This is a genomic window from Mycobacterium sp. 852002-10029_SCH5224772 (genome assembly GCF_001667315.1).
Lineage (GTDB): Bacteria > Actinomycetota > Actinomycetes > Mycobacteriales > Mycobacteriaceae > Mycobacterium.
The window spans coordinates 55026-111729 of record NZ_LZHT01000084.1; the positions used below are offsets into that span (position 1 = coordinate 55026).

The window sequence follows — 56704 nt, forward strand, 5'->3', positions numbered from 1 at the left end:
CGGATCACGGGGGGCGCTCGGCGCCGGCGGCGGGGGCTCCAGCGGCATCTGGGTGCCGGCCTGGGGCACCGGCGCGGCGTGAGATGTCCGAGGCTGTAACAGAATGTCGAGCCCGTAGGCACCGACGGCGCCGAGGGCCGCGCCGGCGCCGAGACCGAGCACGGCGCGGCGGCTCAAGTCGGGCATGCGGGCCATCATGCCATGTTGGTTCGGCGGGGCGTTTGGCCGAAATGGCAATGCAGTACCACTTTGGCTGGCACGATGGCTTCTCGTGACTGCAGCGGTTACTCCGAAAGGAGAACGTCGACGGTATGCGCTCGTCAGCGCCGCCGCCGAGCTGCTTGCCGAGGGCGGGTTCGAAGCGGTGCGCCACCGGGCGGTCGCCGGGCGGGCCGGATTGCCGTTGGCGTCCACCACCTATTACTTCTCCTCCCTCGACGATCTGATCGCGCGCGCGGTCGAACACATCGCGATGATCGAGGTGGCGCAGCTTCGCTCACGGGTCACCGCGCTGTCCCGGCGGCGTCGCGGGCCGGAGACCATCGCCGAGGTGTTGGCGGACCTGCTCGTCGGGGACGTGTCCGGCCCGGGGCTCACCGAGCAGCTGATCTCGCGCTACGAGCGACACATCGCATGCACTCGGCTGCCCGCGTTGCAGGAGACCATGCGACGCAGCCTGCGCCAGCGCGCCGAGGCCGTCGCGGAGGCCATCGAGCGCTCGGGCCGCTCGGTGCACATCGAGCTGGTGTGCACGCTGATCTGCGCGGTCGACGGTTCGGTGGTCTCGGCCCTGGTGGAGGGCCGCGATCCGCGCGCGGCGGCGCAGCGGGCGGTGGTCGATCTCATCGAGGTGCTCGCCCCTATCGATCAGCGCCCCGTGCAGATCTGAGGCCGCGACGGGCGGTCCGGGTCGGCCGGCAGCGACGGCGTCACGATGCACCCGGTGTTCAGGTCGCCGTAGATCGTCACGTGGTCCGGGCATCGCTGCGCATATAGCGCCACATAGGCACAGACGACGGCATCCACCGGATCCTCGGCGCGGCGCAGCTCGCTTTTGCGTCGCGCGGCCGTCACCGTCGCGCGAAGCGCGAGCCAGCCCTCGTGTGCGGCGACTCGCAGCGGTATCGGGGCCTGCGCCAGCCGTTCGAGCCCGTCCATCAGCAGCAACAGCTCGGATTTGAGCCGGTCGACGTCACGTCCCGGTTTTGCCTTGTATTTCAGGGTCCGCTCCAACCGGAACAGGGCGACGGTCGCCGCATGCGGGTAGACCTCGATGGCGCGACGGCTGGCCGGTGACCGCGGATCCAGGTCGAGTTCCAGCGCCGCGGCCAGGCGGCCCCCGCGGGGGCCGTTGGTGAATTCGGGTCTTCCGGTGTTGCAGGGGTGGGCGCCGGCCTCGAACCTGCGGAAGTCGCGGTTGAGCGCGGTTTCGGCCGGACGCTGGCCCGTCGGGTTGTTCACCACCAGCGGCGCGTCGAACGCGACCAGGCAATCGTTCCGCACGTAGGGCTGCAACGCGGCCAGGATTTCGTCGTCGTCGCGGACCGCACCGACGCTCACCAGATCGCCGTCGGGGTCGACGACGGCGACGCCGGTCGGGTTACGGCCCGCCCAGGCGAGGTCGACACCGGCGAAGTACACGGGCCACATTGTGCCGCGACGGTGCAACGAGCGCCCTCACCACTCGCGGGATGCGTTACCAGTCGCACTCTCGCGGTGCTGGACGAACCGTAAGCTGTGTGTTCGTGAGGACCAAGTGAGCATTCCGAACGTGCTGGCCGCCCGGTACGCCAGTGCCGAGATGGTCGCGATCTGGTCGCCGGAGGCCAAGATCGTCGCGGAGCGGCGACTGTGGCTCGCGGTGCTGCGCGCACAAGGGGAGCTGGGCGTTGCGGCGCCCCCCGAAGCGATCGCCGACTACGAGCGGGTGCTCGAGGACGTCGACCTGGGGTCGATCGCGCATCGCGAACGCGTCCTGCGCCACGACGTCAAGGCCCGCATCGAGGAATTCAATGCGCTCGCCGGTCACGAGCATGTGCACAAGGGCATGACGAGTCGCGATCTGACCGAGAACGTGGAGCAGCTGCAGATCCGGCGTTCGCTGGAGCTGGTCTTCGCGCACGGGGTGGCGGTCGCGGCGCGGCTCGCCGAGCGGGCAGTGGCCTACCGCGACCTGGTGATGGCCGGACGCAGCCACAATGTCGCCGCCCAGGCCACAACGCTGGGCAAACGGTTCGCCTCGGCGGCCCAGGAGACGCTGATCGCGTTGACCAGGTTGCGCGAGTTGATCGATCGTTATCCGTTGCGCGGCATCAAAGGACCGATGGGCACGTCGCAGGACATGCTCGACCTGCTGGACGGCGACGCGGCCAAGCTCGCCGAACTCGAGCGGCGTATCGCCCAATTCTTGGGTTTCGCAACAGTTTTGACCAGCGTCGGGCAGGTGTATCCGAGATCGCTGGACCACGACGTCATTTCGGCGCTGGTGCAGCTGGGCGCCGGGCCGTCCTCGATGGCGCACACCATCCGATTGATGGCCGGGCACGAGCTGGTCACCGAGGGCTTCGCGCCGGGCCAGGTGGGCTCGTCGGCGATGCCGCACAAGATGAACACCCGCAGCTGCGAACGGGTCAACGGCCTGCAGGTGGTGCTGCGCGGCTACGCCTCGATGGCCGCCGAACTGGCGGGCGCGCAGTGGAACGAGGGCGACGTGTTCTGCTCGGTGGTGCGCCGAGTGGCGTTGCCGGACAGCTTCTTTGCCATCGACGGGCAGATCGAGACGTTTTTGACGGTGCTGGACGAATTCGGCGCCTATCCGGCCGTGATCGGTCGTGAGCTGGATCGCTACCTGCCGTTCCTGGCCACGACCAAGGTGTTGATCGCCGCGGTGCGCGCCGGCATGGGCCGCGAGGCCGCGCATCACGTGATCCGCGAACATGCGGTGGCGACGGCGCTGGCCATGCGGGAACGCGGCGCCGAGCCCGATCTGCTGGATCGGCTGGCCGCCGACGAGCGACTGCCGCTGGACCGGGCGGCCCTGGACGCAGCGCTGGCGGACAAGACCGCGTTCATCGGCGCCGCCGGTGACCAGGTGGACGAGGTGGCGGCGCGGGTGGACGCGCTGGTGAGTCGCTATCCGGACGCCGCCAAGTACGCCCCGGGTGCGATCCTGTGACTCTGGCCGGCGCGCTCTCCGGGATCGATTTCACCGACCTGGACAACTTCGCCAACGGATTTCCGCACGACCTGTTCGCCATCCATCGGCGGGAGGCGCCGGTGTATTGGCACCCACCCACCGACAACACACCGGACGGCGAGGGCTTCTGGTCGGTCGCCAGCTACGCGGAAACGCTGGAGGTGCTCAAGGATCCGGTGACGTACTCGTCGGTCACCGGTGGCGAACGGCCTTACGGCGGAACCCTGTTGCAGGACCTGGCGATCGCCGGTCAGGTGCTCAACATGATGGACGACCCGCGGCACTCGCAGATCCGGCGGCTGGTCAGCTCGGGGTTGACGCCGCGGATGATCTCCTCTGTCGAAGACGATCTGCGGACCAGGGCGCGCCGGCTGCTGGACGCGGTGGTGCCGGGTGAGCCATTCGACTTCCTGGTCGACATCGCCGCCGAGCTGCCGATGCAGATGATCTGCATCCTGCTGGGAGTGCCTGAATCCGAACGGCATTGGTTGTTCGAGGCCATCGAGCCGCAGTTCGATTTCGGCGGATCGCGCAAGGCGTCCCTGTCGCAGCTCTCCGTGGAAGAAGCCGGGTCGCGAATGTATGACTACGGTCAACAGTTGATCGCATCCAAGCGTGACAACCCGACCGACGACATGCTGTCGGTCGTGGCGAACGCCATGCTCGACGACTCGGACGGACCCGACGCGTCGGCCCTTTCCGACCTCGAGCTGTACCTGTTCTTCAGCCTGCTGTTCAGCGCCGGGGCGGAAACCACCCGCAACGCGGTCGCGGGTGGGCTGCTGGCGCTGGCCGAGCACCCGTCGCAATTGCGTTCTCTGCGTGGTGATCTCGGTGCGCTACCCACCGCCGTGGAGGAGATGGTGCGGTGGACCTCACCCTCGCCCTCGAAGCGGCGCACCGCCACCCGCGACGTCACGCTGGGCGGCCGGCCGATCGAGGCCGGACAGAAGGTACAGATCTGGGAGGGCTCGGCGAATCGCGACGCCAGCGTGTTCGACAACGCCGACGAATTCGACGTCACCCGGAAACCCAATCCGCATCTGGGATTCGGCCAGGGCGTGCATTATTGCCTGGGTGCCAACCTGGCCCGGCTGGAGCTGCGGGTGCTGTTCGAGGAGTTGCTCGCCCGGTTCGGCGCGGTGCGGGTGGTCCGGCCGGTCGAATGGGCGCGCAGCAATCGGCATTCCGGCATCCGGCACCTTGTCGTGAAACTACTCGAAGCACAGTGAGGATCCGGTTCGCCGATATCGAGCCCTCACCGGATGTGTTCGCCGCGGTGATGGCCACCGGAATCCTGTCGATCGGTGCGAAAAATCACGGATACCGGTTGATCAGCGACACGGTGGGCGTCATCGCCACCCTCGGCCTGGTGCTCCTGGTTGCCCTGGTCATCGCGAAAGCCGCCGGCCATAAGTTGCGCTGGGATCTCACCGATCCCGACGTCACGCTGCGGATGATCACCTTCGTCGCCGCCTGCGCGGTGATCGACACTCGCCTGTCGTCCAATGTGTGGGTGGCGCGGGTACTCGGCGCCGTCGGACTGGTGTCCTGGCTGGTACTGATCCTGCTCAGTGCGCGAAACATGTTGGCGCACAGCTGGCCTTCGCTGCGGGACCGCGCCCACGGCGCCTGGCAGCTGGGCAGCGTCGGGACATCGGGTTTGGCGATCGTGATCGCCCGGGCGGCCCATCACACCGGTCATCACTGGTGGCTCGCGGTGGCCGTGGCGGCATGGGTGGCGGCGCTGTGCATCTACGGCCTGATGACCTGGCTGACCATGTGGCGCGTGGTCAACGAGCGACAGGACCGCGACGGCTTCGAACCGGATACCTGGATCCTGATGGGTGGCATGGCGATTGCGACGCTGGCCGGCGACAACATCCACGCCGTGGCTCCCGCCTGGCTGGCCGGCCCGGTGCGCGCGGTCACCGTCGTGACCTGGGTGACGGCCACCCTGTGGATACCCCCGCTGATCTATTTCGCGCTGCACCGCATCCGCCGGCATCCGAACACGCTGCAATTTGCCGGCGTGTGGTGGGCGTTCGTGTTCCCACTGGGCATGTATTCCGCGGCCAGTTTCGCCATGGCAATCGAGCTCGGTGAGCGGTGGCTATTCACCGTCTCGCTGGTGTTCTTCTGGGATGCGTTGGCCGCGTGGCTCATTGTGGTCTTTGCGGGGCTGCTGCTCGTATCGCGTGCGCTGCTGCTAAGCCCCGCGAATCGCGATACCCGCCGCGCGTAGTTCGAGCGCCACCAGGCCCGCGATGGTGACCGGGTCCTCGCGACGCCACCCACCGACGGGGTCCGCGCTGACAGCGATCAACTTGCGGGGCGGGCGGTTGGTCAACGCGCGTAGCGCAAGCAATTGCGCACCGGCCGGGGTTGCGGCCAACGCGGTCACCGCCAATTTGCGGCGAAAGAATCGAAGCCGCAGAAACAACCACGGAAACACCACGACGAGGATCGGCAGCGCCACCACCGCCATTGCCAGCAGCACCGCCAGCCAGCTCGCCGCGGTGTCCAGATCGTGGCCCGCGCCCGCGATGTCCAGCGCGGCCTGGCTGGCGGAGTTGAGCGGCTTGCTGACCGTGTCGCCCACCACCGGGATGTGCTGGGCGCCGTGGCCGGCGGACGCGAGGTTGCCGGCGATGCCGTCCGCGCCGCTCTCGACCTGGCGGCCGGCGTCGGCGATAGTCGCGATCGCGTCGTAAACCGCCAGGCCGACGAGAAGCCAGAGCACTGTCCACACGGCGACGGCGAAGTCGCTGAACAGCTGGGCCGCCAGCCGGCCGGGCCTGGTGGAGTAGGGCAGAAACCGCGGTGTCATAGCCCCGATCCCAGCACAAGCCGCGTTTCGGCGTGCCCGATAGGCTGACCGGATGCCTGCACTGTCCGACTACCAGCATCTGGCCAGCGGCAAGGTCCGTGAGCTGTATCGCGTCGACGACGAACACCTCCTCCTGGTGGCCACCGACCGCATTTCGGCGTACGACTTCGTTCTGGACAGCACCATCGGAGACAAGGGCCGCATCCTGACCGCGATGAGCGTGTTTTTCTTCGGGCTCGTGGATGCCCCCAACCATCTGGCCGGACCGCCGGACGACCCGCGTATCCCCCACGAGGTCCTGGGCCGGGCGCTGGTGGTGCGGCAGCTGGAGATGCTGCCGGTCGAATGCGTGGCGCGCGGTTACCTGACCGGTTCGGGGCTCCTGGATTACCAGGCGACCGGCAAGGTCTGCGGCATCACCTTGCCCCCGGGACTGGTCGAAGCCAGCAGGTTCGCCGAACCGCTGTTCACCCCCGCGACCAAGGCCGCGCTGGGGGACCATGACGAAAACGTCTCGTTCGCCCGGGTGATCGAGATGGTGGGCGGGGTGCGGGCCAACCAGCTGCGTGACCGCACGCTGGAGATCTATGTCCAGGCCGCCGACCATGCGCTACGGAAGGGAATCATCATCGCGGACACCAAGTTCGAATTCGGCACCGATCGCGACGGCAACCTGCTGCTGGCCGACGAAGTCTTCACCCCGGATTCGTCACGCTACTGGCCGGCCGACGAGTACCAGGTCGGCGTGGTCCAGAACAGCTTCGACAAACAGTTCGTCCGCAACTGGCTCACCAGCCCCGCGTCCGGCTGGGACCGCCATGGCACGCAGCCCCCACCTCCCCTCCCAGACAACATCATCGAGGCGACTCGCGGCCGCTATATCGAGGCCTACGAACGCATTTCCGGCCTGCGCTTCGATGACTGGATCGGCCCCGCCGCATGACCGCATCGCATCTCGCCGGGTCCCTACCGCCCGTCGCCAAGCGGGTGGACAGCCGGCGCGAGCACCACGGGGACATCTTCATCGACCCCTACGAGTGGCTGCGCGAAAAGGACAACCCCGACGTCATCGCCTATCTCGAGGCGGAAAACAGCTACGTCGATCAGATGACCGCCCACCTCGAGCCGTTGCGGCAACAGATTTTTGACGAGATCAAGGCGCGCACCAAGGAAACCGACCTGTCGGTACCTACCCGGCAGGGCCACTGGTGGTACTACGCACGCACCTACGAAGGCAAGCAGTACCGTGTCCAGTGCCGTTGTCCGGTCAGCGATCCCGATGACTGGGACCCGCCGACCCTGGACGAGAACACCGACATTGCGGGCGAGCAAATCTTGCTCGATTCGAACATCGAGGCCGAGGGACACGAATTCTTTTCCCTGGGCGCCGCGACCGTCAGCCTCGATGGAAACCTGCTGGCGTATTCGGTCGACACCCTCGGTGACGAACGGTACACATTGCGGTTCAAGGACTTACGCACCGGTGAGCTGTATCCGGACGAGATCGCCGACATCGGGGCGGGTGCGACCTGGGCCGCCGACAACCGCACGGTGTACTACCTCACCCTGGACCCCGCCCACCGCCCCGACAAGGTGTGGCGGTATCGGGTGGGTTCCGGGGATGCATCGGAGCTCGTCTATCACGAAGCCGACGAGAAGTTTTGGCTCGGCGTGGGACTCACCCGAAGTGAGACCTATGTCTTCATCGCCTCGGGTTCCTCGATCACCTCCGAATTCCGCTACGGCGACGCCGCTGATCCGCAGGCGCAGTTCGCCGTGGTGCTGCCCCGCCGTGTCGGCGTGGAATACGCGGTGGAACACGCGGTCGTCGGCGGGCAGGACCGGTTCTTGATCCTGCACAACGACGGCGCGGTCAACTTCACGCTGACCGAGGCGCCGGTCAGCGACTCCACACAGCAGCGCACGCTGATCCCGCACCGTGATGATGTCCGCCTCGACGGGGTGGACGCCTTCGCCGGCCACCTCGTGGTCGGCTATCGCCGTGGGGCACTGCCGCGGCTTGGGCTGTGGCGGATCAACTCGGACGGCACATATGCGGAGCCCGAAGAGGTTTCGTTCGATTCCGAACTGATGTCGGCCGGCCCGGCCGGCAACCCGAATTGGGATGCGCCCAAGCTGCGCATCCGGGCCGGGTCGCTCGTCATTCCCGCAAGGGTCTACGACGTCGACTTCGTCACCGGCGAACGCACCCTGCTGCGCGAGCAACCTGTCCTGGGGGATTATCGCCCGGAAGACTACATCGAACGGCGCGACTGGGCGGTCGCCGACGACGGCACCCGGATTCCGGTGTCGATCGTGCATCGCGCAGGCATCGAATTGCCAGCGCCTGCACTGGTTTACGGCTACGGCGCCTACGAGATCTGCACCGATCCGAGCTTTTCCATCGCCCGGCTGTCGCTCTTGGACCGTGGGATGGTGTTCGCGATCGCCCACGTCCGCGGCGGTGGCGAAATGGGCCGACTGTGGTACGAGCACGGCAAGCTCTTGCAGAAGAAGAACACCTTTACCGACTTCGTCTCGGTGGCACGGCATTTGGTGGATTCCGGCATCACCAGTCCCCGCCAGTTGGTGGCGCTGGGGGGCAGTGCCGGTGGTTTGTTGATGGGGGCGGTCGCCAACCTGGCGCCGGAACTCTTTGCCGGCATCCTCGCGCAGGTGCCATTCGTCGACCCGCTGACCACCATCTTGGACCCCTCCTTGCCGCTGACCGTCACTGAGTGGGACGAATGGGGAAACCCGTTGGCGGACAAGGATGTTTACTCCTACATGAAGTCCTATTCGCCGTATGAGAACGTCGAGGCCAAGCGGTATCCGGCAATTCTGGCCATGACGTCGCTCAACGACACGCGGGTCTACTACGTGGAGCCCGCCAAATGGGTTGCCGCGCTGCGGCACGTCGACGCGAACGGCAGCCCGATCCTGTTGAAGACCCAAATGAACGCCGGGCATGGTGGCGTCAGCGGTCGCTACAAGGGGTGGGAGGAAGCCGCCTTCCAGTATGCGTGGCTGTTAGCGACCGCCGATGGCGATCGCTATGGCGGCGGCCAGGAAGACACTGTCAAGGATGAGCCGCGACCGTAGCCGGGTCGTCATCGCGCAATTCGTCGAGGGGCGGGGTCGCTAGCTTTCGGGGCAAAAACGATGCCGGGATGATGGTGAACGCCACCAACACGGCCGCCACTACGAACACCGTCGTATAGGCGTGCGCCAGGTGGTGCGACACGTGGCTGGCCAGGTCGTGCGTCATCGTCTGTCGCGGAAGGGCCGAGGGGTCAAGGCCCTGCTTCCCCGCGCCCGGGCGCACCCCGGCCATCTCGTTCGCCGCCATCAGGGCCTCGTTGCGGTTGAACTGATTGGTCAGGATCACCGCCATGAGGGCGGCCCCGATCGACCCGCCCACCTGCTGATTCACGGTGATCAAAGTCGTCCCGCGGGCCACCTGACGCGGTGTCAGCGACTGCATGAGCGCTGCGGAGAGCGGTGTGGTGGTCAAGCCGGCACCCAGGCCGACGATCGCGAGCCCGGACACCAAGACCGGCGAGTACTCGGCCCGCGTGGCGACGCCGTATGTGAACACGCCCAGACCCGCCGCCATCAGGGGCAGGCCGATCAGCACGATGTTGCCGGGACCGTGCTTGTCCATGAAGGCCCCGCCGATCGGCATGGTCAGCACGGCACCGATCCCGATCGGCAGCATGTGCAGCCCGGACTGCATCGGCGTCTCGTGGCTGACGATCTGAAAGTAACTCGGGACCAGCAGGCCCATGCCGACCGAGGCGGCCCCGAACACCAGCATCGTCACATTGACCTGGGTGACCACGGGATTGCGGAACAGCCGCAGGTCGATGAGGGGATGATCGGTGCGATGCCAGGCATGCACGATGAACGCGGCGATCAATGCCAGGCCGAGCAGCGCCGGCCCCAACACGTAGGGGTCGGCCATCGTGTGCCGACCCGGAATGGAGCACACCCCGCACAGGAAGATCGCCACGCCGGGCGACAACAACAGCGCGCCGGTGATGTCGAGCGCCTCCGACGGGGCCGGGCGATCTTTCGCGAACATGACCGCCGCCAGCGCGAACGCGGTCAGTCCGATCGGCACGTTGATCAGGAAGATCCACTCCCAGCCGTAGGCGCCGATCAGCCAACCCCCGAGGATGGGCCCGCCGATGGGGCCGAGAAGTATCGGGATCCCCCCCACCGCCATCAGGCGGCCGACCCGCTTGGGTCCCGCCTCACGCGTCAAGATGACGAAGCTGAGCGGCAACAACATGCCGCCGCCGACCCCTTGGACCACCCGAAACAAAATGAGCAGCAATATGTTCGGCGCCACCGCGCACAGCAGCGATCCCAGCGTGAAAATGAGGACCGACCCCATGAACAGACGCTTGGTGCCGAACCGGTCCGCCGCCCATCCAGTGACCGGGATCACCGTCGCGAACGCGAGCATGTAGCCGGCGATGGTCCACGAGACGACGGCCTGAGTCGAGCCGAACTGATCGATGAAGGTGCGTTGCGCGACGGCGACGACGGTGCTGTCCAGCACGGCCATGATGCAGGCCAGGCCGCATACCCCGGCGATCCGGAACAGCGCGGCATCCAGCTTGTCCGGATACTCATCCGGGCGCCGCGTTGGTCCCGGCATAGTAGGCAAAGGGACAGTGAAAGATCTGGAACGGGTGTTCTCCATGGCGTCGCTGAGCATATCTATACGGCTAGCCCCGCTGAGGCGTTTTTACTCGTATCGCCCCTATTCCCACCGATGTAATTCGTGCTGCGCAAGCAGCTCGAGCGCAGCTAAAGCGATAAATCGGCGCGTCGCCGCCTAACTGCAATAATTGTGTTATTCGCCGGCAGTTTCGCTGGCCGGCTTTTTCGGCAGAAAAGACGCCGGAATGACCGTGCAAACCACCAGCACAACGGCAATCACAAATACCGCGGTGTACGCGTGGGAAAGATCGTGCACTACATTTACCCAAAAGTCCGGTACAAGAGCCTGTCGCGGTATCGCGGATTGGTCGACCGGCATCCCATCGATGGCCGCTCTCTGATGCAGGGCAGCAACCTTATTTGCTGCGACGATATTTTCGCTCCTGTTGAACTGATTCGTCAGGATCATCGACATCAGCGCAGTTCCCATCGAGCCACCCACCTGGTGGCTGACGCTCATCAAGGTCGTTCCCCGGGCGATTTGATGCGGAGCCAGCGCCTGCACCGACGCGACGGACAACGGCATCATGGTGCAGCCCATGCCCAGCCCCGTGACCGCCAGCGCCACCAGCAGCACCGGCCGATAGTGGGCCTGCGTGGCCACCCCGAACGCGAAAGCGCCCAGGCCGGCCGTGATCAACGCGATGCCGACCAGCACGATCTTGCCCGGCCCCTGCCGGTCCACCAGCGGCCCGGTCAACCGCATGGTCAGCATGGCGCCGAGCCCCTGGGGGATCAAGTGCACGCCCGCCTGCATCGGCGTTTGGTGCAGCACCTGCTGGAAGTAGCTGGGGAGCAGCAGGCCGGCGCCGAAAAAGGCGGCCGCGAAAACCAGCATTGTCACATTCGCGTGGGTCAGCACCGGATTGCGGAACAGCCGCAGATCTATCAGCGGATGATCGGCGCGACGCCAGGCGTGCGCGACGAACCCCGCGATCAATGCCAGCCCGATCGTCGCCGGGATCACCACATGGCGGTCGGCCACGGTGCCGCGGCCCGGGATGGACGACACCGCGAACAGAAACGTCGCCAGGCCGGGGGAGAGCAGCAGCACGCCGACGGCGTCGAAGGTTTCCGAGCGGGCCGGGTGATCGCGGGGGAACACGATCGCGGCGAGGAGAATGGTAAGCACTCCGATCGGCACATTGATCAGGAAGATCCACCGCCAGCTCGACGTGTCGATCAGCCAACCGCCCAGGATCGGCCCGCCGATCGGGGCCAGCAGCATGGGGATGCTCAGGATCGACATCAGGCGCCCCAGCCGCCCGGGGCCGGCCTCACGGGTCAAGATCATGAATCCCAGCGGCAGCAGCATGCCCCCGCCGGCACCCTGTACCACCCGAAAGATGATGAGCTGCACGATGTTTGCGGCAATCGCGCAGAGTAGTGAGCCGAGCATGAAGGCCAACACGGAGCCCATGAAGAGCCGCTTGGTGCCGAATCGGTCGGCGGCCCACCCGGTTATCGGAATCACGGTCGCCAAGGCAAGCGTGTAGCCCGTCATCGTCCAGGCCACGACCGCCTGAGAGGACGCGAACTGGTCGATGAAGGTGCGCTGCGCGACGCTGACCACCGTGACATCCAGGATCGCCATCACCGTGGCCAAGATGCACACACTGGAGATCCGCAACAGCGCGGCGTCCAACTTGTCGGGGTACACCCGTTCGTCGACGCCCGGCTGCCCGGCGGGGGCATGGGGCAGCGGCACTTTGGCCGCTGCGTAGGAGGCCTCGTCCATGGCGTTGCTTAGCATATCGAACAGATCGTTTCCGCCGCCGCTGGCGGCTGTTTGCTGGACACCGGGGGTATGTCGGCCCCGACGTGGGTTATCGCGCCGGGGTGAGCGCATATACGCCTGCTGTCTGCGTGTCCTTCACCGTTCCGACACTTGAGGTCGTCAAACTGCAGGTGTGTCTGGAAAATTGATCGTCTCGGTCTCGGGGATTGGCGAACGCACCCTGCCCGACGTGGAGGCGTTCTGCGCGCAAATGGATGCCCGCCAGGTGCCGGTGTCGCTACTCGTCGCGCCCCGGCTGTCCGGGGACTATCGGCTCGACCGCGACCCGAAAACCGTTGACTGGCTAGCAGCCCGCCGCGGCGGCGGCGACGCGATCGTGCTACACGGCTACGACGAGGCCATCACCAGGAAGCGTCGCGGTGAGTTCGCGATTCTGCGGGCGCACGAGGCCAATCTGCGATTGATGGCCGCCGACCGGGTTCTCGAGCACCTCGGGCTGCGCACCCGGCTGTTCGCCGCGCCCGGCTGCGCGGTATCGCCAGGTGTCGTCAAAGCATTGCCGGGCAACGGATTCCGCATGCTGGCCGACATGCATGGGATCACTGACCTGGTGCGGCACACCACCGTGCGCGCACGAGTTCTCGGCATTGGAGAAGGCGTTCTCGCCGAGCCGTGGTGGTGTCGCACGGTGGTGTTGTCCGCCGAACGCATCGCGCGCCGCGGCGGCGTGGTGCGGGTGGCGGTCGCCGCTCGTCACTTGCGCAAACCCGGGCCGCTGCAGGCGATGCTGGACGCGGTCGACCTGGCTTTGATGCACGCCTGCACACCGACGGTGTATCACTGGCGCCACGACAAGGCCGTGCTCGGCGCCGCCTGAGGAAATCGACTGCCTGACCTGCTGTCCGAAGCACTACCCTGGACCGACATGAGCGATTCTTCGGCTGCGGGGTTCGGCGCGGATGTCATCGTCGTCGGGGCCGGACTGTCGGGCCTGGTCGCTGCCTGCGAGCTGGTGGATCGCGGCTTGCGGGTGCTGATCCTCGACCAGGAGAACAGCGCCAACCTGGGTGGGCAGGCGTTCTGGTCCTTCGGCGGTCTGTTCTTCGTCGACAGCCCCGAGCAGCGCCGGCTGGGAATCCGCGACAGCCATGAGCTCGCGCTGCAGGACTGGCTCGGTACGGCGGCTTTCGACCGGCCCGAGGACTACTGGCCGCGCCAATGGGCCCATGCCTACGTCGATTTCGCCGCGGGGGAGAAACGCAGCTGGCTGCGTTCCCGAGGGCTCAAGCTTTTCCCGTTGGTGGGCTGGGCCGAGCGCGGCGGGTATGACGCACAGGGACACGGCAACTCGGTTCCCCGCTTCCACATCACCTGGGGCACCGGGCCCGCGCTGGTCGAGATCTTCGCCCGTCGATTGCGGGACCGATCCACGGTGCGCTTCGCGCACCGCCACCAGGTCGACGAGCTGATCGTCGAGGGTGACGCGGTGACGGGCCTCCGGGGCACCGTGCTGGAACCTTCGGTCGCGCCGCGAGGAGTCGCATCGTCACGAAAAGCTATCGGAGAGTTCGAGTTCCGTGCTGCAGCTGTGATCGTGACGAGTGGCGGCATCGGCGGCAACCACGAGCTGGTGCGCAAGAATTGGCCGAAGCGAATGGGCCGCGTTCCCGAACAACTGCTCAGCGGGGTACCAGCCCACGTCGACGGCAGGATGATCGGCATTACGCAGCAGGCCGGTGCGCGGGTGATCAATCCGGACCGGATGTGGCACTACACCGAGGGCATCACCGATTACGACCCGATCTGGCCGCTGCACGGGATCCGCATCATCCCGGGTCCGTCGTCGCTGTGGCTGGATGCGAACGGCAAACGGTTGCCGGTCCCGCTCTATCCCGGCTTCGACACCCTCGGCACACTCGAGTACATCACCAAATCCGGGTTCGACTACACCTGGTTTGTCTTGAACGCCAAGATCATTGAGAAGGAGTTCGCGCTTTCTGGGCAGGAGCAGAATCCCGATCTGACCGGGCAGAGCGTGCGCGAGCTCCTGCGCAACCGGGTGCGCTCCGGGCCGCCGGGACCGGTGCAGGCGTTCGTCGATCGGGGCGTGGACTTCGTCAGCGCGAATTCGTTGCGCGACTTGGTGACCGCGATGAACAAGCTGCCCGACGTGCAGCCGCTGGACTATGCCACGGTGGAAGCGGAGGTCACGGCCCGCGACCGCGAGGTGGCCAACAGGTTCACCAAGGACGGCCAGATCACGGCCATCCGCGCCGCCCGCGGTTACCTGGGCGACCGGCTGGGCCGAGTCGTGGCGCCGCACCGGTTGACCGATCCGAAGGCGGGCCCGCTGATCGCGGTCAAGCTGCACATCTTGACGAGAAAGACGTTGGGCGGCATCGAAACCGACCTTGCCGCACGGGTGCTGACAGCCGACGGCACGCCGCTCACCGGGCTGTACGCCGCCGGCGAGGCAGCCGGGTTCGGTGGGGGCGGTGTGCATGGCTACCGCGCGTTGGAAGGCACCTTCCTGGGTGGCTGCATCTTTTCGGGCCGCGCCGCCGGCCGTGGCGCCGCCGACGACATCACGTGAGTGGGGTGAGCAGACCCCGCTAGAAGGTGACGGCGTCCTCTTCGGGCAGCACCTGGAAGTCGGTGCTGGTCATCTCGGTGAGCCGGCCGTAGTAGATGCCGCGCGCATCGGGGGCGATGATGCCCTGGTGAATGGGGACGGCACGCGCGGGTGCCACCGCGCGCAGGTAATCGACCGCTTCCGAAACCTTCATCCACGGGGCCGCCGCCGGGGTGGCCAAAACGTCCACCGGCTCGTCGGGCACAAAGAGCGCGTCACCCGGGTGCATCAACCGGGCACGATGCCCGGCATCGCCCACCAGAAACGAAAGGTTCTCGATCACAGGGATTTCCGGGTGGATGACCGCGTGCTTTCCGCCCAACGCTCGCACGGTTAGTTCGCCGATCTGCAGTTCGTCGCCGACGTGGACCTCGCGGCACGGCGCGCCCAGTTGCGCCGTTGTCTGCGGGTCGGCGTACAGCGCGGCGTCCGGGTTACCCTCTAGCAGTGCTGGCAGCCGTTTGCCGTCGACGTGGTCGGGGTGCTGATGAGTGATCAAGATGGCGGTTAAGCCGGTGATGCCCTCGAAACCATGGGCGAACGTACCGGGATCAAACAGCACGCGTGTCTGGTCGAACTCGGCGAGTAGGCACGAATGACCGAAATGCGTCAATTGCATATCTACGATTGTGCCTTGATGGACAAGCTGCCGCTGCGGATGATCCTGGCCACGATGCTGGTCGCTGGCAGCCTCGCGGTTGCCCTGATCGTCGTCATCCCTGCGCACGGCGAGCCCGAGACTTGCCCCGGCATGTGCGACCGGATCCCGAACACCGCGTGGATCGATCCGCATGCCGTGCCCCTGGACGCGGTGTATCACTGGCCCGCCCTCGCCGGTCAGGCGGTGCAAACGACCGGTTCGGCGCCCGGCCCCCGTTTTCGGTTCGAGGAGCTGTGCGACACACCGGCGACGGCCCGCGACCCGCGCGACTCGGCGGTCTCGGCCCGCTCGACGGTTCAGCATCCCGACGGCCAGTGGCAGCTGCAGGCCCAAATCCTGCATTGGCGCGGTGACACGGCCCAGGGCGGCGCGATCGCCGCAGCGGCGTTCCGCAGCGCCGTCACCGCGCTGCGCAGGTGTCAGCAGCGCGCGCCACTGCAGTCGCCGTCGCTGACCAGCGATGACACCAACCGCATGGCCGCCGTGATCAGTGGGCCGGTGGTGATGCACACCTACCTTTTCGCCCACCCCGCCAGCAGCACGATCAGCGAGGTCACGCTCTGGTCCTCGGCGCCGCCGCAGGCGCCCTGGCCCGCGCTCGCGGACGATCCGGTGCTCAACGCGATGGGCGCGCCCCTGTGCGAGGCCTACATCGCCTCGTGCCCGTGATCCCGAGCTGCGCTTTCGCCGGTAGAGTTGGCGCCGAAACGCCAACTGAGGAGGAGCGCCGGTGGCCCGGGTGATCGTGAGCGTGATGCCCAAAGCGGAAATTCTGGACCCGCAGGGTCAGGCGATTGTCGGCGCGCTAGGCCGCCTCGGCCATCCGGGGATATCAGATGTCCGGCAGGGCAAGAGATTTGAGCTGGAAGTGGACGACAGCGTGGACGACTCGGCGCTGGCCGAGATCGCGGAATCGCTGTTGGCCAACACCGTGATCGAAGACTGGACGATCAGCCGGGATACGCCGTGACCGCACGAATCGGCATCATCACCTTCCCCGGGACGCTCGACGACGTGGACGCCGCGCGGGCGGCGCGGCTTGTCGGTGCGGAGCCGGTCAACCTGTGGCACGCCGACGCCGATCTGAAAAGCGTCGACGCCGTGGTGGTGCCCGGCGGCTTCTCCTACGGCGACTACCTGCGTGCCGGAGCGATCGCCAGGTTCGCCCCGGTGATGGCCGAAGTGGTGGACGCGGCGCGGCGCGGCATGCCGGTATTGGGAATTTGCAACGGTTTTCAAGTGCTCTGCGAGGCGGGATTGCTGCCCGGGGCGCTGACCCGCAACGTGGGTTTGCACTTCATCTGCCGCGACGTGTGGCTGCGGGTGGCGTCGACGTCGACGGCGTGGACGTCGCGTTTCGAACCCGACGCTGATCTGCTGGTGCCGCTGAAGTCCGGTGAGGGCCGTTACGTGGCTCCCACCGAGGTGCTCGAGGAGCTCGAGGGCGAGGGGCGGGTGGTGTTCCGGTACCGCGAGAACGCCAACGGTTCGCAGCATGACATCGCCGGCGTCAGCTCCGCCAACGGCCGTGTGGTGGGGCTGATGCCGCATCCCGAGCACGCCATCGAGGCGCTGACCGGGCCGTCCGACGACGGCCTGGGCCTGTTCTATTCGGTGCTGGACGGGGTGCTCGCCGGCTGATCGGAAACGCCTGCGGCATCGCGTAATTCATCGAACGCCGCGCTGATGGCGTCCGTCGCTTCGTGCGGGTCGTCGAACGTCTGGTCGTCGGTCAGCACGGCGACACCGAGCCGGTCGACGTAACTCCACACGGTGATGTTGACCGGGGCGCCGGGCGAGAGCACGCCCGTGGAATAGATCTCGCTGACGGCCGCGCCGCCGAAGTGTCCGCGTTCGCGCGGTCCGGCCACGCTGGACACGGCGACGTTCATCAGCTTGTTCGGCATGTCGCGCAGACCCAGCCACCGAAATGCGGCCGGGGCGACGGCGGTCGGCAGGTAGGCCATCATTTTCCCGTACAGCTGCGGTCCGAGGATCTCGTGGTCTTCCTTGGCGATTCGGGTGGCCATCGAGATCAGCCGGGCCCGTTCGATCGGGTTGTCGACATGCACCGGCAGCGAGATCATCAGGCCGCTGATCTCGTTGCCGGTGATCCGGTCCGACTTGTCGGTGGCCGTCGGCACCGAGGCGATGATCGGGCGGTCGGCCGCGCCGTCGTAGGCCAGCAACAGCGTCCGCAGCCCGCCCGCCGCCGTCGCCAGCACCAGATCGGTCATGGTGATGCCCAACGCTTTTGCCGTCGCCTTGGCCTGCGGCAGGGGCAACGACGTGCTGGCGAACCGGCGCCGGGGTGAGACGACATGGTTGAGGAAGGTTGGTGGCGCGTCGAACGCGCCGGCCAGGTCGGGGTGATCTCCGCGCTTGCGGGAGCGTCGGCGCACCCGCGCCAGCCCGACGGCGGCGTCTTTGAGCAGCCCCGGCAGTCGCGCGAGTTGCCGGACGTGGTCGCGCGCGGCCGCCCGCAGCAGGTCGCCGTCAGAGGTGGTGACGCCGGCCTCGTCGTTGTCGCGCTCGTCGGTGTGCCCGTCCCGCAGATCCATCGCGCGCGCCAGCAGGTTGACCGAGGCGACACCGTCGGCCAACGCGTGGTGAACCTTGCCGATCACGGCGAACCGACCGTCGGCCAGTCCCTCGGCGAAATGAAACTCCCACAACGGGCGGCTGCGGTCCAGGGGAGTGGACGCCACCTCGCCGATGACCCGATCGAGCTCCCGCCGTCCGCCCGGCGCGGGCACCCGGACGCGGCGGAGGTGGTAGTCCAGATCGACCGCGCAGTTTTCCTGCCACATCGGGTGATGCAGATGCCATGGAATGTCAACGAGCTTGTAGCGCAACGGTTCCAGCAGATGAAGCCGCCGGCGCATGTGGTGGCGGAAGGCGTCGAACCCGAACTCGCCGTCGACGCCGGCCGGGTCGATGACCGCGACCTTCAACGTGTGCGTGTGCAGGTTGGGCGTCTCGCTGTAGAGCAGCATGGCGTCCATGCCGTTGAGTCTTTTCACACGTCACCTCGCCCTGCCGACGCGCCCAGGCCAACAACTATGCCGCAGGGCCGCCGGGAGCCGGCGCGGATTGGCGGCATCCTCAGCCCAGGATCGGAAACCGGCGCTGCCCGGCCAACCGCTGGAGCGCGGCCTCCATGACGGCGCGGACGTGGGCGTCGACCTCGTCGATGTCGGGATCGTCGCCGAAGCGGGCGGTGACGTCGATCGGCTCCAGCACCTCGGTCACGATCTTTGCCGGCAGGGGCAGGTTGGGCGGGAAGATCACGCTCAGCCCGAACGGGAACCCGACGCTGATCGGCAGGATGTCCATCCGGGCCTTGGTTAGCCCCAGCTTGCGCGCCAGCCAGTTGCCCCGGGTCAAGAACAGCTGGGTCTCCTGGGCGCCGATCGACACGGTCGGCACGATCGGCACGCCGGCTTCGATCGCGGTCCGCACGTAGCCGGTGCGGCCGTTGAAGTCGATGGTGTTGGCGCTGAAGGTCGGCCGGTACGAGTCGTAGTCGCCGCCGGGAAACACCAGCACCACCGCGCCGGAATGCAGGGCGGCGGCGGCGTTTTCGCGGCTGGCCTCGATCACCCCGAGGCGGCGCAGCCAGCCGTCCAACGGCCCCATGAACAGCCCGTAGTGGGCCAACGTGTAGACGGGGCGGTCGTAGCCGAACTTTTCGTAGAAGGCCGGGGAAAAGATCAACACGTCCGGTGTCAGCATGCCGCCGGAGTGGTTGGAGACCACCAGCGCCCCGCCGGACGATGGGACGTTGTCGATGTTTCGCACCTCGGCCCGGTAGTACCGTTTGACGGCCGGCCCGAGCGCGTGAGCGACCTGCTCGGTGAAGGCCGGATCCCATTTGGCGGTCTCGGGATTGTCCACCGCGTCCGCGCCGCTGCCCTTCATGGCTCCCCGCTGTCGTGATCGTGCCATTTGCTATTGGTTGCCGTTGTGACGCCGGTCTCAAACCTCAGGCCATGGGTGACATATGTTACTCTCCGTTTAAGAGAATGCCATATTCGTTTGCTGAGGGCAAACGCAAAGCGGGGGATCATGTCCGAGAAGGTTCTTGTCACGGGGGGTTTCGGGCTCGTCGGCTCACAAACCGTGCGCCGGTTGGTCGCCGACGGCCACCGGGTGGTCGCGACGGATCTGGGCACACCCACCCAGCGCAAAGCCGCGAGGACGCTGCCGGCCGGTGTCGAGGCGCACTGGGCCGATCTGACCGAGCCGGGCGACGTTGACCGCCTGCTCGCAGCAACCTCGCCCACGGCCATCGTCCACCTGGCCGCGGTGATCCCGCCGATGATCTACCGCAGCCGCGCCCTCGGGCGCCGCGTCAACGTCGATGCGACCCTCACGCTGCTGCGCGCCGCGCAGGCCCGGCCGCACCCGGTACGGTTCGTTCAGGCGTCGAGCAATGCCGTGTACGGAGCGCGCAACCCGCACCGCAGCGCCGAGCTGTTGCGCGCCGATTCCCCGATGAACCCGGCTGATCTCTACGGCGCGCACAAAGCCGAGGCGGAACAGCGCATCCGATCCTCGGACCTCGAGTGGGTGATCTTGCGGCTGGGCGGCGTGATAAGCGTCGAACCGGACGCCATGCCGTTCAGCGTTGATGCACTGTTCTTCGAAAGCGCTCTGCCGACCGACGGCCGCATCCACACCGTCGATGTGCGCGATGTCGCCCGCGCGTTCGCCGCGGCGACCACGGCCGACGTCGCCGGTGAGACCCTGCTGATCGCCGGCGATGAGTCGCACCGGATTCGGCAGGGCGAGGTCGGCAAGGCGCTGGCCGCCGCCCGGGGTCTCGTCGACGTCTTGCCCGGGGGACGCCCGGGTGATCCCGACAGCGACGCAAATTGGTTCGTCACCGACTGGATGGATACCACTCGCGCCCAACAGGTCCTGCGATTCCAGCACCACTCGTGGCCGGACATGCTCGACGAGATGCGCGCCACCGCGGGGTGGCGGCGCTACCCGATGCGGTTGATCTCGCCGCTGGCGCGGCGATTTCTCAAAAGCCGTGCGGCGGCCTACCGGGATACGCCCGGACGCTACGCCGAGCCGTGGGGCGCCATCCGGGCCAAGCTGGGTGAGCCGCGCCCCGACGCCCCAGGCGACACGAGCGGTATTTAGAGCCTCAGCCGGCGTGACGCAGCAACGGCCGGTCCGTGGGCGGCGCGTCTGCCACGTCTACGGCGGGGTCCAGCTCCTCGAACAGCTCGGTGGCATCCGCGATCGCCAAGTCGACGAAGGACGCGAAATCGGCGAAGGAGACTCCGCTTCGGATCCATTGCGACTTGCGGGCCACCACGCCGATGCGCTGTGGATCGGACGAGCCGTGCACGATCGCGGTGACGTGGCGGTCCTGGCGATTCCACTTGTCGGCGAAGTACGTCAGCCACGGGCGGTCGGTGGCCGGGAAGTAGCAGCCGGGAGTGACCCGGATGATCAACACGTCCTCGTGCGCGGGAGAGACTTCGAAATGAACATGCAGCCGCCGCGGAGCGCCGGTGACGAAGAAGTATTCGCCATCGTGGTGGCCGCGGAAATAGCGCCGCCCGCGGGTGCGCAAGTAACGTTCGACCAGGTTCGCGCACATCGGCTCGTTCGTCATAAGACTTATATTGACGCCAATGACTTTGCGGATGCTTGGAGCCGAGCGATGTGGCGCCCAAGAATCTGTTGAGAATTCGCTGAGTGAGCGTCAGCTAGGGCGTCTCTTGAGGCCCGTCCAGCGGATACAGCGCGGGAAGATTGATCACGATCGCTTCCTGGGTGCTGCGTGCGATCACGACCTCGGCCGTGGTGTCGGAGTCGGGGTTTTCTTCCCGGTGCGGCAGATACGGCGGGATGAAAACGTAGTCGCCGGGTTTCGTTGCGATGCGGACCTCTTGGGTGCCGTCATGAAACACGAACTCCGGGTTGCCGCTTCGGACATAGATCGCGGTCTCCGAGTCACCGTGGTGATGGTTGTCCGACGCGGATTTCGGCGACGCGTGGGTCTCGCCCATCCAGAGCTTTTCTGCACCGACCGACCGGCCGGATAGCGCGGCGAAGCGCCGCAGGCCCTCCGACTGTGCGGTGTCCGGGCTGATCTCCGACGCCTTGATGTGGCGCACCCGGTTGCGGGCGGCCGGTGGTGCCGTGTCGTCGAAGTCGGGATGGAATCCGTCGGAGGTGGCCATGGGTCAATTATGGTCCGAGCCATCGCGATACGCTTCGAGCAGTCTCAGCCACAGCTCGCTGATGGTCGGGAAGCACGGCACGGCGTGCCACAAGCGGTCGACGGTCACTTGGCCGGCGACGGCGATGGTGGCCGAGTGCAGCAGCTCGGTCACGCCGGGGCCGACCATCGTGACGCCGAGCAGGCGCCCGCTCTCTTGGTCGACGACCATTCGGGCGCGGCCGGTATAACCGTCGGCGTAGAGCTTCGCTCCCATCACCACGTCCCTGATCTCGATATCGACGGCCCGGACTCGGTATCCGGCGTCCTCGGCTTGCCGAGCTGTCAGTCCGACCGCGGCGGCCTCGGGATCGGTGAAGAAGGCTTGCGGCACCGCGCAGTGGTCGGCGGTGGTCGCGTGTGCACCCCAGGGCTCAGTGTCCAACGGGTTCCCGGCTGCACGTGCTCCGATGGCCGCACCGGCGATCCGGCCCTGATACTTGCCCTGGTGCGTGAGCAGGGCGCGGTGGTTGACGTCGCCGGCGGCGTAGAGCCAGCCGTCCTCGACGGCGCCGCGCACCAGGCAGGTGTCGTCCACCTCGAGCCAGCTGCCGGGTTCCAATCCCACTGTCTCCAAGCCGATATCGTCGGTCAGCGGCGCCCGACCGGTGGCGAACAGCACCTCATTCACCGTCAACTCGCTGCCATCGTCCAGTTCGAGGACCACGCCGGTGTCGTCCGGACGCCGCAGCGTGCGGACCGAAACACCCACCCGCACATCGACGCCGGCGTCAACGAGCCCACGGCCGATCAGCTCGCCCACGAAGGGCTCCATGCGGGGCAACAGCCCCGAGCCGCGGGACAGGAGGGTCACTTGGGATCCCAATCCCTGCCAGGCCGTGACCATTTCGACGCCCACACCGCCGGCGCCCACGACGGCCAGCCGCTCCGGGACCTCGCTGCTGTCGGTAGCTCGCCGGTTGGTCCACGGCTTGGCCTCGGCCATTCCGGGTAGATCGGGCAGCGCCGGACGGCTTCCGGTGCATACGACCACGGCATGCCGCGCGGTCAGCGCGACACGCTCGTCGTCGCCGGTGGTGATGACCACTCGGTGGGGACCATCCAACCTTCCGTGACCGCGTATCAACGTCGCACCGATTCCGCTCACCCAGTCGGCCTGGCCGCTGTCATCCCAGTCGGTGACATAGCGGTTGCGGCGGCCGAAGACGCCCTCGGCGCTGATGGAGCCGGTGACCGCTTCCCGAGCACCGTCGACGCGTCGCGCATCGGCTAGGGCAATGACGGGACGCAGCAACGCTTTACTGGGCACGCACGCCCAGTAGGAGCACTCGCCCCCGACGAGCTCGCGCTCGACGATGGCGACGTGCAGGCCCGCGGCGCGGGCGCGTTCGGCGGCGTTTTGCCCGATCGGCCCGGCGCCGAGCACGATGACGTCGAAGTCTCGGTCGCTAGCTGTTGCCACTGTTGGCGATCCCTTCGGCTTGGGTCAGGTGCTCGGCCAGCTCACGGAGGTCACCGGCGACGATATTCGGCTGCGGCAGGCCGCTCACCGGTAGCGGCGCGTTGCCGCGCCGGGTGATCAGCGCCCCGCTGAACCCGACGCTCTGCGCGCCGAGAGTGTCCCACACGTGAGCGGCGACCATCATGCACTCATCGGGAGTCACGTGGAGTTCCTCGCACACGTACCGATATACGACGGGCGACGGTTTGAAGGCGCGGCGGGCATCGACGCTCAGTTGGCGTTCGAAAAAGCCGGCCAGCCCTGAATTCTGCAGCGCCGTCGGGCCATCCGGATTCGGCGGCGAATTCGTCAGACTAACCAGCCGAAAACCGTTGTCGCGCAGGGAGGCAAGGCCCTCAGCGGCATCGGGGTGTGCCGGCATGGTGAGTAGACCGGTCGTCAGGCGGTCGAGGTGGTCATCGGTGACGTGCACGTGGTGGACGTCACCGAGCATGCGCAGGGTTCCCCGGGCAAGCACGGGGAACGGCACGTACTTGTCGGCCAGGGTGATCGTCATCGAGTACTGAATGAGCTGCCGGAACCACTCGCGCAGCACGCGTTCGTCATCGAAGAGTCCATCGAAAAGCGGGGCGAGGGACTCGATATCGATCAGCGTCTCGTTGACGTCGAAAACGAGGACAGCGGGTGTCGGCATGCTAGGTTTCGATCTTTCTGGAGTTGGGGACGTCCGGCCGCAAATACCCCGCCAGGCACAGGCAGATCAATACCATTCCGACGATCGGCCACCACAGGGCGACGACTGCCGCCGCCGCGAACACGCCGATCGTGATGAACGACCTCATACGCAAGAGTCGGCGCATCCGCTGGGTGAGGTCGTCATGGGCGGGCCGATCGACCACTTCCTGGCACAGCGCCAAGTAGGTGATGTTGACAAGCACGAACACCGAGGCATACAGAACCACCGGTGCGGCGGCCAGCCTGCTGTCGGCGATCCACTCCGTGGTGATAGGAATCAGCGATACCGAGAACAAGTGAGCAAAGTTCGACCACACCAATCGTGGCGTCGCCACTTCTGCATAGCCGAACAAGTGGTGGTGATTCACCCAAACGATCGCGATGAACACGTAGCTGACCACATAGCTCAGTCCGGTGGGCCATTCCGGCAACAAAGCGTGGAAGGTGTAGGACTGCGGTGGCTTGAGCTCTAGGACGAGGATCGTGATGAGGACCGCGAACACTCCGTCTGAGAAGGCGCCCACCCGGTCTGGACTCGTTTTCGGCGCGGTCACGACGTCTCCTCAACCCCGCTGGTGGTTTCGTTCCTGCAACACCCACGCATTCCCGTCGGGATCGCGGAAATCGGCGAAGCTCGCGTAGTCACTGCGCTCGGGATCGGTACCCGGGAGGAACCCGCCACTCCAGCCGCCGTCGGTGTCCTTGTGGCGGATCTCGCCGACGGTTACGCCGCGGCCGGTCAACACTGCGCGGCAGGCCTCGATATCCGAGACCACAAGGTAGAGACCCCGCACTGAGCCGAAGGGCGCATCGGTCAACCCGACGCCGAATTGGATTGAGGCGTCCGATCCCCCGGGCGTCAGCTGGACAACCCGGAACGCGGGTGTGGGCGCGTAATCGACATCGAGGGTGAAGCCAAGCTGGTCGCGGTAGAACCGTAGTGACCGATCGGGATCGGCGACGGGCAGGATGACGACTTCGATGGACATCCTCATGGCGTGTCCCTTGCCGGTTTCTTCCCTAGCACCTCATCGGTGTCCAGCCCGCGGTCGACACCGTGTGGGATGACGGTTTGGCCGGGTTCCAGCCGAAGTTGCTTGCCGTCGAGGCGCACATCGATTTTGTCCGGTTCGAACGACACCAGGTTGCGGACGCGTGAGACTTCGGTCCAGGGATCGACGTAAGACCACGCCGCATGCTGGTGGCCGCCGACATCGTAGTACGAGCAGATGCCCTTGTATGGACAAAACGTCTGGATGTCAACCGGTTTGAGGGCAGATGCGTCGATGTCGTCGCGCGGTACGTACCATCTGGGCGCGAAGCCGGATTCATACAGAGCCAGGGGGCGCTGCGTCTCGGCGATCACACGATCACCGTCTCGGACGACGAGATGCCTTGTCGTGGCCCGGATATCGATGCGGTGGTAGGCGTCCGCCGCGTGTCCGACGATCCGTTCCTCTTCTTCATAGAAGGCATCCATGGCGCGCCAGGCAAACGCCACCCGGCCCCCCAGGACCGTCGCATGCGCGGGCAGCGCGGTGTGTTCCCAGGCGCTGTGGCCGGCCTCGCGATCTGATGTGCTGACCGTGAACCACTGTGTGTCGCCGAGGTCGCGGTGTTGGGTCACCCGATCCTCGGCGGTCAACGTCCCCGTTTCGATATCACCCGCAGGGAAATAGGCCACCGGGTAGCGGCCCGGTTCATGCAAGAGGATCACGTCCTCGCTGTCGGCGATCCATCGGTCCGCGAAGCGCACCCGCATCCGGCGGCGCAACGGCTCAGCGTAGAGCAGCCGCGACGGCATCGGCTGTTCGGTCAGGAAGTGCCCGATTGACCCGGTCGCCAGCGGGCCTTGTTGCCATGCGAGTCCCATATGGACACCTTCCATTTCCGAATTCCTTGCGCAGAGCGGTGTTTCAAGGTTGTGCATCACTCCATCACGACGACCATCTTGCCGCCGGCTTCTCCGGCCTCCATCACCCGGTGTGCTTCATGAATCTCGTCGAAAGAAAAGACACGAGATGGTTTCGCGTCCAGCGTGCCGTCGGCGACCTGCCCGGCGATGTCCCGCAGAGGTACGTCGGACAGTGGGAAGCTCGGCGCGCCGAACACAAAGCTGCCGAAGAAGTTCCAGTTCACACCGGACGCCATGCGCAGCAGGGGGTTGAAATCCCCAAGGGGCTCCAGTCCGCCCAGCCACCCGGCCAGACAGGCCGTGCCGCCGCGGCGCAGCATGTCCAGGGAGTCGAGGATGGTGCTGTTGCCGACGAGATCGAGGACGGCGTCAATCCGGCTGGTCTCGGGGAGATGGGCTGCCAGGTCGCGCCGCTCCAGCTCGACACGCGAAGCCCCGAGTTGCTCGAGCATCAGAAAGCGCCCGGTGCTGCGCGCAGTCGCGATGACTCGTGCGCCGGCCGCGACCGCCATCTTGAGTGCGGCCTGGCCAAGGGATGAGGTGGCGCCGCGCACCACCAGCGTCTGCCCGGCTTTGAGGTCCAGATTGCGGAAGAGGCATGTCCAGGCCACGGCGTAGGTTTCCGGCAATGCCGCCAACGCGGCCCACGGCAGCTCGGACTCGATGAGGGCGACGTTTGCCGCGCGCACGCGCGTGTATTGCGCATAGCTGCCGTTGATGGTTCGACCCAGGCCACCCATGAGCGCGGCCACCTTGGCGCCGACCGGGAACTCACCGCCCGGGCATGAGTCGACGATGCCGACGCATTCGATGCCGCTCACTTCCGCGGCTTCGGCCCATTCACCTCGACGCATGTGCATCTCGGCGTGGTTGATCCCGAAACCCTTTACCGCGATGACGACTTCGCCGTCTTTCGGCAGCGGCTTGGGAATGTCCTGGTAAATGAGGCTGTCGAGCCCGCCGAAGCCCTTCAGGATGATCGCCCGCATGGTTTCCCCACCGGGCTGCTCACGTACGACAGCCGGCGCGGTCGGCAGCTGAGGTGAATCCGTGACGGACATGGACTGCCTCTTTCGACATCGTTGGCAGCGCGAAGACGCCGGGTGGCCGTCGCATAATAATGGGCCAACTGACCCATTATTATGTTCGAACGCCCCCGCCATGTCCAGGGGAAGGCGGTTGTCGGGGTTTGCCCGGGCGCCGAGACGAACGGGGCCCACCCCTGCGGGACGGAGTCAAAACCCCGAACGAGCGCACATAGTCGACGGCGGCATTGACGGCGGCCCGCAGCGGCTGCGGATCCCCGGTGGCGTACGTGAGCAGGGCGCCGCCCTGATGCGCGGCAACGAGCGAAACGGCCAGATGCCGCGGATCGGCCTCCGGGCGCAGGTCACCACGGTCCCGCATCGCCTCGAGACCAGTGCGGAACAACTCGATCCATTGGTCGTATCCCGCAGCCAGGTCCTCGTGGATCTCGTCATCGGCCTCGATCAGCTCGCCGGCCAAGGACCCGTAGACGCAGCCTCCGACCCGGTACACGGGATCGATGTCGGATACGCAGGCATCGGCCCACGCCTGCAGCGCGTCAAGGCTGTCGAGGGCGTGGAACTTCGGTTGAGTATGGAAGTCCCGCACGCCGTTTCGGCGGGCCTGCACGACGTGGCGGGTCAGGTCGCGCTTGTCGTGGAAGTAGTGCGAGATCTGGGATCCGCCGACTTTGGCGGTGCGCCGCACCTGGTCGATGCTGGTGTTGGCGACTCCACGCTCGAACATGAGCCGGGCGGCAACGTCGATGATGCGCGCGCGCGTCGCCATGCCCTTGCGGGTGAACAGCGAAGAGGGAGGTTCAGTCACGTTGCGCCTTCGATACGGACGGGTCAGCCGGCTTTCCGCCCGGGGCGGCGGCTCCGCGACCGGCGCGGTGGACGGGGTGCCCGTTCGGCGGCGTCGGTAGCGAACATGCGTAAGTAGTTCACCGCGAAGCGAATCGCATCGGCGTGCGGCCATTCCTCTTGATAGGTGAACGTCAAGATGCCACCTCCTTGATGCGCGGTGATGATCACCAACGCCAGCTGCCGTGGGTCGGCGTCCGAAACCAGCAACCCGTCATCTTTCATGCGCTGGATGGCCTCCTCCAACAGGCCGATCCACTGCGCGTAGCCGGCCGACAAGGCGTCGCGCGTAGCGCGGTCCGACTTTGCGAGCTGGCCGGCGAGCGCGTGATAAGTCGGCGTGCCGAAGTATCCGATGCGTCGCAGATAGCGCATGTTCAAGTCGATCCAGCGCTCGAAATCGTCAAACGAGCTCAGACTCCGAAGCGTGGGATGCCGGTGAAAGTCCACGACCACGTCGATTTGGCGTCGGATCACCGCCCGAATCAGCGCGCCCTTGTTGGCGAAATAGTGGGCGAGCTGCGAGCCGCTGACCGATGCGGCGCGGCGCACGTTCTCCATGTTGGACGCGGAGAGGCCTTCGGTGACTATCACCTGAGCGGCCGCCTGCACGATTCGATCTCGGGTGGCGCGCCCCTTGGCGGTCAACCGTTGTTCGTCACGAACATCGGGATGGGCCATCGCGACAGGCTAACCCGTGAGCGCAGCCATTTATGGGATCTCCAGCCCATACGACGGGATCGTCACGGTTGGGTGCCGCGCACCCCGCGGCCGGACATCACGCCGCGGGCTGCGTGGCAAGAAAGTTCCGGATCAATGGAATGACGTCGTCGAGCGCGGACTCCAACAGAAAGTGCCCGCCGTCGAGCAGATGGATCTCGGCGTCGGGCAGGTCGTCGGCGAAAGCTTCGGCTCCGGCCGGTCCGAAAATTTCGTCGCCGCGGCCCCAGACCGCCAGCAATGGCACCCGGCTGGCCCGGAAGTATTCATGCAAGCGCGGGTATAGGGGGGCGTTGGTGGCGTAATCACGAAACAGCTTGAGCTGCACCAGGTCATTGCCGGGACGGGAGAGCAGCGCGTAGTCGTGACACCAGGATTCAGGATTGACCAGGGTCTCGTCGCCGACACCGGTCACGTACTGCCACCGGGTGGCGTCCAGGGTGAGGAACTGGCGCACCGGGGCCTCGGTATCGGCGGTGGGCTCACGCTGGTAAGCCTGTACGACCTTCCAGAAGCGCTCGACAAATCCCGCGTCATAGCCGTTGCCGTTCTGGGTGATGATCGCGGTGATCGCCGAGGGGTCGCGCAGTGCCAGCCGCCAACCGATGGGCGCACCGTAGTCGTGGACGTACATGGCGTACTTGTCGACACCCAGGGTTTGCAGCAGGGCCGCCGTGAGGTCCGTCAGCGCGTCGAAGGTGTAGTCGAACTCCTCGACCGGTGGAGCGTCGGACAGCCCGAATCCGAGATGGTCCGGCGCGATGACGTGGTAACGGTCCGCCAGGGCCGGTACCAGATCGCGAAACATGTAGGAACTGGTGGGAAAGCCGTGCAACAGGAGCACCGCAGGAGCGTCCGGGTCGCCGGCTTTCCGGTAAAAGAGTCGATGGCCCTCGACCGTGGCGTATCGATGATGAACAGCCGGCATGACATTCCTCCTGAGCCAACGCGATTCACACGCGAGCGCCACGGCGGCGTCCGGCAAACGTTGACCCGATTCGCCCGATGAACCTTTTGGGTTGTGTGACCCAGTATGCACCAAACCGACGTTCTGCAACAGCCCGTGCATCCGACGTGTTGCCGTGCGGGTCGGGCTGCCATATTCTGGGCCAACCATCCCAGTTGGACGACTGGTCCCATGGCGAGCTGGTTCGAGGTGACATGGCCGGCAGGCTTGTTTCGGTAAACGTGGGCATGCCCAAGAACGTCCAGTGGCGCGACAAAACCGTCTACACCGGCGTCTGGAAGACCCCGGTCGAGGGACCGGTCATGGTGCGTCGACTCAACGTCGACGGCGACGGGCAGGGCGACCTCGCCGGCCATGGCGGGGAACAACGCGCCGTGATGGTGTACCAGAGCGAGTCCTACGACTTCTGGAAGACGTACCTAGGCCGCACCGACCTGCGGCCGGGGCACTTCGGCGAAAACTTCACTGTCACCGGGCTTGCCGACGACGACGTGTACATCGGTGACCGCTATCGCATCGGGAGCGCCGAGTTCGAGGTCACTCAGCCACGAGTCACGTGCTTTCGGGTCGGCCTTCGCCTCGACACGCCCGACATGCCCAATCTGCTTGTTTCCCAGCGCCGTCCGGGGTTCTATTTCAGGGTCATCACCGAAGGCCGGGTGCGGGCCGGGGACGGCATCGTGCGGACCCGCCGGGGCCGTCACCAGCTCAGTGTCGCCGAGGTCGACGCGTTGCTCTACCTGCCGGACCGCAACGTCGAACGCCTGCGCGAGGCCATCGACATTCCGGCGCTGAGCCCGGGCTGGCAGCAGTCTTTTCACGACATGCTGGCCGTGCACGACGGCGGACCCGCAACCGCACCCCCCAGCGGAGTCGAGCCCGGATGGAAGGGATTTCGAAGCCTACGGGTCACCGAGATCTGCCGGGAGAGCCCACAAGTGCTGTCGATTCGACTGCAGGCCGACGACGGGGATCCGCTGCCGCCGGCGCTTCCCGGTCAATACCTCACGGTGAAGATTGCCGGCGCCGGCGATCCGGCGCCGCTGCGCAGCTACTCCCTGTCGGATGATTCGTCGGCCGGCCACTACCGCATCAGTGTGAAGCGGGAGGATCACGGATTGGTGAGCCGCTGGCTGCACACCCACATCCAGCCGGGGATGGTGATAAGCGCGGCCGCCCCGCGCGGTGACTTCTATCTCACCGAGGACCGACGTCCCGTCGTGTTCTGTTCGGCCGGGATCGGGGTTACACCGGTGCTGGCGATGCTGCACGCGCTCTCGGCGGGCGGCAGCGGGCGTGACATCTGGTGGGTGCACACCGCTCGAAATCACGAAACCCAGGTATTTGCAGCCGAAGTCACAACCCTCGTCAAATCGCTGCCCCACTCGCATCAGCAGGTTTTCTACACCGAAACACAGGGCCGTCTGAACCGAGACTCCTTTGCGGCGTTGGGGCTGCCGACCGACGCCGTCGTCTACCTCTGCGGGCCAACACAATTCATGACGGACATCCGCGGATACCTGGTCGACATCGGGTTCGACCCCGCGTTGGTCCACACCGAACTGTTCGGGGCGCTACCCGCGATCAACCCCGGCGTCGTCGACACGGGGACGCACAATCCGCCCCATCCGCCCGGCGGGCTGCCGGGGACCGGGCCATCGATCACCTTCGCGCGCAGCGGGTTAACCGTCAACTGGTCGCCCGGCTACCGCAGCATCCTCGATCTCGCCGAAGCCTGCGATGTGCCGACCCGCTTCTCCTGCCGAAGCGGCGTCTGTCACCTGTGCGTCACCGGGGTCGTCGCCGGGACGACCACTTACCTTCAGCAGCCGCTGGACCCGCCGGCGGGCGAGTCGGTGCTGATCTGTTCGGCGGCTCCCGAAACCGATGTGGTGCTGGACCTTTAGCGACGGTCTGGACGTTACGGCGTCTAGTCCTACGGGCTCAGCGGGACGGATGCCTCCGCGGTGTAGCACAGGAATGTCAGCGTCTCCTGCAGATACAGCTGCACGGTGTCGGCATCATGGCTGGTGTACCCGATCGTCACGTCGGTCCCCAGCTGCAGATCGAAGTCGCCGCCGCGGGTGGTCAGCACGAAGGCACCGTCGATCGCCGGCGCCCAGATGATGTCTCCGGGTACCAACCGGTCGATGTGTTCGAGGATCGGATATCCGTGTTGTGTGGTCTCGCTGACCTTCGTATAGACGTCGGCGGACAACAGCACCGAGTAGGGCCCGTCGACACCGGCCAGCCGAAGCTCGGAGATCGCCTGGGTGATGACGTCAGGAATCTCGCTGGGATCTGCCGGCAGGGTCAGCGACTTGTTCGAGCTGGCAGATCGGATGCCCTCGATCGACGCGGCGGCGTAGCCCTCGAAGATGGCCCGGTCTTCCACGAACGCCAGCTTCTTCGCGGCCACCTTGACCGGGTCCCAGTCGGAGTCGTTGGCGCCCCGCTCGACGTTGTCGATCTCGTACCGCGACAGGGTGAACGGAACCCGCAGCCGCACAAGGGGTTTACTGTCCCGTAGATGGGCCTCCACACCCTCGGTGGGCGACGCGACGTCGGCGAGCCGGCCGGTGCTCACCGCGGCGGCGACAGGACCGCCGGGCTCGCTGACGTCGACAACCCGACGCCCGGCGATGTGGCGCTTGAATGTCCGGGTCGCCTCCAATTCGATTTCTTCCCAAGCGGCGTCGGTGACCGGTGCCAGCTCGCGGTAGAGGTTGTTCATGAAGTGGTTCCTTTCAGGCTGCCGATCGAAAGTGAGCCGTCCTGTGCAACAGACGTTTCCGCCACCGGCGCTGCTGGCAGGGGCGGGGGATCATCGAGAAAGTCGACGGTCGGGGAGAAGAACAGTCCGCCAGTAATTGCGGTGGAGAAGTCGAGGATGCGGTCGGTGTTGCCCGGCGGGTCGCCGAAAAACATGTTGCGCAGCATCTGTTCGGTGACTTGCGGTGTGCGCGAATAGCCGATGAAGTACGTGCCGTATTCGCCCTTGCCGAGCTCGCCGAACGGCATGTTGTGCCGCACAATTTTCAGTTCGGTGCCGTCGTCGTCGGTGATGACGTTGAGGGCGATGTGGGAATCATCCGGCTTGACGTCGTCATCGAGCTCGATGTCTTCCAGCTTGGTGCGGCCGATCACCCGCTCCTGCGCGGTGACGGATATCGCGTTCCACGACGACATGTCGTGCAGGTACTTCTGCACGTGTACATAGCACGACCCGGCGAAGTCGGGGTCCTCGTCGCCGATCGCGGTGGCGCTGACGGCCAGGGGGCCGTCCGGGTTCTCGGTGCCGTCGACGAATCCGAGCAAGTCGCGGTTGTCGAAATACCGGAACCCGTGCACCTCGTCGACCACGGTGACCGCACCGGCCATCGATTTCAGGATCCGGTCGGCCAGTTCGAAACAGACATCCAAACTCTCGGCCCGGACGTGGAACAACAGATCCCCGGGTGTGGCGGGAGCACGGTGCCGCGGGCCCTCCAGCTCGACGAACCGATGCAGTTCGGCGGGGCGCGGCCCGGAAAACAAACGGTCCCAGGCATCCGAGCCGACGGAGGCGATCGCCGACAACCGTTTCTGCGGCTCGCGGAAGCCGATCGCGCGCACCAGCCCGGAAACGTCCTGCAGCGCGTCGTGCACCGTCGCCTCGCCGCCATCGTCGATGGTCACCACGAGGAAGATCGCCGCGGGCGTCAGCGGCGCGAGGACGGGTTGCGGCTGGACGGGGGGCACTCTGGTGACCCTAGCGTGGCGACGGCGAGCGCCGGAAGCGGCGCGAGTAAGGAGCGCGCGATCGACCCCTGCGTGGCGACGGCGAGCGCCGGAAGCGGCGCGAGTAAGGAGCGCGCCATCGACCCTAGCGTGAAGGCCGCGGCGGCGGACAGCCATGATGTTCACCATGTCCGGCGGGGCTGGAAACCAGACGAAGTCCTCAGCGAGCGCGCAGGGGCTCTGCGAGTTCATCGACGCGTCGCCTTCGCCGTTCCACGTCTGCGCCACGGTGGCCGCTCGCCTGATCGCCGCCGGGTACATCGAACTGAGCGAGACCGAACGCTGGCCGTCCGAGCCGGGCCGCTACTTCACGGTCCGGGCGGGCTCGCTGGTCGCCTGGAATTCCCAAGGAGCCGACGGCCCGTTCCGGCTCGTCGGCGCCCACACCGACAGCCCCAACCTCAGGGTCAAGCAGCATCCCGACCGGGTGGTCGCCGGTTGGCGGGTGGTGGCGCTGGAGCCCTATGGGGGCGCGTGGCTCAACTCGTGGCTGGACCGGGATTTGGGAATCAGCGGCCGCCTGTCGGTGCGGGCGAAGGATCAAAGCACCGGGATCGCACACCGGCTGATCCGGATCGACGAGCCGATCCTTCGGGTGCCCCAGCTGGCCATCCACCTGGCCGAGGACCGCAAGTCGCTGACGCTGGACCCGCAGCGACACGTCAACGCGGTGTGGGGCGTCGGCCAGACGGCGCGGTCCTTCGTCGATTACGTCGCCGAGCGCGCCGCAGTGGCGCCCACCGACGTGCTGGCCGTCGATCTGATGACCCATGACCTGACTCCGTCCACCGTGATCGGCGTCGTGGACAACGGAACTGCCGGCCTGCTGAGTGCGGCCCGGCTGGACAACCAGGCCAGCTGCTACGCGGGCCTGGAAGCGTTGCTGGCTGTGGAGCAGGGCTCGGGCTATCTGCCGGTGTTGGTGCTCTTCGATCACGAGGAGGTCGGTTCGTCCTCGGATCACGGCGCCCAGTCCGACTTGTTGGGCACCGTCCTGGAGCGAATTGTCCTGGCCGCCGGCGGCAACCGGGAGGACTACCTGCGCCGGCTGCCGGCGTCGTTGCTGGCCTCAGCGGATATGGCGCACGCCACCCACCCCAATTACCCGGAGCGGCACGAGCCCAGCCATCCGATCGCGGTCAACGCGGGGCCGGTGCTCAAGGTGCACCCGAATCTGCGCTACGCCACCGACGGGCGCACCGCCGCGGCTTTCGCGCTGGCCTGTCAGCAGGCAGGGGTTCCGCTGCAACGCTACGAGCATCGGGCCGACCTGCCCTGCGGATCGACGATCGGACCGTTGACCTCCGCGCGCACGGGCATACCCACCGTCGACGTCGGCGCCGCGCAGCTGGCGATGCACTCCGCACGCGAGTTGATGGGCGCGCACGATGTGGCCGCCTACTCGGCCGCGATGCACGCGTTCTTGTCGCCGGCCTGACGCTCAATCGGTCTTGGGCTTGGCCACGCCGTGAAGGATCGCGTCGAGCAGACCGTCAAATTGCGGCGATCCTTCCGCGACGAAATCACCGGCGCCCCGGTGGGTTAACGCGCGAAACAGCATGGTGCCGATCAGCGCCTGGGCGATCGCGTCGAGGTCGGCATCGGCGTTCAGTTCCTCGTCCTGGACGGCCCGGCGAAGTCGCGTCTTCAATCCGGCCAGCTGGGGCGCGCTGAGCTGCTGGTAGAGATCGTTGCCGTCGGCCGGGCGCGCCGCCGCCGCGGCGATGAGCGCGCGCACCAACGCGGCGTTCGCCGGCTCGGCCAGGAAGTCGGCGTGCTCGCGCAGCCATGCCTGGAGGTCGGCCCGCAGATCTCCGGTCTCGGCGACGGGAAACGATCCGGATCCGCCGTAGGCCTCCAGGACGGCTTCGGCGACCAGCGGCGCCTTCGATGGCCAGCGCCGGTAGAGGGTCTTCTTCCCCACGCCGGCGCGCGCCGCGATGCTTTCCATCGACAACTCGGCGTAGCCGCCGGCGGTCAGTAGCCCGCGGGTGGCATCCAGAATCGCGTGATGCAGCCGGGTGTCCCGGGGCCGGCCGGCCCGCTCGTCTGGCACGAAGCCGAGCCTAGGTGGGCCTGGGGGCGCCGGATGCGTCGGCGAACCGATTCGGTACTGGCATGTGGGCGGGCGCTCGGGTTACCTTCACGGGGACAGTGTAGGAAACGATACGTGTCGTTTCCCTAATTGCGGCGCACGCCGAAGGAGTTCAGCCATGGATGCCCTCTCGTTGTCGGTCCCCACGACCTGGGATGACATCACGCCCAAGTGGATGTCGGCGGCGCTGGCCGCCGACCATCCCGGCGTCGAGGTGGACACCGTCACCGTCGAGGTTCGCGACGACGGCACCAACCGGCGCGCCCGCCTGGGAGTGACGTATCGCAACGGCAGCGGACCGGCGTCGGTATTCGTCAAGGCCGCCGATCCCGACCACAAAGAACTGATCCGGATGACCAGCGGCATGTTCCACGAACCGCGGCTGTTCACCTGCGGGGTCGATCTGCCCCTCGAGCACCCCCACGTCTACACCGCACTGATCGACGAGGCCGCCTACGACTTCGTCCTGGTGATGGAAGACCTCACCACCCGCGGTGCCGACCCGCGCGACGCCACCAGGCCGCTGACCGTCGCGCAGGCCGCCACCGGCGTGCGGGGCCTGGCCCGGATGCACGGACGGTACTGGGGTGAACGGGTGCTGGCCGAGCCCGCGTTGGGATGGCTCGAGCCGTTTTTGCCCTGGGACGGCATGGAGATGGCGCCGCTGCCGGCCGCGCTCGAGAACCTCGGTGCGGACGCTCCCGCGCAGGTGACCTCGCTGACCATCGACACGCTGATCGAATCGATCTGGAAGCCCTACATCAGAACGCTGACCGCGTCGCCGCAGACCTTGCTGCACGGCGATCCGCACATCGGCAACACCTACCTGCTGCCCAGCGACGAGGTGGGATTCCTGGACTGGCAGGTGGCCCGCCGCGGCAACTGGTCACTCGACCTGGGCTACTTCCTGCAGGGCGCCCTGACCGTCGAGGATCGCCGCCGCAGCGAGCGCGATCTGCTCGAGGAGTATCGCGGCGCCCTCGGCCTGCCGAAGGCGGAGCTGCCGAGCGCCGACGAGGTCTGGTTGCGGTATCGCGCCTCGGTGGCGCACGGGCTGACCCTGTGGCTGTGCACCGCCAGCGCCGGCGAGCTGTGGCAGCGCCCCGACATCGCTCTGGCGCTGGCCCAACGGTATTCGTTCGCCTACGCCGACCTGGACACGGCGGCCGCGCTGGCCGAGATCGCCGGCTGACGCAGCGCGGCGGTCGGCATCCGACGCCCCGCGCGCCGCCACCCTAGACTGTGTCCCGTGACTGTCTCCGGGACGAGTGCGCGCACCCACGCGATCGACACCGTCGAGCACGCCGCCACCACCCCCGACGAGCCGCAGCCGTTCGGCGAGCTGGGCCTCAAAGACGACGAATACCAGCGCATTCGCGAGATCCTGGGCCGCCGGCCCACCGACACCGAACTGGCGATGTACTCGGTGATGTGGAGCGAGCACTGCTCCTACAAGTCGTCCAAGGTGCACCTGCGCTACTTCGGCGAGACCACCACCCAACAGATGCGCGCCGGCATGCTGGCCGGCATCGGCGAGAACGCCGGCGTCGTCGACATCGGCGACGGCTGGGCGGTCACCTTCAAGGTGGAATCGCACAACCACCCCTCCTACGTCGAGCCCTACCAGGGCGCGGCCACGGGTGTCGGCGGCATCGTGCGCGACATCATGGCGATGGGCGCGCGACCGGTGGCGGTGATGGACCAGCTTCGGTTCGGCGCCGCCGACGCACCCGACACTCGTCGCGTGGTCGACGGCGTGGTCCGCGGCATCGGCGGCTACGGCAACTCGTTGGGCCTGCCCAACATCGGTGGCGAGACCGTCTTCGATGCGTGCTACGCCGGCAACCCGTTGGTGAACGCCATGTGCGTCGGCGTCCTGCGCCAGGAGGATCTGCATCTGGCGTTCGCCTCCGGTGCCGGCAACAAGATCATCCTGTTCGGCGCCCGCACCGGCCTGGACGGCATCGGCGGGGTGTCGGTGCTGGCGTCGGACACCTTCAGTGCTGATGGGGGGGCCGAGAACTCCCGCAAGAAGCTGCCCTCGGTTCAGGTCGGCGACCCGTTCATGGAGAAGGTGCTCATCGAGTGCTGCCTCGAGCTGTACGCCGGACACCTGGTGGTCGGCATACAGGACTTGGGCGGCGCCGGATTGTCGTGTGCCACTTCGGAATTGGCCTCAGCCGGCGACGGCGGGATGGCCATCCAGCTCGAGACGGTCCCGCTGCGCACCACCCAGATGACCCCCGCGGAGATCCTGTGCAGCGAATCCCAGGAGCGGATGTGCGCGGTCGTCACCCCCGACAACGTCGACGCCTTCCTGGCGGTGTGCCGCAAGTGGGACGTGCTGGCCACCGTGATCGGCGAGGTCACCGACGGCGACCGGTTGCAGATCACCTGGCAGGGCCAGACCGTCGTCGACGTGCCGCCGCGCACCCTCGCCCACGAGGGTCCGGTGTACCAGCGTCCGGTCGCTCGCCCCGACACCCAGGACGCCCTCAACGCCGACACCTCGACGCCGCTGCCGCGGCCCGCCACCGGCGCCGAACTGCGCGCGACTTTGCTTGCCCTGCTGGGTAGCCCGCACCTGTGCAGCCGCGCCTTCATCACCGAGCAGTACGACCGGTACGTGCGGGGCAACACCGTGCTGGCCGAGCACGCCGACGGTGGTGTGCTGCGCGTCGACGAGGCCACCGGCCGCGGCATCGCCTTGTCGACCGATGCGTCGGGCCGCTACACCAAGCTGGATCCCTTTGCCGGCGCCCAGCTCGCCCTGGCCGAGGCCTACCGCAACGTCGCCGTCACCGGCGCCACCCCGGTCGCGGTGACCAACTGCCTGAACTTCGGCTCACCCGAAGACCCCGGCGTGATGTGGCAATTCGCGCAGGCGGTCCGGGGCCTGGCCGAAGGCTGTGCGGCCCTGGGGATTCCGGTGACCGGCGGCAATGTCAGCTTCTACAACCAAACCGGGTCTGCGGCGATCCTGCCCACCCCGGTGGTCGGGGTGCTCGGCGTCATCGATGATGTCGCCCGCCGCATCCCCACCGGCTTGGGCACCGAGCCGGGCGAAACCCTGATGCTGCTGGGCGATACGCGCGACGAGTTCGACGGATCGGTGTGGGCGCAGGTGACCGCCGATCATCTGGGCGGAGTGCCGCCGCAGGTCGACCTGGACCGCGAGAAGCTGCTGGCCGAGGTGCTGCGCTCGGCGTCGCGTGACGGGCTGGTGTCCGCGGCGCACGACCTGTCCGAAGGCGGCCTCGCACAGGCCGTCATCGAAGCCGCCTTGGCGGGTGAAACCGGTTGCCGCATCGTGCTTCCCGAGGATGTCGATCCGTTCGTGGCGCTGTTCTCCGAATCGACGGGCCGCGTGCTGGTGGCGGTGCCGCGCACCGAGGAGAGCCGGTTCCGTTCGATGTGCGAGGCGCGGGGACTGCCGGTGGTGCGCATCGGCGTCGTCGACCAGGCCTCCGACGAGGTGGAGGTCCAGGGACTATTCACGGTTTCCCTCGCCGAACTGCGCGAAACCTCCGAGGCGGTGCTGCCGCGGCTCTTCGGATGAGCGCCCACGACGAATCCTGATGTCCTCCAGGGGTTTCCGTCGCGTTGGTGCACTGTCGTTGGCCGGCACTCTGGTCGGCTGGAGCTTCGTCGGGCCGCGCCTGCCTGCCGGGTGGCGGGTGGCGCTGCAGGCCGGCGTGGGCGGCGCGCTGGTATTGATCACGCGGGCGCCGCTGGGTCTGGGCCCGCCCCGGCTGTGGGCCGGGCTGCGATTCGGGTCAGCGGCCGCCATCTCGGCCGCGACCGGGGTCGCCGCGACAACCCTGCTGCCGCCGGTGCGCCAATCAATGGCCGTCCGAGACCCGCCCGCCACGGCGCGGGATTGGCTGCTGCTGCGGATACCGGTGGGCACCGTCTGGTCCGAGGAGTCCGCCTTTCGCGCGGCGCTGGGCGCCGCCGGCTCCGCGGCGTTCGGTAGACATGGTGGAATCTTGCTGCAAGCCACCGCATTTGGGCTCTCGCACATCCCCGATGCGCGTGCGACCGGCGAGCCCGTGGCGGCCACCGTGCTGGTCACCGGAATCGCCGGCTGGCTATTCGGTTGGCTGGCCGACCGCTCCGGAAGCCTGGTCGCACCCATGCTGGCGCACCTGGCCATCAACGAGGCCGGCGCCATCGCCGTGTTGGCCGCGAGGTCGCCGGGCCGCTGAGGCGCCGCCAGCCCACACGAAATCGACCGTGAAGGGTGAACCGAGTTCGACGCGGTTGTCGGGAGCCATGCTCGCGCCGGTGTCCATGACCAGGAACGGGGTTTGAGACCCTAGGGTTATGGCGGCGCGCGAAAAGGCCGATCCGGCCAGGACGCGGCAGGCCGTGTTGGCCCTTGCGCGGTGGTTGGATGACGAATCCGGCCCGGCGCCCGGCCGCGACGAATTGGCGACGGCCGTGCGGCTCACCGCCCGCACCCTGGCCGCGATGGCGCCGGGGCGAAGCGTAGAGCTGCGGATTCCGCCGTTCGTCGCGGTGCAGTGCATCGCCGGACCCGCGCACACCCGGGGCACACCGCCGAACGTGGTGGAAACCGACCCGCGGACCTGGCTGCTGCTGGCCACCGGAAAATCGTCGTTCGCCGAGGCGCAACGCACCGGTGCGCTGCGACTTTCCGGTTCGCGCGCCGGTGAGATTGGACACTGCCTGCCCCTGTTCGATGTGGGCTGAATGTAAGGCTGAACTGCAGGTTTAGGTGTCAACACCGGTAATTCGCCGCTCAACACGCCCGGCAGGTTCGTCGGCCTGGCTCCCGTACCCGTAGACTCCGTGAGGTCACCAACCGTTCCCCGGGGAGCTGCCTAATCGTGACCGTCCAAGAACCCGAAGCGGACTTCAACGCGCCCCGCGAAGAATGCGGTGTATTCGGGGTCTGGGCCCCGGGCGAGGACGTCGCCAAACTCACCTACTACGGCTTGTACGCGCTGCAGCATCGCGGCCAGGAAGCCGCGGGCATCGCCGTCGCCGATGGATCCCAGGTGCTGGTCTTCAAGGACCTGGGCCTGGTCAGCCAGGTGTTCGATGAGCAGACGCTGGCGGCCATGCCGGGCCACGTCGCCATCGGACATTGCCGCTACTCGACCACGGGCGACACGACATGGGAGAACGCGCAGCCGGTGTTCCGCAGCACCGCGGCCGGCACCGGGGTTGCGTTGGGACACAACGGGAACTTGGTCAACACCGCCGAGCTTGCCGCCCGCGCCCGCGATGAGGGACTGATCGCCAAACGCGCCCCGGCGCCGGCGACGACGGACTCCGACATCCTGGGCGCGCTGCTGGCCCACGGCGCGGCGGACGCCACCCTGGAGCAGGCGGCGCTGGACCTGCTGCCGACCGTACGCGGTGCGTTCTGCCTGACCTTCATGGACGAGAACACCCTGTACGCGTGCCGCGATCCGCATGGGGTGCGGCCACTTTCGCTCGGACGGCTGGACCGCGGCTGGGTGGTGGCCTCCGAAACGGCGGCGCTCGACATCGTCGGCGCCTCGTTCGTGCGCGACATCGAGCCGGGCGAATTGCTGGCCATCGACGCCGACGGCGTCCGCTCTACGCGTTTCGCCAACCCCACCCCCAAGGGCTGTGTCTTCGAGTACGTCTACCTGGCGCGACCGGACAGCACCATCGGCGGTCGGTCCGTGCACGGCGCCCGGGTGGAGATCGGCCGCCGGCTGGCGCGTGAAGCACCGGTGGAGGCCGACCTGGTGATCGGCGTGCCGGAATCGGGCACACCGGCCGCGGTGGGATACGCGCAAGAGTCCGGTGTCCCGTATGGGCAGGGCCTGATGAAGAACGCCTACGTGGGGCGAACATTCATCCAGCCGTCGCAGACCATCCGCCAGCTCGGCATCCGGCTGAAGCTCAACCCGCTTCGTGAGGTGATCCGCGGCAAGCGGCTCATCGTCGTCGACGACTCGATCGTGCGCGGAAATACCCAGCGCGCGCTATTGCGAATGCTGCGCGAGGCCGGCGCCGTCGAGGTGCACGTGCGGATCGCCTCACCGCCGGTGAAGTGGCCCTGCTTCTACGGCATCGATTTCCCGTCGCCGGCTGAGCTGATCGCCAACGCCGTTGAGGACGAGGACGAAATGCTCGAGGCGGTGCGGCATGCCATCGGTGCCGACACGCTGGGCTACATCTCGCTGCGCGGCATGGTCGCCGCCACCGAGCAGCCCGCTTCACGGCTGTGCACCGCCTGCTTCGACGGCAAGTATCCGATTGAGCTGCCCAGCGAAACAGCACTGGGCAAGAACGTCATCGAGCAGATGCTCGCCAATGCCGCCCGCGGCGCCGGCCTCGACGATCTCGCGGCCGACGAAGTGCCGGTTGTGCACTGAGGGAACTCGGTTGCGCACCTTCGCCGACGTTTGATACCGGCCGTCGGCGCCGCCCGGTAGCCTTTATCGCGATGACGGATCCCGGAAAGAGCCCCGCACGCCACGCAGGCAGTCAGGGCGTCACCTACGCGTCGGCCGGGGTGGACATTGAAGCCGGCGATCGCGCCGTCGAACTGTTCAAGCCGCTGGCGACAAAAGCCACGCGACCCGAGGTTCGGGGCGGCCTGGGCGGATTCGCCGGCCTGTTCGCGTTACGAGGCGACTACCGCGAGCCACTGCTCGCGGCGTCCACTGACGGCGTCGGCACCAAGCTGGCGGTCGCCCAGGCGATGGACAAGCACGACACCGTCGGGCTGGACCTGGTCGCGATGGTGGTCGACGACCTGGTGGTGTGCGGCGCCGAGCCGCTGTTCCTGCAGGATTACATCGCGGTGGGCCGCACGGTCCCGGAACGGTTGAGCGCCATCGTCAGTGGCATTGCCGAAGGTTGCGTGCGGGCCGGCTGCGCGCTGCTCGGCGGCGAGACAGCAGAACATCCCGGACTGATGGAACCGGACCATTACGACATCTCGGCCACCGGCATCGGTGTCGTCGAGGCCGACGACGTGCTGGGGCCCGACCGGGTCAAACCCGGCGATGTCATCATCGCAATGGGCTCGTCCGGTCTGCACTCCAACGGGTATTCGTTGGCCCGCACGGTGCTTCTCGAGATCGACCGGATGAACCTCGAAGGCTACGTCGAGGAGTTCGGTCGCACCCTGGGTGAAGAGCTGCTCGAACCCACCCGCATTTACGCCAAGGACTGCCTCGCGCTGACCGCCGAGACCCACGTCCGCACTTTCTGCCATGTCACCGGCGGTGGACTGGCCGGCAATCTGCAACGCGTCATCCCGCACGGCCTGGTCGCCGAGATGGACCGCGGCACCTGGACGCCCGCGCCGGTGTTCGCCATGATCGCCCAGCGCGGCCGGGTGACGCGCGAGGAGATGGAGAAGACGTTCAACATGGGCGTCGGCATGATCGCCATCGTGGCCCCCGAGGACACCGACCGCGCCCTGGCCATCCTGACCGCTCGGCACCTGGACTGCTGGGTGCTGGGCAGCGTTGGCAAAGGTGGAAAAGAGGGTCCGCGGGCCAAGATGGTCGGTCAGCACCCGAGATTCTGAGAAGCCCAACGTCAGCAGAACTGACGCGGCGCCGGTGCACTAGGCATCGGCGCCGGGGCGTTGGTTCTAGCGCCGCCAGCTGTCCTGGTCGTCCCAGGATTCGTCGGCGCCGTCGGTATCCAGCTCAGTGGACGCATCCGAACCCGTTCCGGACAGCTCTTGCTGAAGCCGCTGGAAGTCGGTCTGCGGAGAACTGTATTTGAGTTCTCGAGCAACCTTGGTCTGCTTTGCCTTAGCCCGGCCGCGGCCCATGGGGGAACCCCCTCGCGCAATAACGGAGCGGCCTAACGAGTAGGCGGCTCCGATCTCCTGGTGTCGTATTGTCCTGCCGACAGTTTACCGTGCCTCGCCACTGGGCGTCGGCACCCCCTGCTCGCAGTGGCGGACGTTACCGTTCATTATCCCGCACCGCCCCGCAACCGTTCAACGGCCAACCGTCCGGCGCCGATTTGTTCGGTGGGAGGCAGGGAATCGACGTCGATCACCGCGGCCACCGCGCCCTCTGGACCGGTCGCCACCTCGGTCTGGGCGGGCAGGCCGCGCTTGAGCAGCGCCAGGGCTATCGGCCCGAGATCGACGTGGTCGACCACGGTGCCGAGGCGGCCGACGGCACGGCCGGCGGCGAGTACCGGGTCGCCCGTCGAGGGTCGTTCCACCGAGCCGTCAAGGTGCAGCAACGCCAGCATCCGCGGTGGCCTACCCAGGTTGTGCACCCGCGCGACGGTCTCCTGCCCGCGGTAACAGCCTTTGTCCAGATGGACGGCGCCTTCGCCGGGCCCACCGATCCAACCCACCTCGTGCGGAATCGTGCGCTCATCGGTGTCGACGCCCAGCCGGGGCCGCACCGCCGCGACGCGGTGGGCTTCGTAGGCCCACACGCCGGCGGGCCGCACTCCCGCTTGCGACAACCGGTTTCGCCAGTCGCTCGTCTCGCGGCGCGGGATCACCAGGTCCAGTTCGACCGGGCCGTCGGGGGTGCCGGGCATCCGCCGCACGAAGCCGCCGCCGGCGGGCACCGCGGCCAGGTCGGCGGGCAGCGCGTCCACGCCGAGCGCGTCAAGGATCGCCCGGTCGGCCAGCCGCGGACCGAGCAACGAGAGCACGGCCAGATCGGCGCTGTCCGGGGTGACCTCGGACCAGAACACCATTTTGCGCAGGTATTCCAGGAGCGGCTCGGCGCGCCACGGTTCGGTGTCGAGGAAGGTGGTGCCCCCCAGCTCGGTTTGGATCCAGTGATCCTCGACGCGTCCCTGACCGTCCAGGCTCAAGTTCTGCGTGCTGGTGCCGTCGGGAAGGCCGCTGACGTGCTGGGTTGAGATGCTGTGCAACCACGTCTGCCGGTCGTTGCCGGTCAGGGTGAGCACACCGCGGTGTGAGCGGTCGACCACGACCGCGTCGATTTCGGCCACGCGCTGCTCGCCGAGCGGATCGCCGTAGTGCCAGACGGCGCCGGCGTCGGGTCCGGTATCGGGTGCGGGGACGGGGTGGTTCACATGTCAACTCTACGGCCGTCGAGACCCGCGCCCAACGAGTGTGCGGCTCGCCACAATTTCGTCGACGAGTGCGCGGCCAGCTTCACATTCGGCCGGGGAGCGGTGAGCCGATAGGCTTTTCCACCATGGCTGGCCAGACGGGTGTGATCGTCACGCTGGACGGCGAAACCCATTCGCCCGATGCGCCACTGTTGCACGCCGACGACCTGGCGGCGGTACGCGGCGACGGCGTCTTTGAGACGCTGTTGATACGCGACGGCAGAGCATGTCTGATCGAGTCGCATCTGCAGCGGCTGACCCAGTCGGCAGCGCTGACCGATCTGCCCGAGCCGGATCTGCCGCGGTGGCGAAGTGCGATCGAGGTGGCCACCCGGCAGTGGTGCGCGGGCACCGCCGGCGAAGGCGCGATGCGATTGATTTACAGCCGCGGCCGGGAAGGCGGTTCGGCGCCGACGGCCTTTGTGATGGTCAACGGCGTTCCCGAACGAGTGAGCGCGGTCCGACGCGACGGGCTGGCGGCGGTCACCCTCGATCGTGGGCTGCCCGCCACCGGGGTCGACGCGATGCCGTGGCTGCTGGCCGGCGCCAAGACCCTGTCGTACGCGGTGAACATGGCCGCGCTGCGTCACGCCGCCCGCCAGGACGCCGGTGACGTCATCTTCGTCAGCACGGACGGCTACATCCTCGAAGGCCCGCGCTCGACCGTGGTGATCGCCACAAACTCCGAAGCAGCCGACGGCAATCCGTGCCTGCTGACACCCCCGCCCTGGTATCCGATTCTGCGTGGCACCACGCAGCAGGCCCTGTTCGAGGTGGCCAGGGCCAAGGGCTACGACTGCGACTATCGCGCGCTTCGCATCGCGGACTTGGTTGCTGCCCAAGGGGTTTGGCTGATCTCGAGCATGACCTTGGCCGCCCGGGTCCATACCCTCGACGGCAGCCCACTGCCGCGGTCGCCGGTGGCGGCCGAATTCGCCGAACTGGTCGACGCCGCCGTGGTCAGCGATCGCTGAGCGCTGAATTCTGTTGTCGGCTCTCCGATCCGCGGGTACGGTCGGCCGTACACAAGAAGGGAGGTGGTCCGAGAAATTGATAGCTTCATGGACATGTGAGGTGGCTGCGCGCTAGCTGCATCGGCTCGGAAGAGCTGGCGATACACATGCGCTGGCGAATTCCCCGCAGTCACCCGGCCCCCGAGCTTCCGGTTTTTGTCCGACCTGGAACATGGCTCGGGGGCCGCTCCATGTCGACAGCCGTGATCGATTGCCCGGCACACGCTTTCGCATCCCCGCCGATGTCTGTGCGAACGCGGCGGCCCTCGCCCGCGAGGTTGTTAGCCGGCGAACCGCGACAGCCGGGCCGACAGATGCGGCACCAGGCCGCCGTCGGCGTCAACCCGTTCCTCGACATAAGCCAGGTCGCCGCCTTCGACGATGCCGTAGAGCCGTTTGGCGCCGCCGACCAGCAGGCCGGATCTGCTGCGGGCCAGCGCATCGGTCACCAGTTCCCACGACGACTGGGTGCGCGGTTGCCCGTAGAACAATTCGACATAACCCGCCGAATGCGCCAGCAGCAGTTCGATCGCTTGGGATTCGCTGGGGTCGTCGGGATCGGTGACAAAGCGCCAGAACCCGGTCTCGCGCAAGTCGCGCTCCTGGTAATCGCCCGTCTCGTTCAGCCGCCAGGAGCGAGCTTCCCAATTCAGATAGTCGCCGCCGTCGTGCGAGACCACGATCTGCTGACCGAACCGGTAGTCGCCGTCATGCCCGCGGCCTTCACCTTCGCCGCGCCAGACGCCGACCAGCGGCAGCAGCGCCAGTAACGCATCGTTGAGATTGGCGCCCTCACGCAGGTTGGCCGTGTCGGCCGGAAGGGGCAGGTCGTCGAAGGACGGTATGTTGCGGCCGGCGGTCAGCCTGGCGCGCTCAGCGGCGGCGGCCACCGCTCGGTCACCGGAGTTGGTAGCACCCAACGATTCGTCGGCGGTCATGCGCTCCTCCCCATCGCTGCGCTTTGGATCGTCGCCGGCGCGGGTCACGACTCGTCAGTGATGAGCCGGTAGAGGGTGTAGAGGGCGAACCATGAAATCACCACGACCGCCACAACCAGCATTATCTCGAAGAACAGCACCACGGGGGCAAGTCTATTCGTCCCGCCGCGCCCCTGCTGGGGGCAGCTGGTGGATCAGGCGATCTTGACGTCGACCTCGTGGATACCGGCGCCCGACGGCGTCACCACGGCGTTGCCGTTGCCGGCCGCCGACAGCGCCCGCAGCGTCCAGGATCCCGGTGCGGCGAAGAACCGGAAGTCACCGGTAGCCGACGCCACCACCTCTGCGGTGAACTCGTCCGACGAGTCCAGCAAGCGGACGAACGCGCCACCCACTGCCTGACCCTCGCCGTCCACGACTCGGCCGGTGATCACCGTTTCCTTCTCCAGGTCGACGCTGGCGGGCAACGTCAGTCCTTGCTTCGGTGCAGAGCACATATCAGCTTCCCAACTCGATCGGGGCCCCCACCAGGGAGCCGTATTCCGTCCAACTGCCGTCGTAGTTCTTGACATTCCTGTGGCCGAGCAATTCGTAGAGAACGAACCACGTATGCGACGACCGCTCGCCGATGCGGCAGTAGGCGATCGTTTCTTTGTTGCCGTCCAGGCCGGCGGCGGCGTACAGCTTGGCCAGCTCCTCGTCGGACTTGAAGGTGCCGTCCTCGTTGGCCGCCCTGCTCCACGGCACGTTGATGGCGCCGGGGATGTGGCCGGGCCGCTGGCTTTGTTCCTGCGGCAGATGCGCGGGCGCCAGGATCTTGCCGGAGAACTCGTCGGGGGAGCGCACGTCGACGAGGTTCTTGACGTTGATGGCCGCGATGACGTCGTCGCGGAACGCCCGGATGCTGTTGTCCGGCGCGGCCGCCGTGTACGAGGTCGCCGGCCGGTCGACGGTGTCGCTGGACAGCGCGCGGCCGTCGAGCTCCCACTTTTTGCGCCCGCCGTCGAGCAGCTTGACCTTGTCATGGCCGTACAGCTTGAAATACCAGTACGCGTAGGCGGCGAACCAGTTGTTGTTGCCGCCGTAGAGGATCACGGTGTCGTCATTGGAGATGCCCCGCTCGCTGAGCAGTTTCGAGAACTGCTGAGCGTCGACGAAGTCGCGCTTGACCGGGTCCTGCAAATCGGAGCGCCAGTCCAGCTTGATCGCGCCGGGGATGTGACCGGCGTCGTAAGCGCTGGTGTCCTCGTCGACTTCGACGAAGACGACGCCAGAGGCGTCGAGATTGCTCTCAGCCCAGTCGGTGGAGACCAGGACGTCGGAGCGTGCCATGGAATGGGTCCTTTCAATCACTTTTGGTTACAGCAGGTCAGGTGGGGCGCGCGCTGCGCCGGAAGCGGGCCACCAGCGGGTAGAGCTGGCAGCCCAGGCAGACGCCGAAGGCCGCGTTGAGGAACGCGGCCACCAGGGCGGCCGCGGTGGCGACGACGCCGACCGGGGCGGTGCCGGCGGCGAAGCCGGCGCTCCCGCAGATCGCGAAGATCAGTCCGACGAGTTGGGCGAACTTCAGCGGCGCGGTGGGTTCGCGATCCTGCACCGGCCCCAGCCGGGGCGCGACCACAGCGGCGAATATCCGGCCGTAGGGATGCTTGCGGGGGCCGCCGGTGGCGCCGATCGCGAAGATGACGGCCTGGGCGGCCAGGATCACCGCCGCCCCCGCTGGGCTGAGCGCCGACACGATCAGCGCCAGCACCAAGACTGCGGTGGTCACCCAGGCGGCGAAGCGTGGTCCACGCACGTCGACGAGGTCGGGCTGCGTGGTGGTGTTGCTGCTCGGCAAGGTGTTACTCCTCGATACCCCTGTTGCTCACGGAAACGACGATGGGAGAGGCGCCACGGTCGGGATCCGGGCCCGCTCCGAGTGCTACGCGAAAGCGCGGCTACTCAGCAGCAACAGCAACAACAACAGCCCGCGGTGCGGCACAGCTCAACTGCGCGACGCTTGGTGAGCAAGGGCTCGAGGCGGGCTAACACGTCGGTCAGCTTACCCAATGACACCGTGGTCAAGCCAACAGCGGTTTCAAGACGGACCGCAGGTCGGCGGCGCTGGGCACTCCAGACGTCCGGTAGCGCTGCCGCCCGTCGACATCGAAGATCAACGTGGTCGGCAGGGACAGCACCGAATAGCGGCGGGCCGTGTCCGGATCGGCGTCCAGATCGACCTCGACGTGGGCCACCTCGCCCAGGTCGGCGCAGACCTGCACCACGACCCGGCGAACCCGGTCGCACGGCCCACACCATGGGGCGCTGAAATGCACGACGGTGGGTCCGCTGCGGGAAAGCCCCAGCGCTGCGACGTCGCCGGCGGTGTCTCGATCCGGCTCGGAGTCGACTTCCCGGATGCTGCCGGAGCGTCGGGTCAACAACCAGCCCGCGAGGGCCGCGGAGCGGAGCACCGCGACGATCACCACGATGACCGTCACCATGGGCGCCGGTCCTGCCCATCGTGGTGCTCGGCGGCGTGGCGGGCATGCGTCATGACCGTTTAAACCCATCGAGGGTCACGGTTACTCCGTAGGTGATGCCCTCGATGATGACGTCGGAGCCGCGCGCCCCCTCGGTGGTGGGCGCGACTCCGAAGGGGAGTTGCTGGTCGGGAAGTCTGCCGCCGAAGGCGTGCAGCACAGCGTCCCGCTTGTCCGTCGGGACGGCCTGGTCGGCGGTGTCCGGCCCGGTGAGGACCCCGGTGGGGGTGAAAACCAACGTGCCCGGGTCATCGGGGGCGATGGAAAGGTCGACCGAGACGCTGACTCGTCGATCGAAGCCGGCCGATTTGGGTGTGCCGGTGAACACCAGCCCGTGGCTGTCCGAGATGCCCGAGGCGGTGACGCCGCCGGTGGCGGTGTTGGTCTCCTTGGGCGGGGCCTCCACCATCAGGTCGCTGATGCCCAGGTATCGGCCCAGGTGCGTCGAGTCGATGATGATGCGGCTCTCCAGTTTGTCCACCGCCAGCTTCGCATCGGTCCTGATCAGCCAGGACGCGTGCGTGAGATCCACCGAGTACATCGTGGCTTCGAGGGTGGCCTTGCCGGTCATCGCGTGTTCGACCGCGTTGGCCTTGATCTCCAGCTGGTCGTAATTGCCGCGGATGGCCTGGGGAATAAAGGGAAACGCCACGATGGCCACGAATGGGTCGCTGCCCAGGTCGGCCGCTTTACGCACGCTGGCCGACAGCCGGTATTCGGCGTAGATGCTGGTGCCGTAGTCGACAGCGATCGCACCGAGGGCGACCACGGCCACCAGAATCGCGGTTGCGGTCACAGCAATCAGCACCTTGCGCACCCGCATATTGTGGCGCACCCCCCGGCGGTGCCTGATTGCCCGTGGCAGGGCTCACAGTGGCTCGTCTGCCACGCGAAAACAGCAGGTATCACGTTATCGTTAGATGACCTGGTAACTAACGCGTGATGGCGTTGTGAATTTGGGAGATGCCGTTCCCCCGAGCTGGAGGGGCTAGTTGGAGCTTTTACTGCTGACCTCGGAGCTGCATCCCGATCCGGTCCTGCCCTCGTTGTCGCTGCTTCCGCATGCTGTTCGGACGGCGCCGCCAGAACCGGCCTCGCTGCTCGAGGCCGGGACGGCCGACGCCGTGATCGTGGACGCACGCACCGATCTGTCGTCTGCGCGCGGCTTGTGCCGCCTGCTGAGCACGGCCGGCCGATCGGTTCCCGTCTTGGCCGTCGTGAGCGAAGGCGGGCTGGTGGCCATCAGCGCCGACTGGGGTCTCGACGAGATCCTGCTGCCCACCACCGGTCCGGCCGAGATAGACGCGAGGCTGCGGCTAGTGGTCGGCCGCCGCGGCGGGCTCGCGGACCAGGAAAGCGCCGGCAAGGTGAGCCTGGGCGAGTTGGTGATCGATGAAGGCACCTACACCGCACGGCTGCGCGGCCGCCCGCTCGATCTCACCTACAAAGAATTCGAGTTGCTCAAGTACCTGGCTCAGCACGCCGGGCGGGTGTTCACGCGGGCGCAGCTGCTGCACGAGGTGTGGGGATACGACTTCTTCGGCGGCACCCGCACTGTCGATGTGCACGTGCGTCGGCTGCGGGCCAAACTCGGCCCCGAGCACGAGGCCCTGATCGGCACCGTCCGCAACGTCGGATACAAGGCCGTCCGGCCGGCGCGCGGCCGCACCCCGGCGGCCGAGCCCGGTGACGCCGACGCCGCGGACGGTTCCGAATCCGACTCCGCGGGCGTCCAAGATCCGCTGGTCGACCCGTTGCACACCCAGTGAGCCCGCCTGACTGGCACCGGACGCTGACCGACGACGAACAGCGCGGCGTGCGCGAACTTGTCGGCGCGGCAACGGAATTCGATGGCGTAGCGCCCGTCGGCGAACAGGTATTGCGCGAACTCGGGCACGACCGCACCGAGCATCTGCTGATCACGACGGACGACGCCGACGCGATCATCGGTTATCTCAATCTCAGCCCGCCCCGCGACGGGGAGACCGGGATGGCGGAACTCGTCGTGCACCCACGGGCGCGTCGGCGCGGTATCGGGGCCGCACTGATTCGCGCGGCGTTGGCCAAAACCGGTGCGGGCAACCGATTCTGGGCGCATGGCACGCTCGAGGCGGCCCGGGCGACTGCGTCCGCGCTGGGCCTGGCGCCCGTGCGGGAACTGATGCAGATGCGACGCTCGCTGCGCGATCTCCCCGACACCGTGCCCACGGTGCCCGGGGTGCACATCCGCACCTATGCGGGCAGCGCCGATGACGCCGAGCTGTTGCGCGTCAACAACGCGGCGTTCGCCAACCACCCCGAGCAGGGTGGCTGGACCGATGTCGACCTGGCGGAGCGGCGCGACGAATCGTGGTTCGACCCGACGGGTTTGTTTCTCGCGTTCGATGACTCCGAGGGCGATCAGCGCGGCGCGCTGCTGGGTTTTCACTGGACGAAGGTGCATCTCGATCGGCCCGGCTTGGGGGAGGTGTATGTCGTGGGCGTCGATCCATCGGCGCAGGGCCGCGGGCTGGGGCAGGCGTTGACCGCCGTCGGCATCGAATGGCTGGCGCGCCGCCTGGGCGACGCCACCGATCCCACCGTGATGCTCTACGTCGAGTCGGACAACGTCGCCGCGGTGCGGACCTACCAGCGCTTGGGCTTCACCACCTACAGCGTCGACACCGCATACGCGGTCGTACCGCCACCAACTGACGCGGGTACGAGCGGCGTCCACCCGGATCGTTAACCTGGTCCTTGCTACCGAGACGTTGCTGTGCGCCGCTTCGGCGCATACTTTCGCCGCGACTAGGCAACCTGACAAGGGATGCGTCCGGAACGTGTCAGAAAGCGAGAGCGGTGAAGCTCGACAGGCAGGGCAGGGCGCTGGCCGCGGTGCTGTTGGCGGCGGCACTCGGAGCCACAGCGCTGGCCGCCTGCGGCAGCGATGAGAACCGCCGCGGGGCCACGGTGCCCAACATCACCGGCGGCCCCGGCACCGCGGGGTGCGGCGGCAAGAGCAAGCTGACGGCGGAAGGCTCGACCGCCCAAGCGAACGCGGTCACGGTCTTCAACCAGGTGTGGGGCCAGTACTGCCCGGGCAAGGGCCTGGCCTACAACCCGACCGGGTCGGGCGCCGGCCGCGAGCAGTTCATCGCCGGGCACGTGGATTTCGCGGGGGCCGACTCTCCGCTGGTGGCCGAACAGATCGGCCCCGCCGCCAACCGGTGCGGCGGCAACCCGGCATGGGACCTGCCCCTGGTGTTCGGTCCGATCGCGATCACCTATAACCTGCCGGGGATTCCGGGCCTGGTGGTCAGCAGTGACGCGGTGGCCAAAATTTTCACCGGCAAGATCACGGCGTGGAACGACCCCATCTTGGCCGGCCTCAATCCGGGTGTGGCGCTGCCTGACACCAGGATCACGCCGATCTACCGGTCCGACTCGTCGGGAACCACCGACAACGTGCAGAAGTATCTGACCGCCGCCGCACCGCAGAGCTGGGCCAAGGGAGTCGGCACGGAATTTCAGGGAGGCGTCGGCGAGGGTGCGGCGAAGTCGTCCGGGGTCATTCAGGCGGTGCGAACCATTCCGGGCGCCATCGGATACGTCCAGAAGGGTTTCGCCGACCAGGCCGGCATGTCCTACGCCAAAATCGCCACCCGCGGCGGGGTGGTCCCGCTCACCAACGACACGGCCGGAAACGCCATCAAGGCGGCCAAATTCCTCGGCGAGGGAAACGACCTGTTGCTCAACCTCAACGCCATGTACGGCTCGCAGGAGCCGGGCGTCTACCCGTTGGTGCTCGTCACCTACGAGATCGTCTGCTCCAAGGGTTACGACGCCGAGACCGCCGGGGCCATCAAATCGTTCCTCTCCGTGGCCGCCACCAGCGGGCAAGCCGAACTGTCCTCGGCCGGTTACATTCCGCTGCCCGATAGGGTCAAGGAGAGACTGGTCGCCGCGATCGACGCGCTGCAGTGACCAGGTGAATCGGGTTCCAAGGAGCGACGGCAGAACTGTGGCGGGATCGCAGTGACGGAATCTTCAGGGCCAAACCCCATCGACGCAGGCTCGGGCTCGGTCCTCGCCGCGTCATTGCCCGAGTCGCCGACGACGCCCACCAGCCCCTGGGGCGAGGGGCGATCGCATGCGGGAGACCGGCTATTCCGTTGGCTCGCGCAGGCCTCGGGCGCGCTGATCATCGCGGTGATCGCCGCGATCGCCGCGTTCCTGTTCGGGCGAGCGGCACCGGCGTTGCAGCGCAATCGCGAGAACTTCTTCAGCTACGGCGGCAATTGGGTCACCACCGACACCTCGGCGATGCACTTCGGGATCGCCAGCCTGCTGCCGGTCACCGTATTCGTGTCGCTGTTCGCGTTGACCCTGGCCATGCCGGTCGCGCTGGGCGTGGCGCTGTTCGTCACGCAGTACGCACCCCGGCGGGTCGCGGTACCCCTGGCCTACGCGGTCGATCTGCTGGCCGCGGTGCCCTCGATCATCTACGGCGCCTGGGGGCTGTACGTGTTGGCGCCGCAACTGCGCCCCGTCGCCACCTGGCTCAACCGCTCCCTGGGGTGGTGCTTCCTGTTCGCCGACGGCAACGCCTCGGCCGCTGGTGGCGGCACCATCTTCACCGGCGGCATCGTCCTGGCGGTGATGATTCTGCCGATCATCACCGCCGTCACCCGCGAAGTGTTCGTTCAGACACCGCAGGACCAGGTCGAAGCCGCGCTGGCGCTCGGCGCCACGCGGTGGGAAGTGGTCAAGACCGTCACGCTGCCGTTCGGGCGGTCGGGCTACATCAGCGGCGGCATGCTGGGGCTGGGCCGCGCCCTGGGCGAGACGGTCGCGCTGCTGATCATCTTGCGGGGTACCCAGTCGGCGTTCGGCTGGTCGCTGTTCGACGGCGGCTCCACCTTCGCCACCACAATCGCGGGCGCCGCCGCGGAATTCGACGACCGATTCAAGACGGGCGCGTACATCGCCGCGGGGTTGACGCTCTTCGTGCTCACCTTCCTGGTCGATGCCCTGGCCCGGGGTGCGGTCGCCGGGGCGGGCCGAAAGGCCGCCCGATGACGTCGATGTTGGACCGCCCGCTCAAGCCGCGGACGTTCTCACCGGTCTCCCGGCGCCGTCGTATCGCGAACCGTGTTGCGACGGTGCTGGTTTCGCTGGCGCTGCTGGTGGCCGTGGCGCCGCTGGTGATGGTGCTGTGGTCGGTGACCGTCAAGGGATTCAAGGCGATCACGTCAACTGTGTGGTGGTCGCACTCGCAAGCCGGGATGACGGCCTTCGTGACCGGTGGCGGCGCCTATCACGCGCTGGTCGGCACCGTGCTGCAGGGATTGGTGTGCGCCGTCATCTCCATCCCGATCGGTCTCATGGTCGCGATCTATTTGGTCGAATACGGTGGGGGCACCGCGCTGGGCCGGCTGGCCTCTTTCATGGTGGACATTCTGAGCGGCGTGCCCTCGATCGTGGCGGCGTTGTTCGTCTATGCGTTGTGGGTGGCCACGCTGGGCCTCCCCCGGTCCGAGTTCGCGGTGTCGCTGGCGCTCGTCTTGCTGATGCTCCCGGTGATCGTTCGCGCGACGGAGGAAATGCTGCGGGTCGTTCCGATGGACCTTCGCGAGGCCAGTTATGCGCTGGGCATCACCAAATGGAAGACCATCGTCCGGGTAGTCATCCCCACCGGGCTGTCCGGCATCGTCACCGGGATCTTGCTGGCGATGGCCCGAGTGATGGGGGAGACGGCGCCGCTGCTGATCCTCGTCGGCTATGCCCAGTCGATGAACTTCAATGTCTTCAGCGACTTCATGGGGACGCTGCCAGGCATGATGTACAACCAGACGTCGGCCGGCGCGGGCCTCAACCCCATCCCCACGGATCGGTTGTGGGGTGCCGCGTTAACCCTCATCCTGGTGATCGCCACGATCAATATCGTGGCTCGAGTGATAGCGAAATTCCTTGGCGCCAGAAAGTCATAGGCAGGAGCAGTAGTGGCCAAACGGTTGGACCTCAAGGGCGTCAACATCTACTACGGGCCGTTTCACGCCGTCGCCGAGGTGACGTTGACGGTTCTGCCGCGCAGCGTGACGGCGTTCATCGGTCCGTCGGGTTGCGGCAAGACGACGGTGCTGCGCACCCTCAACCGCATGCACGAGGTGGTGCCCGGCGGACGCGTCGAGGGCAGCGTGCTCCTCGATGACGAGGACATCTACGGCGCGGGCGTCGACCCGGTCGGTGTGCGCCGGGCCATCGGGATGGTGTTTCAGCGGCCGAACCCGTTCCCCGCCATGTCAATTCGCGACAACGTGGTGGCCGGCCTGAAGCTACAAGGTGTGCGCAATCGCAAGGCGCTCGATGAGACGGCCGAATACTCGTTGCGCGGGGCAAACCTGTGGGACGAGGTCAAGGATCGGTTGGACCGGCCCGGTGGTGGACTGTCCGGCGGCCAGCAGCAGCGACTGTGCATCGCGAGGGCCATTGCCGTGCAACCCGACGTGCTGCTCATGGACGAGCCCTGCTCGGCGCTGGACCCGATCTCGACGATGGCCATCGAAGAGCTGATCGGCGAGTTGAAGCAGGCCTACACCATCGTCATCGTCACCCACAACATGCAGCAGGCTGCCCGGGTCAGCGATTACACCGCGTTTTTCAACCTCGAAGCCGTCGGAAAACCGGGGCGGCTGATCGAGGTCGACGACACCGAGAAGATCTTTTCCAACCCGAGCCAAAAGGCGACCGAGGACTACATCTCCGGCCGCTTCGGCTAGCCCGAAGACGAAGCAGCTCGCGTAGCGAGGTGTGAGGAGTCGGGCGATTCGACCTAGCCCGAAGACGAAGCAGCTCGCGTAGCGAGGTGTGAGGAGTCGGGCGATTCGACCTAGCCCGAGGACGAAGCAGCTCGCGTAGCGGGGTGTGAGGAGTCGGGCAATTCGACTCAGCTCACTGCGAGGGGGGCTTCGCTTCTTCCTCGGGCAGCCTGCCGGTTGCCTGGAAAATGACGCGCCTGGCCACCTCGACGGCGTGGTCGGCGAAACGCTCGTAGAAGCGACCCAGCAGCGTCACGTCGACGGCCGCCGCCACGCCGTGCTTCCATTCACGGTCCATGAGCACCGAGAACAGGTGCCGGTGCAGGTCGTCCATCGCGTCGTCTTCTTCGCGGATCCGGGCTGCCTTTTCCGGGTCGCGAGACAACACCACCTCTTGGGCGCTGTTTCCCAATTCCACTGCAATGCTGCCCATTTCGGCGAAGTAGCCGTTGACCTCTTCGGGTAGGGCGTGCTGGGGATGGCGTCGACGGGCGATCTTGGCGACGTGCAGCGCCAGCGCGCCCATCCGGTCGATGTCCGCCACCATCTGAATGGCGCTCACGATGGACCTCAGATCACCGGCCACCGGTGCCTGCAATGCCAGCAGCACAAAGGCGCTTTCCTCGGCGCGCGCACTCATCGCGGCGATCGCTTCGTGGTCGGAGATCACTTGTTCGGCCAGCAACAAGTCGGCCTGTAGCAGGGCCTGGGTTGCGCGCTCCATGGCGATTCCTGCCAAGCCGCACATCTCGCCGAGCCGCTCAGATAACTCCGAGAGTTGCTCGTGGTAGGCG

59 protein-coding genes (2 of these 59 only partly in view) are annotated in these 56704 nt (G+C 67.1%); 27 read left to right on the forward strand and 32 right to left on the reverse strand.

All coding sequences use genetic code 11. The features are described 5' to 3' along the window. Nucleotides 1-198, reverse strand: partial view of an esterase gene (locus tag A5775_RS14420; RefSeq protein WP_067253272.1) — the beginning only. It extends 729 nt beyond the left edge of the window; 198 of the gene's 927 nt are visible here — the first part of the coding sequence; it begins with the start codon at nt 196-198; its stop codon lies beyond the left edge, outside the window. A 73-nt stretch (nt 199-271) separates the two neighbouring features. On the opposite strand from A5775_RS14420, the gene A5775_RS14425 reads away from it, so the two are divergent. Then, complete coding sequence (locus A5775_RS14425) at nt 272-889, forward strand: TetR/AcrR family transcriptional regulator (protein WP_067253274.1); 618 nt, start codon at nt 272-274, stop codon at nt 887-889. Here the strand turns inward: A5775_RS14425 and A5775_RS14430 are convergent. Then, on the reverse strand, nt 868-1641 hold the full coding sequence (locus A5775_RS14430; RefSeq protein WP_067253789.1) for a DUF429 domain-containing protein: 774 nt from the start codon (nt 1639-1641) through the stop codon (nt 868-870). The two genes, A5775_RS14425 and A5775_RS14430, sit on opposite strands and share 22 nt — an antisense overlap. A 115-nt stretch (nt 1642-1756) precedes the next feature. Here A5775_RS14430 and purB point away from each other — a divergent pair, with 115 nt between their 5' ends. Genes purB through A5775_RS14445 form a run of 3 tightly spaced genes read left to right on the forward strand, consistent with a single transcriptional unit; the run spans nt 1757 to nt 5441 of the window. Next, nucleotides 1757-3175 carry an adenylosuccinate lyase gene (gene purB / locus A5775_RS14435; RefSeq protein ID WP_067253276.1) on the forward strand — a complete coding sequence of 473 codons (1419 nt, stop codon included), beginning with the start codon at nt 1757-1759 and terminating at the stop codon, nt 3173-3175. Continuing rightward, on the forward strand, nt 3172-4428 hold the full coding sequence (locus tag A5775_RS14440; RefSeq protein WP_067253277.1) for a cytochrome P450: 1257 nt from the start codon (nt 3172-3174) through the stop codon (nt 4426-4428). Before purB ends, A5775_RS14440 begins: the two co-directional genes overlap by 4 nt. Continuing rightward, on the forward strand, nt 4425-5441 hold the full coding sequence (locus A5775_RS14445; RefSeq protein WP_067253279.1) for a tellurite resistance/C4-dicarboxylate transporter family protein: 1017 nt from the start codon (nt 4425-4427) through the stop codon (nt 5439-5441). Before A5775_RS14440 ends, A5775_RS14445 begins: the two co-directional genes overlap by 4 nt. Here A5775_RS14445 and A5775_RS14450 read toward each other — a convergent pair. Then, entirely contained in the window at nt 5406-6026 is a 621-nt protein-coding gene (locus tag A5775_RS14450; RefSeq protein ID WP_067253281.1) for a hypothetical protein, read from the reverse strand. The two genes, A5775_RS14445 and A5775_RS14450, sit on opposite strands and share 36 nt — an antisense overlap. Nucleotides 6027-6078: 52 nt before the next feature. Between A5775_RS14450 and A5775_RS14455 the strand changes: the two genes are divergently transcribed. Together A5775_RS14455 and A5775_RS14460 are read left to right on the forward strand one after the other, a co-directional pair. Next, nucleotides 6079-6969, forward strand: coding sequence for a phosphoribosylaminoimidazolesuccinocarboxamide synthase (locus A5775_RS14455; RefSeq protein WP_067253284.1), 891 nt, complete (start codon nt 6079-6081; stop codon nt 6967-6969). Next, nucleotides 6966-9128, forward strand: a complete 2163-nt coding sequence (locus tag A5775_RS14460; protein ID WP_067253286.1) for a S9 family peptidase — start codon at nt 6966-6968, stop codon at nt 9126-9128. The genes A5775_RS14455 and A5775_RS14460 overlap by 4 nt, the downstream gene beginning before the upstream one ends. Here A5775_RS14460 and A5775_RS14465 read toward each other — a convergent pair. Then, nucleotides 9106-10752 (reverse strand): DHA2 family efflux MFS transporter permease subunit, encoded by a 1647-nt coding sequence (locus A5775_RS14465; protein ID WP_067253288.1) that lies wholly within the window; start codon nt 10750-10752, stop codon nt 9106-9108. The two genes, A5775_RS14460 and A5775_RS14465, sit on opposite strands and share 23 nt — an antisense overlap. 138 nt (nt 10753-10890) lie before the next feature. After that, on the reverse strand, nt 10891-12510 hold the full coding sequence (locus A5775_RS14470; protein ID WP_231995185.1) for a DHA2 family efflux MFS transporter permease subunit: 1620 nt from the start codon (nt 12508-12510) through the stop codon (nt 10891-10893). Between the two features lie 157 nt (nt 12511-12667). Here A5775_RS14470 and A5775_RS14475 point away from each other — a divergent pair, with 157 nt between their 5' ends. Both A5775_RS14475 and A5775_RS14480 read left to right on the forward strand, forming a co-directional pair. Beyond that, complete coding sequence (locus tag A5775_RS14475) at nt 12668-13372, forward strand: DUF2334 domain-containing protein (RefSeq protein WP_067253292.1); 705 nt, start codon at nt 12668-12670, stop codon at nt 13370-13372. A gap of 48 nt (nt 13373-13420) precedes the next feature. Then, entirely contained in the window at nt 13421-15088 is a 1668-nt protein-coding gene (locus A5775_RS14480) for an FAD-binding dehydrogenase (RefSeq protein WP_067253294.1), read from the forward strand. A 19-nt stretch (nt 15089-15107) separates the two neighbouring features. Here the strand turns inward: A5775_RS14480 and A5775_RS14485 are convergent, their stop codons facing one another. Then, nucleotides 15108-15746 carry an MBL fold metallo-hydrolase gene (locus A5775_RS14485; protein WP_067253296.1) on the reverse strand — a complete coding sequence of 213 codons (639 nt, stop codon included), beginning with the start codon at nt 15744-15746 and terminating at the stop codon, nt 15108-15110. Here A5775_RS14485 and A5775_RS14490 point away from each other — a divergent pair. The 3 genes from A5775_RS14490 to purQ all read left to right on the forward strand — a co-directional run bounded on the left by A5775_RS14490 (nt 15723) and on the right by purQ (nt 17429). Beyond that, nucleotides 15723-16457 (forward strand): ATPase, encoded by a 735-nt coding sequence (locus tag A5775_RS14490; RefSeq protein ID WP_197512577.1) that lies wholly within the window; start codon nt 15723-15725, stop codon nt 16455-16457. The genes A5775_RS14485 and A5775_RS14490 overlap by 24 nt on opposite strands. 61 nt (nt 16458-16518) lie before the next feature. Further along, a complete protein-coding gene (gene purS, locus A5775_RS14495) occupies nt 16519-16758 on the forward strand; it encodes a phosphoribosylformylglycinamidine synthase subunit PurS (RefSeq protein WP_067253298.1) in 240 nt (79 codons plus the stop codon). After that, on the forward strand, nt 16755-17429 hold the full coding sequence (gene purQ, locus A5775_RS14500) for a phosphoribosylformylglycinamidine synthase subunit PurQ (RefSeq protein WP_067253300.1): 675 nt from the start codon (nt 16755-16757) through the stop codon (nt 17427-17429). Before purS ends, purQ begins: the two co-directional genes overlap by 4 nt. Here the strand turns inward: purQ and A5775_RS14505 are convergent. Together A5775_RS14505 and A5775_RS14510 are read right to left on the reverse strand one after the other, a co-directional pair. Continuing rightward, nucleotides 17396-18811: a wax ester/triacylglycerol synthase family O-acyltransferase gene (locus A5775_RS14505; RefSeq protein WP_197512585.1), complete on the reverse strand. Its 1416-nt coding sequence runs from the start codon at nt 18809-18811 to the stop codon at nt 17396-17398. The genes purQ and A5775_RS14505 overlap by 34 nt on opposite strands. Nucleotides 18812-18893: 82 nt before the next feature. Beyond that, nucleotides 18894-19709: a lysophospholipid acyltransferase family protein gene (locus tag A5775_RS14510; RefSeq protein ID WP_082953019.1), complete on the reverse strand. Its 816-nt coding sequence runs from the start codon at nt 19707-19709 to the stop codon at nt 18894-18896. Between the two features lie 147 nt (nt 19710-19856). Between A5775_RS14510 and A5775_RS14515 the strand changes: the two genes are divergently transcribed. Beyond that, on the forward strand, nt 19857-20942 hold the full coding sequence (locus A5775_RS14515) for an NAD(P)-dependent oxidoreductase (RefSeq protein WP_067253307.1): 1086 nt from the start codon (nt 19857-19859) through the stop codon (nt 20940-20942). 4 nt (nt 20943-20946) lie between these two features. Here A5775_RS14515 and A5775_RS14520 read toward each other — a convergent pair whose 3' ends face one another. The 11 genes from A5775_RS14520 to A5775_RS14570 form a co-directional block, all read right to left on the reverse strand. Further along, complete coding sequence (locus tag A5775_RS14520) at nt 20947-21423, reverse strand: YbjN domain-containing protein (protein ID WP_067253309.1); 477 nt, start codon at nt 21421-21423, stop codon at nt 20947-20949. Between the two features lie 94 nt (nt 21424-21517). Beyond that, on the reverse strand, nt 21518-21994 hold the full coding sequence (locus A5775_RS14525) for a cupin domain-containing protein (RefSeq protein ID WP_067253312.1): 477 nt from the start codon (nt 21992-21994) through the stop codon (nt 21518-21520). 3 nt (nt 21995-21997) lie between these two features. Continuing rightward, nucleotides 21998-23455 carry an NAD(P)/FAD-dependent oxidoreductase gene (locus tag A5775_RS14530; protein WP_067253314.1) on the reverse strand — a complete coding sequence of 486 codons (1458 nt, stop codon included), beginning with the start codon at nt 23453-23455 and terminating at the stop codon, nt 21998-22000. Further along, complete coding sequence (locus A5775_RS14535; RefSeq protein WP_067253315.1) at nt 23442-24149, reverse strand: haloacid dehalogenase type II; 708 nt, start codon at nt 24147-24149, stop codon at nt 23442-23444. The genes A5775_RS14530 and A5775_RS14535 overlap by 14 nt, the downstream gene beginning before the upstream one ends. Before the next feature lies 1 nt (nt 24150). Further along, the gene (locus tag A5775_RS14540) at nt 24151-24714 is read right to left on the reverse strand and encodes a TMEM175 family protein (RefSeq protein ID WP_082953020.1); all 564 of its coding nucleotides are present in this window, start codon (nt 24712-24714) and stop codon (nt 24151-24153) included. A gap of 39 nt (nt 24715-24753) precedes the next feature. Continuing rightward, nucleotides 24754-25179: a VOC family protein gene (locus A5775_RS14545; protein ID WP_067253317.1), complete on the reverse strand. Its 426-nt coding sequence runs from the start codon at nt 25177-25179 to the stop codon at nt 24754-24756. 2 nt (nt 25180-25181) lie between these two features. Further along, nucleotides 25182-26063 carry a DUF427 domain-containing protein gene (locus tag A5775_RS14550; RefSeq protein WP_067253321.1) on the reverse strand — a complete coding sequence of 294 codons (882 nt, stop codon included), beginning with the start codon at nt 26061-26063 and terminating at the stop codon, nt 25182-25184. A gap of 56 nt (nt 26064-26119) precedes the next feature. After that, complete coding sequence (locus tag A5775_RS14555) at nt 26120-27166, reverse strand: zinc-binding dehydrogenase (RefSeq protein WP_067253322.1); 1047 nt, start codon at nt 27164-27166, stop codon at nt 26120-26122. A gap of 79 nt (nt 27167-27245) precedes the next feature. After that, nucleotides 27246-27959 carry a TetR/AcrR family transcriptional regulator gene (locus tag A5775_RS14560; RefSeq protein ID WP_231995187.1) on the reverse strand — a complete coding sequence of 238 codons (714 nt, stop codon included), beginning with the start codon at nt 27957-27959 and terminating at the stop codon, nt 27246-27248. Nucleotides 27960-27982: 23 nt separating this feature from the next. After that, on the reverse strand, nt 27983-28678 hold the full coding sequence (locus A5775_RS14565; protein WP_067253325.1) for a TetR/AcrR family transcriptional regulator: 696 nt from the start codon (nt 28676-28678) through the stop codon (nt 27983-27985). Between the two features lie 97 nt (nt 28679-28775). Then, on the reverse strand, nt 28776-29645 hold the full coding sequence (locus A5775_RS14570) for an alpha/beta fold hydrolase (RefSeq protein WP_067253326.1): 870 nt from the start codon (nt 29643-29645) through the stop codon (nt 28776-28778). 233 nt (nt 29646-29878) lie between these two features. On the opposite strand from A5775_RS14570, the gene A5775_RS14575 reads away from it, so the two are divergent. Further along, complete coding sequence (locus A5775_RS14575; RefSeq protein WP_067253327.1) at nt 29879-31591, forward strand: MOSC domain-containing protein; 1713 nt, start codon at nt 29879-29881, stop codon at nt 31589-31591. A gap of 29 nt (nt 31592-31620) precedes the next feature. On the opposite strand, the gene A5775_RS14580 is transcribed toward A5775_RS14575, so the two are convergent. Continuing rightward, nucleotides 31621-32418: a family 1 encapsulin nanocompartment shell protein gene (locus tag A5775_RS14580; RefSeq protein ID WP_067253328.1), complete on the reverse strand. Its 798-nt coding sequence runs from the start codon at nt 32416-32418 to the stop codon at nt 31621-31623. Beyond that, on the reverse strand, nt 32415-33425 hold the full coding sequence (locus A5775_RS14585; protein WP_067253330.1) for a Dyp-type peroxidase: 1011 nt from the start codon (nt 33423-33425) through the stop codon (nt 32415-32417). The genes A5775_RS14580 and A5775_RS14585 overlap by 4 nt, the downstream gene beginning before the upstream one ends. Before the next feature lie 157 nt (nt 33426-33582). Between A5775_RS14585 and A5775_RS14590 the strand changes: the two genes are divergently transcribed. Continuing rightward, entirely contained in the window at nt 33583-34902 is a 1320-nt protein-coding gene (locus A5775_RS14590; protein ID WP_067253797.1) for a M18 family aminopeptidase, read from the forward strand. A 3-nt stretch (nt 34903-34905) separates the two neighbouring features. On the opposite strand, the gene A5775_RS14595 is transcribed toward A5775_RS14590, so the two are convergent. Further along, the gene (locus A5775_RS14595) at nt 34906-35520 is read right to left on the reverse strand and encodes a TetR/AcrR family transcriptional regulator (RefSeq protein WP_067253332.1); all 615 of its coding nucleotides are present in this window, start codon (nt 35518-35520) and stop codon (nt 34906-34908) included. 157 nt (nt 35521-35677) lie between these two features. Between A5775_RS14595 and A5775_RS14600 the strand changes: the two genes are divergently transcribed. From A5775_RS14600 to purM, 6 genes are all read left to right on the forward strand, one after another. After that, nucleotides 35678-36751 carry a phosphotransferase gene (locus A5775_RS14600; protein ID WP_067253334.1) on the forward strand — a complete coding sequence of 358 codons (1074 nt, stop codon included), beginning with the start codon at nt 35678-35680 and terminating at the stop codon, nt 36749-36751. Nucleotides 36752-36808: 57 nt separating this feature from the next. Next, the gene (purL, locus tag A5775_RS14605) at nt 36809-39118 is read left to right on the forward strand and encodes a phosphoribosylformylglycinamidine synthase subunit PurL (protein ID WP_067253335.1); all 2310 of its coding nucleotides are present in this window, start codon (nt 36809-36811) and stop codon (nt 39116-39118) included. 19 nt (nt 39119-39137) lie between these two features. Continuing rightward, nucleotides 39138-39767, forward strand: a complete 630-nt coding sequence (locus A5775_RS14610) for a CPBP family intramembrane glutamic endopeptidase (RefSeq protein ID WP_067253336.1) — start codon at nt 39138-39140, stop codon at nt 39765-39767. Between the two features lie 118 nt (nt 39768-39885). Next, nucleotides 39886-40275 (forward strand): sterol carrier family protein, encoded by a 390-nt coding sequence (locus A5775_RS14615; protein WP_067253341.1) that lies wholly within the window; start codon nt 39886-39888, stop codon nt 40273-40275. A 137-nt stretch (nt 40276-40412) separates the two neighbouring features. Continuing rightward, the gene (gene purF / locus A5775_RS14620) at nt 40413-41939 is read left to right on the forward strand and encodes an amidophosphoribosyltransferase (RefSeq protein WP_067253342.1); all 1527 of its coding nucleotides are present in this window, start codon (nt 40413-40415) and stop codon (nt 41937-41939) included. A 71-nt stretch (nt 41940-42010) separates the two neighbouring features. Further along, nucleotides 42011-43105 carry a phosphoribosylformylglycinamidine cyclo-ligase gene (gene purM / locus A5775_RS14625; RefSeq protein ID WP_067253343.1) on the forward strand — a complete coding sequence of 365 codons (1095 nt, stop codon included), beginning with the start codon at nt 42011-42013 and terminating at the stop codon, nt 43103-43105. 66 nt (nt 43106-43171) lie between these two features. On the opposite strand, the gene A5775_RS14630 is transcribed toward purM, so the two are convergent. Both A5775_RS14630 and A5775_RS14635 read right to left on the reverse strand, forming a co-directional pair. Further along, the gene (locus tag A5775_RS14630; protein ID WP_067253344.1) at nt 43172-43357 is read right to left on the reverse strand and encodes a DUF3073 domain-containing protein; all 186 of its coding nucleotides are present in this window, start codon (nt 43355-43357) and stop codon (nt 43172-43174) included. A gap of 146 nt (nt 43358-43503) precedes the next feature. Further along, nucleotides 43504-44598, reverse strand: coding sequence for a folate-binding protein YgfZ (locus A5775_RS14635; protein WP_067253346.1), 1095 nt, complete (start codon nt 44596-44598; stop codon nt 43504-43506). Between the two features lie 143 nt (nt 44599-44741). Between A5775_RS14635 and A5775_RS14640 the strand changes: the two genes are divergently transcribed. Next, complete coding sequence (locus tag A5775_RS14640; protein WP_156660712.1) at nt 44742-45611, forward strand: aminodeoxychorismate lyase; 870 nt, start codon at nt 44742-44744, stop codon at nt 45609-45611. Nucleotides 45612-45931: 320 nt separating this feature from the next. On the opposite strand, the gene A5775_RS14645 is transcribed toward A5775_RS14640, so the two are convergent. From A5775_RS14645 to lmeA, 7 genes are all read right to left on the reverse strand, one after another. Next, complete coding sequence (locus tag A5775_RS14645; protein ID WP_067253800.1) at nt 45932-46588, reverse strand: FABP family protein; 657 nt, start codon at nt 46586-46588, stop codon at nt 45932-45934. A gap of 194 nt (nt 46589-46782) precedes the next feature. Further along, the gene (locus tag A5775_RS14650) at nt 46783-47085 is read right to left on the reverse strand and encodes a DUF1416 domain-containing protein (RefSeq protein WP_067174630.1); all 303 of its coding nucleotides are present in this window, start codon (nt 47083-47085) and stop codon (nt 46783-46785) included. A gap of 1 nt (nt 47086) precedes the next feature. After that, complete coding sequence (locus A5775_RS14655; RefSeq protein WP_067253352.1) at nt 47087-47920, reverse strand: sulfurtransferase; 834 nt, start codon at nt 47918-47920, stop codon at nt 47087-47089. A 37-nt stretch (nt 47921-47957) separates the two neighbouring features. Then, nucleotides 47958-48428 (reverse strand): DUF4395 domain-containing protein, encoded by a 471-nt coding sequence (locus A5775_RS14660; RefSeq protein ID WP_067253357.1) that lies wholly within the window; start codon nt 48426-48428, stop codon nt 47958-47960. Between the two features lie 104 nt (nt 48429-48532). Continuing rightward, complete coding sequence (locus A5775_RS26245) at nt 48533-48646, reverse strand: Ms5788A family Cys-rich leader peptide (RefSeq protein WP_369827871.1); 114 nt, start codon at nt 48644-48646, stop codon at nt 48533-48535. Nucleotides 48647-48651: 5 nt separating this feature from the next. Further along, nucleotides 48652-49074, reverse strand: a complete 423-nt coding sequence (locus A5775_RS14665) for a thioredoxin family protein (RefSeq protein WP_067253359.1) — start codon at nt 49072-49074, stop codon at nt 48652-48654. A 49-nt stretch (nt 49075-49123) separates the two neighbouring features. Continuing rightward, on the reverse strand, nt 49124-49936 hold the full coding sequence (gene lmeA, locus A5775_RS14670; RefSeq protein WP_067253362.1) for a mannan chain length control protein LmeA: 813 nt from the start codon (nt 49934-49936) through the stop codon (nt 49124-49126). A 169-nt stretch (nt 49937-50105) separates the two neighbouring features. On the opposite strand from lmeA, the gene A5775_RS14675 reads away from it, so the two are divergent. The 6 genes from A5775_RS14675 (at nt 50106) to pstB (ending at nt 55871) form a co-directional block, all read left to right on the forward strand. Further along, nucleotides 50106-50882: a response regulator transcription factor gene (locus A5775_RS14675; RefSeq protein ID WP_067253364.1), complete on the forward strand. Its 777-nt coding sequence runs from the start codon at nt 50106-50108 to the stop codon at nt 50880-50882. Then, the gene (gene mshD / locus A5775_RS14680; RefSeq protein ID WP_067253366.1) at nt 50879-51841 is read left to right on the forward strand and encodes a mycothiol synthase; all 963 of its coding nucleotides are present in this window, start codon (nt 50879-50881) and stop codon (nt 51839-51841) included. Before A5775_RS14675 ends, mshD begins: the two co-directional genes overlap by 4 nt. Nucleotides 51842-51951: 110 nt before the next feature. After that, entirely contained in the window at nt 51952-53076 is a 1125-nt protein-coding gene (pstS, locus tag A5775_RS14685) for a phosphate ABC transporter substrate-binding protein PstS (protein WP_067253368.1), read from the forward strand. A gap of 51 nt (nt 53077-53127) precedes the next feature. Further along, complete coding sequence (gene pstC / locus A5775_RS14690; RefSeq protein WP_067253370.1) at nt 53128-54171, forward strand: phosphate ABC transporter permease subunit PstC; 1044 nt, start codon at nt 53128-53130, stop codon at nt 54169-54171. Next, nucleotides 54168-55082 (forward strand): phosphate ABC transporter permease PstA, encoded by a 915-nt coding sequence (pstA, locus tag A5775_RS14695; protein ID WP_067253371.1) that lies wholly within the window; start codon nt 54168-54170, stop codon nt 55080-55082. The genes pstC and pstA overlap by 4 nt, the downstream gene beginning before the upstream one ends. Nucleotides 55083-55094: 12 nt before the next feature. Further along, nucleotides 55095-55871 (forward strand): phosphate ABC transporter ATP-binding protein PstB, encoded by a 777-nt coding sequence (gene pstB, locus A5775_RS14700; RefSeq protein ID WP_067253372.1) that lies wholly within the window; start codon nt 55095-55097, stop codon nt 55869-55871. A 172-nt stretch (nt 55872-56043) separates the two neighbouring features. On the opposite strand, the gene phoU is transcribed toward pstB, so the two are convergent. Further along, nucleotides 56044-56704 carry the 3' portion of a phosphate signaling complex protein PhoU gene (phoU, locus tag A5775_RS14705; protein WP_067253377.1) on the reverse strand. 8 nt of this gene lie beyond the right edge of the window, so only the last 661 of its 669 coding nucleotides appear in the window; its start codon lies off the right edge, out of view; the stop codon is at nt 56044-56046.

Excerpts from the sequence above, each read along its gene's own strand:
- A5775_RS14450 (WP_067253281.1), bottom strand. The coding sequence starts at position 6,026 with ATGACACCGCGGTTTCTGCCCTACTCCACCAGGCCCGGCCGGCTGGCG.
- A5775_RS14455 (WP_067253284.1), top strand. The coding sequence starts at position 6,079 with ATGCCTGCACTGTCCGACTACCAGCATCTGGCCAGCGGCAAGGTCCGT.
- A5775_RS14460 (WP_067253286.1), top strand. The coding sequence starts at position 6,966 with ATGACCGCATCGCATCTCGCCGGGTCCCTACCGCCCGTCGCCAAGCGG.
- A5775_RS14465 (WP_067253288.1), bottom strand. The coding sequence starts at position 10,752 with ATGCTCAGCGACGCCATGGAGAACACCCGTTCCAGATCTTTCACTGTC.
- A5775_RS14470 (WP_231995185.1), bottom strand. The coding sequence starts at position 12,510 with ATGCTAAGCAACGCCATGGACGAGGCCTCCTACGCAGCGGCCAAAGTG.
- A5775_RS14480 (WP_067253294.1), top strand. The coding sequence starts at position 13,421 with ATGAGCGATTCTTCGGCTGCGGGGTTCGGCGCGGATGTCATCGTCGTC.
- A5775_RS14490 (WP_197512577.1), top strand. The coding sequence starts at position 15,723 with ATGACCGAAATGCGTCAATTGCATATCTACGATTGTGCCTTGATGGAC.
- A5775_RS14485 (WP_067253296.1), bottom strand. The coding sequence starts at position 15,746 with ATGCAATTGACGCATTTCGGTCATTCGTGCCTACTCGCCGAGTTCGAC.
- A5775_RS14510 (WP_082953019.1), bottom strand. The coding sequence starts at position 19,709 with ATGAAGGGCAGCGGCGCGGACGCGGTGGACAATCCCGAGACCGCCAAA.
- A5775_RS14515 (WP_067253307.1), top strand. The coding sequence starts at position 19,857 with ATGTCCGAGAAGGTTCTTGTCACGGGGGGTTTCGGGCTCGTCGGCTCA.
- A5775_RS14520 (WP_067253309.1), bottom strand. The coding sequence starts at position 21,423 with ATGACGAACGAGCCGATGTGCGCGAACCTGGTCGAACGTTACTTGCGC.
- A5775_RS14525 (WP_067253312.1), bottom strand. The coding sequence starts at position 21,994 with ATGGCCACCTCCGACGGATTCCATCCCGACTTCGACGACACGGCACCA.
- A5775_RS14535 (WP_067253315.1), bottom strand. The coding sequence starts at position 24,149 with ATGCCGACACCCGCTGTCCTCGTTTTCGACGTCAACGAGACGCTGATC.
- A5775_RS14545 (WP_067253317.1), bottom strand. The coding sequence starts at position 25,179 with ATGTCCATCGAAGTCGTCATCCTGCCCGTCGCCGATCCCGATCGGTCA.
- A5775_RS14550 (WP_067253321.1), bottom strand. The coding sequence starts at position 26,063 with ATGGGACTCGCATGGCAACAAGGCCCGCTGGCGACCGGGTCAATCGGG.
- A5775_RS14555 (WP_067253322.1), bottom strand. The coding sequence starts at position 27,166 with ATGTCCGTCACGGATTCACCTCAGCTGCCGACCGCGCCGGCTGTCGTA.
- A5775_RS14565 (WP_067253325.1), bottom strand. The coding sequence starts at position 28,678 with ATGGCCCATCCCGATGTTCGTGACGAACAACGGTTGACCGCCAAGGGG.
- A5775_RS14570 (WP_067253326.1), bottom strand. The coding sequence starts at position 29,645 with ATGCCGGCTGTTCATCATCGATACGCCACGGTCGAGGGCCATCGACTC.
- A5775_RS14575 (WP_067253327.1), top strand. The coding sequence starts at position 29,879 with ATGGCCGGCAGGCTTGTTTCGGTAAACGTGGGCATGCCCAAGAACGTC.
- A5775_RS14580 (WP_067253328.1), bottom strand. The coding sequence starts at position 32,418 with ATGAACAACCTCTACCGCGAGCTGGCACCGGTCACCGACGCCGCTTGG.
- A5775_RS14590 (WP_067253797.1), top strand. The coding sequence starts at position 33,583 with ATGTTCACCATGTCCGGCGGGGCTGGAAACCAGACGAAGTCCTCAGCG.
- A5775_RS14600 (WP_067253334.1), top strand. The coding sequence starts at position 35,678 with ATGGATGCCCTCTCGTTGTCGGTCCCCACGACCTGGGATGACATCACG.
- A5775_RS14610 (WP_067253336.1), top strand. The coding sequence starts at position 39,138 with ATGTCCTCCAGGGGTTTCCGTCGCGTTGGTGCACTGTCGTTGGCCGGC.
- A5775_RS14615 (WP_067253341.1), top strand. The coding sequence starts at position 39,886 with ATGGCGGCGCGCGAAAAGGCCGATCCGGCCAGGACGCGGCAGGCCGTG.
- purM (WP_067253343.1), top strand. The coding sequence starts at position 42,011 with ATGACGGATCCCGGAAAGAGCCCCGCACGCCACGCAGGCAGTCAGGGC.
- A5775_RS14630 (WP_067253344.1), bottom strand. The coding sequence starts at position 43,357 with ATGGGCCGCGGCCGGGCTAAGGCAAAGCAGACCAAGGTTGCTCGAGAA.
- A5775_RS14645 (WP_067253800.1), bottom strand. The coding sequence starts at position 46,588 with ATGACCGCCGACGAATCGTTGGGTGCTACCAACTCCGGTGACCGAGCG.
- A5775_RS14650 (WP_067174630.1), bottom strand. The coding sequence starts at position 47,085 with ATGTGCTCTGCACCGAAGCAAGGACTGACGTTGCCCGCCAGCGTCGAC.
- A5775_RS14655 (WP_067253352.1), bottom strand. The coding sequence starts at position 47,920 with ATGGCACGCTCCGACGTCCTGGTCTCCACCGACTGGGCTGAGAGCAAT.
- A5775_RS14665 (WP_067253359.1), bottom strand. The coding sequence starts at position 49,074 with ATGGTGACGGTCATCGTGGTGATCGTCGCGGTGCTCCGCTCCGCGGCC.
- lmeA (WP_067253362.1), bottom strand. The coding sequence starts at position 49,936 with ATGCGGGTGCGCAAGGTGCTGATTGCTGTGACCGCAACCGCGATTCTG.
- pstA (WP_067253371.1), top strand. The coding sequence starts at position 54,168 with ATGACGTCGATGTTGGACCGCCCGCTCAAGCCGCGGACGTTCTCACCG.